Annotated in this window: 51 protein-coding genes and 2 pseudogenes (1 of these 53 running past the window's edge); 38 read left to right on the forward strand and 15 right to left on the reverse strand. The window is 73.4% G+C overall.

Features of this window, described 5'->3' with window-relative positions; translation table 11 throughout:
- Positions 1-245 precede the first annotated feature (245 nt).
- Positions 246-1,433 (reverse strand): toll/interleukin-1 receptor domain-containing protein, encoded by a 1,188-nt coding sequence (locus UO65_RS38680; RefSeq protein WP_035285071.1) that lies wholly within the window; start codon positions 1,431-1,433, stop codon positions 246-248.
- A 17-nt stretch (positions 1,434-1,450) separates the two neighbouring features.
- A complete protein-coding gene (locus UO65_RS20375; protein ID WP_035285072.1) occupies positions 1,451-2,707 on the reverse strand; it encodes an Rv0361 family membrane protein in 1,257 nt (418 codons plus the stop codon).
- A gap of 139 nt (positions 2,708-2,846) precedes the next feature.
- Between UO65_RS20375 and UO65_RS20380 the strand changes: the two genes are divergently transcribed.
- From UO65_RS20380 to UO65_RS20390, 3 genes are read left to right on the forward strand one after another with little or no spacing between them, the layout of a single operon-like run.
- Complete coding sequence (locus UO65_RS20380; RefSeq protein ID WP_035285156.1) at positions 2,847-3,272, forward strand: VOC family protein; 426 nt, start codon at positions 2,847-2,849, stop codon at positions 3,270-3,272.
- 47 nt (positions 3,273-3,319) lie between these two features.
- A complete protein-coding gene (locus tag UO65_RS20385; RefSeq protein ID WP_152552183.1) occupies positions 3,320-3,535 on the forward strand; it encodes a hypothetical protein in 216 nt (71 codons plus the stop codon).
- Positions 3,532-4,320 carry a hypothetical protein gene (locus UO65_RS20390; protein WP_052021414.1) on the forward strand — a complete coding sequence of 263 codons (789 nt, stop codon included), beginning with the start codon at positions 3,532-3,534 and terminating at the stop codon, positions 4,318-4,320. The genes UO65_RS20385 and UO65_RS20390 overlap by 4 nt, the downstream gene beginning before the upstream one ends.
- Before the next feature lie 43 nt (positions 4,321-4,363).
- Here the strand turns inward: UO65_RS20390 and UO65_RS20395 are convergent, their stop codons facing one another.
- The 3 genes from UO65_RS20395 to UO65_RS20405 all read right to left on the reverse strand — a co-directional run bounded on the left by UO65_RS20395 (position 4,364) and on the right by UO65_RS20405 (position 9,465).
- Positions 4,364-5,467 (reverse strand): J domain-containing protein, encoded by a 1,104-nt coding sequence (locus UO65_RS20395; protein ID WP_035285073.1) that lies wholly within the window; start codon positions 5,465-5,467, stop codon positions 4,364-4,366.
- A 102-nt stretch (positions 5,468-5,569) separates the two neighbouring features.
- Positions 5,570-6,571, reverse strand: coding sequence for an ABC transporter permease (locus tag UO65_RS20400; protein WP_084175960.1), 1,002 nt, complete (start codon positions 6,569-6,571; stop codon positions 5,570-5,572).
- On the reverse strand, positions 6,568-9,465 hold the full coding sequence (locus UO65_RS20405; protein ID WP_035285075.1) for an alpha/beta fold hydrolase: 2,898 nt from the start codon (positions 9,463-9,465) through the stop codon (positions 6,568-6,570). Before UO65_RS20405 ends, UO65_RS20400 begins: the two co-directional genes overlap by 4 nt.
- A gap of 346 nt (positions 9,466-9,811) precedes the next feature.
- On the opposite strand from UO65_RS20405, the gene UO65_RS20410 reads away from it, so the two are divergent.
- Positions 9,812-10,861, forward strand: a complete 1,050-nt coding sequence (locus UO65_RS20410) for a TerC family protein (protein ID WP_035285076.1) — start codon at positions 9,812-9,814, stop codon at positions 10,859-10,861.
- Between the two features lie 75 nt (positions 10,862-10,936).
- Positions 10,937-12,865: a S9 family peptidase gene (locus UO65_RS20415; protein ID WP_035285077.1), complete on the forward strand. Its 1,929-nt coding sequence runs from the start codon at positions 10,937-10,939 to the stop codon at positions 12,863-12,865.
- Positions 12,866-13,088: 223 nt separating this feature from the next.
- Here UO65_RS20415 and UO65_RS20420 read toward each other — a convergent pair whose 3' ends face one another.
- On the reverse strand, positions 13,089-13,523 hold the full coding sequence (locus tag UO65_RS20420; protein ID WP_052021415.1) for an SSI family serine proteinase inhibitor: 435 nt from the start codon (positions 13,521-13,523) through the stop codon (positions 13,089-13,091).
- Between the two features lie 253 nt (positions 13,524-13,776).
- Here UO65_RS20420 and UO65_RS33485 point away from each other — a divergent pair, with 253 nt between their 5' ends.
- The 6 genes from UO65_RS33485 (at position 13,777) to UO65_RS20450 (ending at position 20,459) form a co-directional block, all read left to right on the forward strand.
- A complete protein-coding gene (locus UO65_RS33485; RefSeq protein ID WP_084175963.1) occupies positions 13,777-14,886 on the forward strand; it encodes a transposase domain-containing protein in 1,110 nt (369 codons plus the stop codon).
- 46 nt (positions 14,887-14,932) lie between these two features.
- Entirely contained in the window at positions 14,933-15,985 is a 1,053-nt protein-coding gene (locus UO65_RS20430) for a Gfo/Idh/MocA family oxidoreductase (RefSeq protein WP_035285080.1), read from the forward strand.
- 70 nt (positions 15,986-16,055) lie between these two features.
- A complete protein-coding gene (locus tag UO65_RS20435) occupies positions 16,056-17,474 on the forward strand; it encodes an MFS transporter (protein WP_035285169.1) in 1,419 nt (472 codons plus the stop codon).
- Positions 17,475-17,702: 228 nt separating this feature from the next.
- A complete protein-coding gene (locus UO65_RS20440; protein WP_035285083.1) occupies positions 17,703-18,239 on the forward strand; it encodes a hypothetical protein in 537 nt (178 codons plus the stop codon).
- Between the two features lie 112 nt (positions 18,240-18,351).
- On the forward strand, positions 18,352-19,647 hold the full coding sequence (locus UO65_RS20445) for a diaminobutyrate--2-oxoglutarate transaminase (protein ID WP_052021417.1): 1,296 nt from the start codon (positions 18,352-18,354) through the stop codon (positions 19,645-19,647).
- 113 nt (positions 19,648-19,760) lie between these two features.
- A complete protein-coding gene (locus tag UO65_RS20450) occupies positions 19,761-20,459 on the forward strand; it encodes an alpha/beta fold hydrolase (protein WP_035285086.1) in 699 nt (232 codons plus the stop codon).
- Between the two features lie 21 nt (positions 20,460-20,480).
- Here UO65_RS20450 and UO65_RS20455 read toward each other — a convergent pair whose 3' ends face one another.
- Positions 20,481-20,855, reverse strand: a complete 375-nt coding sequence (locus UO65_RS20455) for an FKBP-type peptidyl-prolyl cis-trans isomerase (RefSeq protein ID WP_035285089.1) — start codon at positions 20,853-20,855, stop codon at positions 20,481-20,483.
- Between the two features lie 466 nt (positions 20,856-21,321).
- Here UO65_RS20455 and UO65_RS39015 point away from each other — a divergent pair.
- Positions 21,322-21,663, forward strand: a pseudogene (locus UO65_RS39015) (DUF6359 domain-containing protein); the annotation flags it as partial.
- Complete coding sequence (locus UO65_RS20460; protein ID WP_411431365.1) at positions 21,652-22,443, forward strand: endonuclease I family protein; 792 nt, start codon at positions 21,652-21,654, stop codon at positions 22,441-22,443. The pseudogene UO65_RS39015 and the gene UO65_RS20460, both read left to right, overlap by 12 nt.
- Before the next feature lie 25 nt (positions 22,444-22,468).
- On the opposite strand, the gene UO65_RS20465 is transcribed toward UO65_RS20460, so the two are convergent.
- On the reverse strand, positions 22,469-22,819 hold the full coding sequence (locus UO65_RS20465) for a DUF1801 domain-containing protein (RefSeq protein WP_035285093.1): 351 nt from the start codon (positions 22,817-22,819) through the stop codon (positions 22,469-22,471).
- 255 nt (positions 22,820-23,074) lie between these two features.
- Entirely contained in the window at positions 23,075-24,982 is a 1,908-nt protein-coding gene (locus UO65_RS20470) for a UvrD-helicase domain-containing protein (RefSeq protein WP_035285095.1), read from the reverse strand.
- A gap of 179 nt (positions 24,983-25,161) precedes the next feature.
- Between UO65_RS20470 and UO65_RS34760 the strand changes: the two genes are divergently transcribed.
- Positions 25,162-25,392 (forward strand): PhdYeFM domain-containing protein, encoded by a 231-nt coding sequence (locus UO65_RS34760; RefSeq protein ID WP_233427770.1) that lies wholly within the window; start codon positions 25,162-25,164, stop codon positions 25,390-25,392.
- 65 nt (positions 25,393-25,457) lie between these two features.
- Here UO65_RS34760 and UO65_RS20475 read toward each other — a convergent pair whose 3' ends face one another.
- Positions 25,458-26,135, reverse strand: a complete 678-nt coding sequence (locus tag UO65_RS20475) for an MBL fold metallo-hydrolase (protein ID WP_035285097.1) — start codon at positions 26,133-26,135, stop codon at positions 25,458-25,460.
- A gap of 126 nt (positions 26,136-26,261) precedes the next feature.
- Between UO65_RS20475 and UO65_RS20480 the strand changes: the two genes are divergently transcribed.
- Positions 26,262-27,530 (forward strand): acyltransferase family protein, encoded by a 1,269-nt coding sequence (locus UO65_RS20480; protein ID WP_035285098.1) that lies wholly within the window; start codon positions 26,262-26,264, stop codon positions 27,528-27,530.
- Here UO65_RS20480 and UO65_RS34765 read toward each other — a convergent pair.
- Positions 27,503-28,186 (reverse strand): annotated as a pseudogene (locus UO65_RS34765) (maleylpyruvate isomerase N-terminal domain-containing protein); the annotation flags it as partial. The gene UO65_RS20480 and the pseudogene UO65_RS34765 overlap by 28 nt on opposite strands.
- 254 nt (positions 28,187-28,440) lie before the next feature.
- Between UO65_RS34765 and uvrA the strand changes: the two are divergent.
- The 3 genes from uvrA (at position 28,441) to UO65_RS38685 (ending at position 33,501) form a co-directional block, all read left to right on the forward strand.
- Positions 28,441-31,290 carry an excinuclease ABC subunit UvrA gene (gene uvrA / locus UO65_RS20490; RefSeq protein WP_035285106.1) on the forward strand — a complete coding sequence of 950 codons (2,850 nt, stop codon included), beginning with the start codon at positions 28,441-28,443 and terminating at the stop codon, positions 31,288-31,290.
- 185 nt (positions 31,291-31,475) lie between these two features.
- Entirely contained in the window at positions 31,476-31,679 is a 204-nt protein-coding gene (locus tag UO65_RS36885) for a hypothetical protein (RefSeq protein WP_035285107.1), read from the forward strand.
- Positions 31,669-33,501, forward strand: a complete 1,833-nt coding sequence (locus tag UO65_RS38685; protein WP_035285109.1) for a YcaO-like family protein — start codon at positions 31,669-31,671, stop codon at positions 33,499-33,501. Before UO65_RS36885 ends, UO65_RS38685 begins: the two co-directional genes overlap by 11 nt.
- A 46-nt stretch (positions 33,502-33,547) precedes the next feature.
- On the opposite strand, the gene UO65_RS20505 is transcribed toward UO65_RS38685, so the two are convergent.
- Positions 33,548-35,335, reverse strand: a complete 1,788-nt coding sequence (locus tag UO65_RS20505; RefSeq protein ID WP_035285111.1) for a fatty acyl-AMP ligase — start codon at positions 35,333-35,335, stop codon at positions 33,548-33,550.
- Positions 35,332-36,057 (reverse strand): hypothetical protein, encoded by a 726-nt coding sequence (locus UO65_RS36005; protein WP_152552184.1) that lies wholly within the window; start codon positions 36,055-36,057, stop codon positions 35,332-35,334. The genes UO65_RS20505 and UO65_RS36005 overlap by 4 nt, the downstream gene beginning before the upstream one ends.
- A 63-nt stretch (positions 36,058-36,120) precedes the next feature.
- Here UO65_RS36005 and UO65_RS20515 point away from each other — a divergent pair, with 63 nt between their 5' ends.
- Positions 36,121-36,741 (forward strand): L-threonylcarbamoyladenylate synthase, encoded by a 621-nt coding sequence (locus tag UO65_RS20515; protein ID WP_035285113.1) that lies wholly within the window; start codon positions 36,121-36,123, stop codon positions 36,739-36,741.
- Between the two features lie 93 nt (positions 36,742-36,834).
- On the opposite strand, the gene UO65_RS20520 is transcribed toward UO65_RS20515, so the two are convergent.
- A complete protein-coding gene (locus UO65_RS20520) occupies positions 36,835-38,211 on the reverse strand; it encodes a cation:dicarboxylate symporter family transporter (RefSeq protein ID WP_035285114.1) in 1,377 nt (458 codons plus the stop codon).
- 154 nt (positions 38,212-38,365) lie between these two features.
- Between UO65_RS20520 and UO65_RS20525 the strand changes: the two genes are divergently transcribed.
- Positions 38,366-40,030, forward strand: coding sequence for an ATP-binding protein (locus UO65_RS20525; protein WP_152552185.1), 1,665 nt, complete (start codon positions 38,366-38,368; stop codon positions 40,028-40,030).
- Positions 40,027-40,701, forward strand: coding sequence for a response regulator (locus UO65_RS20530; protein WP_035285117.1), 675 nt, complete (start codon positions 40,027-40,029; stop codon positions 40,699-40,701). The genes UO65_RS20525 and UO65_RS20530 overlap by 4 nt, the downstream gene beginning before the upstream one ends.
- Here the strand turns inward: UO65_RS20530 and UO65_RS20535 are convergent.
- The gene (locus UO65_RS20535; RefSeq protein WP_035285118.1) at positions 40,682-41,041 is read right to left on the reverse strand and encodes a DUF1844 domain-containing protein; all 360 of its coding nucleotides are present in this window, start codon (positions 41,039-41,041) and stop codon (positions 40,682-40,684) included. The genes UO65_RS20530 and UO65_RS20535 overlap by 20 nt on opposite strands.
- 294 nt (positions 41,042-41,335) lie before the next feature.
- Between UO65_RS20535 and infC the strand changes: the two genes are divergently transcribed.
- From infC to pheT, 17 genes are all read left to right on the forward strand, one after another.
- Positions 41,336-41,941, forward strand: coding sequence for a translation initiation factor IF-3 (gene infC / locus UO65_RS20540; RefSeq protein WP_052021418.1), 606 nt, complete (start codon positions 41,336-41,338; stop codon positions 41,939-41,941).
- Positions 41,942-42,037: 96 nt separating this feature from the next.
- Complete coding sequence (rpmI, locus tag UO65_RS20545) at positions 42,038-42,232, forward strand: 50S ribosomal protein L35 (RefSeq protein ID WP_035285120.1); 195 nt, start codon at positions 42,038-42,040, stop codon at positions 42,230-42,232.
- A 62-nt stretch (positions 42,233-42,294) separates the two neighbouring features.
- Positions 42,295-42,672, forward strand: a complete 378-nt coding sequence (rplT, locus tag UO65_RS20550; RefSeq protein WP_035285123.1) for a 50S ribosomal protein L20 — start codon at positions 42,295-42,297, stop codon at positions 42,670-42,672.
- Positions 42,669-43,496, forward strand: coding sequence for a TrmH family RNA methyltransferase (locus tag UO65_RS20555; protein WP_084175987.1), 828 nt, complete (start codon positions 42,669-42,671; stop codon positions 43,494-43,496). The genes rplT and UO65_RS20555 overlap by 4 nt, the downstream gene beginning before the upstream one ends.
- Before the next feature lie 246 nt (positions 43,497-43,742).
- Entirely contained in the window at positions 43,743-44,975 is a 1,233-nt protein-coding gene (locus UO65_RS20560) for an ATP-grasp domain-containing protein (RefSeq protein ID WP_035285127.1), read from the forward strand.
- A complete protein-coding gene (locus tag UO65_RS20565) occupies positions 44,972-45,769 on the forward strand; it encodes a hypothetical protein (protein ID WP_035285129.1) in 798 nt (265 codons plus the stop codon). Before UO65_RS20560 ends, UO65_RS20565 begins: the two co-directional genes overlap by 4 nt.
- Positions 45,766-46,824 carry a PLP-dependent cysteine synthase family protein gene (locus UO65_RS20570; RefSeq protein WP_035285130.1) on the forward strand — a complete coding sequence of 353 codons (1,059 nt, stop codon included), beginning with the start codon at positions 45,766-45,768 and terminating at the stop codon, positions 46,822-46,824. The genes UO65_RS20565 and UO65_RS20570 overlap by 4 nt, the downstream gene beginning before the upstream one ends.
- Complete coding sequence (locus UO65_RS20575) at positions 46,821-47,828, forward strand: dipeptide epimerase (protein WP_035285132.1); 1,008 nt, start codon at positions 46,821-46,823, stop codon at positions 47,826-47,828. The genes UO65_RS20570 and UO65_RS20575 overlap by 4 nt, the downstream gene beginning before the upstream one ends.
- On the forward strand, positions 47,825-49,033 hold the full coding sequence (locus UO65_RS20580) for an MFS transporter (RefSeq protein WP_035285134.1): 1,209 nt from the start codon (positions 47,825-47,827) through the stop codon (positions 49,031-49,033). Before UO65_RS20575 ends, UO65_RS20580 begins: the two co-directional genes overlap by 4 nt.
- Positions 49,030-49,830: a class I SAM-dependent DNA methyltransferase gene (locus tag UO65_RS20585; protein WP_035285137.1), complete on the forward strand. Its 801-nt coding sequence runs from the start codon at positions 49,030-49,032 to the stop codon at positions 49,828-49,830. Before UO65_RS20580 ends, UO65_RS20585 begins: the two co-directional genes overlap by 4 nt.
- A 10-nt stretch (positions 49,831-49,840) precedes the next feature.
- Complete coding sequence (locus UO65_RS20590; protein WP_035285138.1) at positions 49,841-51,373, forward strand: ABC transporter substrate-binding protein; 1,533 nt, start codon at positions 49,841-49,843, stop codon at positions 51,371-51,373.
- On the forward strand, positions 51,370-52,308 hold the full coding sequence (locus UO65_RS20595; protein WP_233427772.1) for an ABC transporter permease: 939 nt from the start codon (positions 51,370-51,372) through the stop codon (positions 52,306-52,308). Before UO65_RS20590 ends, UO65_RS20595 begins: the two co-directional genes overlap by 4 nt.
- A gap of 180 nt (positions 52,309-52,488) precedes the next feature.
- A complete protein-coding gene (locus UO65_RS38690; protein ID WP_152552186.1) occupies positions 52,489-52,803 on the forward strand; it encodes a hypothetical protein in 315 nt (104 codons plus the stop codon).
- Positions 52,804-52,847: 44 nt separating this feature from the next.
- Positions 52,848-55,058, forward strand: a complete 2,211-nt coding sequence (locus UO65_RS34035; protein WP_052021419.1) for an ABC transporter ATP-binding protein/permease — start codon at positions 52,848-52,850, stop codon at positions 55,056-55,058.
- Between the two features lie 12 nt (positions 55,059-55,070).
- A complete protein-coding gene (locus UO65_RS20610; protein ID WP_035285144.1) occupies positions 55,071-55,610 on the forward strand; it encodes a GNAT family N-acetyltransferase in 540 nt (179 codons plus the stop codon).
- A 133-nt stretch (positions 55,611-55,743) separates the two neighbouring features.
- A complete protein-coding gene (pheS, locus tag UO65_RS20615) occupies positions 55,744-56,814 on the forward strand; it encodes a phenylalanine--tRNA ligase subunit alpha (RefSeq protein WP_035285145.1) in 1,071 nt (356 codons plus the stop codon).
- Positions 56,811-57,671, forward strand: partial view of a phenylalanine--tRNA ligase subunit beta gene (pheT, locus tag UO65_RS20620; protein WP_035285146.1) — the start only. It continues 1,650 nt past the right edge of the window; the window shows 861 of its 2,511 coding nt (coding positions 1-861); the start codon lies at positions 56,811-56,813; its stop codon lies beyond the right edge, outside the window. Before pheS ends, pheT begins: the two co-directional genes overlap by 4 nt.

A 57,671-nucleotide genomic window follows, 5' to 3' on the forward strand; every position in this document is an offset into this window, starting at 1 on the left:
CATGATCGCCACCCCCGGCCAAACACATCCACCCACCCGGGCAGTCGCGCAGCCGGGGCGGCGGTTCTCGGGGCGGTCGGCCTGCGTTCAGGACCTCTACCCACCCGGGCGGTTGGCTTGCCGGGCCGGCGGTTTTCGGGGTGGTCGGCCGCTGCGCAAGCAGGGCTTGAGGTGGCCGGGCCAGCGGGGGTTTTGGGTGGCCGGTGGGGGTTGGGGTCGGGGTGGCTGGTGGGGGTGGCTCTGCCTCACACGCAGACGCGCCACTCGCCTGCTTCGCGGACGAGGGGGAAGGTGCGGCGGTCGGAGACGTCCGTGCTCGCGTCCGTGGCCAGCACGGTGAAGGTCGGTGGTTCGGCGCCGGGGTCCACGCTCTCCAGGGTGAGGTGGAAGCCGCCGCCGAGGAAGGTGGTTCGGACCGTGGGGCGGACCTTCTCGCAGGCCACCTGCACCAGGCCGTCGGTGTCGCCGATGTTGACCGAGTCGACGAACTGGCGGGCGACCGCGCGGGGGTCGGTGGTGGAGTCGCCGAACCACAGGAAGCCCGCGACCACGACCGCGGCCACCAGCAGGGCCGTGCCGCCCACCCAGACCCAGCGCCTGCGGCCGAGGGGGCGGTGGCCCGCCGGTCCGCGGCCGGGTGGGCGGGGTGGGGTGCTCGGGCGGGGGCGGGCCGGGGCGTCACCCGACCAGGTGGCCTCCGGGGGTGGGACGCGGCGCTCGTTGAACTCGCGGCCCTCGTGCCGGACCAGCGTCGTCCACGCCTGCCCGTCCCAGTAGCGGCGGTCGACGCGGTGCTCCGGGTCGGGTTGCCAGCCGGGGGCCAGGACCTCCTCCAGCTCGGCGGCCTGCGCCGCGGGCACGTCCGGGCGGGCGCGCAGCAGCACCAGCAGCGCCCACACCCCGGCCCGGTCCTGCTCGTCGCGCAGTCGGGAGCGCAGCTCGCGGAAGATCGACCGCAGTTCCGCCTCGCCGAGCCGCGGGTCGGCGAGGCGGTCGCGGAACGGTTCCAGGTAGGGGACCGGCGGCTCCGGGGGCGGCGGGTCCGGCAGCGGGGGAGTGGTGGGCAGCGACAGCAGCGCCACCCGCAGCTTCGCCACCCGCTCCGCGCCGAGCCCGGCCGGGTCGAACACCGGGGCGTCGGTGACCTCCGGGGGCGGGGTGGCCGGGCGGGCGGGCACCAGCAGGACCGGCCGGTGCAGGGCCAGCGCGTACCGTATCTGCGCCAGGCACCCGGGGTTGCGCACCGAGTCCGGCGACAGCACCAGCACGAACACCTCGCTCTGGCGCAGCCGGTGCAGCACTCCCTCCCACCAGCGCACCCCCACCGGCTCGCCGCGGTCGAGCGCCACCTGCCTGCCCAGTTGGGCCAGGTCGGCGCGCAGCCGGGCGGCGGCGTCGCGGTCCGCGGACGCGTGGCTGACGAACACCTGCATGTTTCAACTCCGCGCGGTCAGCGGCCCGACAACGCCTTACCGATGTCGCATACCCGCCATTCGCCATTCTCCACCTCAAGCGGGATGCTCAAGCGCACCGACGCCGTTCCCGCCGTGCGTGCCGCCAGAATGGTGAACCTCGGGTCGGACCCGGCCGCGTCGACGCTCTCCAGCGTGACGTCGGCGGTGTCGAAGAACGCGCCGTAGAGGTGGGCGTTGGCGGTGCGGTCCCGGCTGCACACGTACTGGGTGACCGTCCCCCGGTCGTGGGTGTTGACCGCGTCGACGAAGTTGCGGGCGGTGCGGTTGGCCATGCTCTCGTCCGGCCCGAAACCCCGGTTGAGCAGCACGCCCCCGGTCACCCCGGCCGCCAGCACCAGCACCCCGGCGAGCACGAGCGCCGACACCCGCCTGCCGCGCCGGGGTGCCTCCGGCTCGGCCGGGGCGGGCGCGCGGCGGGGGCGCAGCACGGCGGGCACCACCGGGGTCGGGGTCGGCGGCTCCGGGCGCCGGGGCGGGTCGGGCACCTCCGGCGGCCTGGCCCGGTCGGTGAACTCGCGCCCGCCCTGCCACACCAGCGTGGTCCAGGACTGCCCGTCCCAGTAGCGGGCCTCGTGGTGCTCGCGCGGGTCGGGCTGCCAGCCGGGGGCCAGCACCTGCTCCACGCCCTCGGCCACCCCGGGCTCCAGTTCGGTGTGGCGCAGCCGCACCAGCAGCCGCCACGCGTCGGACCGCTCGCCGGAGTCGGCCAGCCGCGCCCGCAGCACCGCCAGCACCTCGGCCTGCGCGCGCCGGTCCAGCGCCCCGCGGTCGAGCAGCGCCTCGCAGTCGGTGATCGTCGCGGCGGGGAGCGCGGGCTCCTCGGGCAGGCGGCCGGCCGGCCGGTGCGCCGAGGGCAGCGCGTCGACGGCCGCGCGCAACGCCGCCGCGGTCCGCGGCGACGGCCGGGAGCAGTCGACGGTGACGGCACCGGCCAGCTCGTCCGGCACCTCGCCCGCGGGCACCGGGTGGACCACCACCGCCAGCACGGGCCGCCGCAACGCCAGCGCGTAGCGCAGTCCGGCCAGGCACGCGGGGGAGCGCACCGACTCCGGGGACACGGCGAAGACGAACGCCGCGCAGTCGCGCACGTGCCGCAGCACCTCGTCCCAGCCGCGCCGCGACCCCAGGACGTCACCGTCGGACCACACCCGGTGACCGGTGCTCTCCAGGTCCGCGCGCAGCCGGGTGATCGCCGGGAGATCACGCCGGGCGTGGGTGACGAATACGTGCATCCCTGGATCTCACGTCCACTCGCGTACCGGGTCTCGCAGGGTATGCCCGGCTCAGAAGAGCCGACAGGGACCTACGACCCTGGTTCGCCCGCCCGCTGTCGGTCCCTGCCCGTAGGATCGCGGGCCGGAGGTGGTGCTCGTGGCACTCGGTTTCCAGGTGACGTTCGACGCGCTCGACCCGGGGCGGCAGGCGGGGTTCTGGGCGCTCGCGCTCGGCTACGAGTTGGAGCCCCCGCCCCCGGGCTTCACCACCTGGGAGGAGTTCGGCGAGCGGATCGGGATGCCGCCGGAGCGCTGGGGCGACCTGGCCGCCGTGGTCGCCCCCGACCGCGACCGGCCCCGCCTCCTGTTCCAGCGGGTCCCCGAGGACAAGGCGGCCAAGAACCGCGTGCACCTCGACGTGCACGTGGACGGCCCGCGCGACGAGGGGCGGTGGGAGCGCGTCACCGCGCACGTGCGGCTGCTGGTCGAGGCGGGTGCCACCCTGGTCGCCGAGCGCCACGAGAACATCGGCGACTGGGTCGTGCTGCTCGACCCGGAGGGCAACGAGTTCTGCGTGCAGTGACCCCGGCGGGTGCGGGGCGGGTCGGTCCGGGGACGCGGGAGGTCGGTGTGGACGAGTCGGTGGCGCTGCTGCGAGCGCGGTTCGGGGGGCGCCTGCCGGAGTCGGTGGAGGCCCTCGACGAGGCCGCGGTCCGCGACCTGGCCGACGCGCTGCACTCGGCCCGCCGCAGGCAGCGCGTTGAGCTGGAGGAGTCCACCGAGGCCTCGCTGGCGCAGTTGCCCGGGGTGCTGCGCGCGCTCATCCGCCGGGTGCTGGGCCTGTGACCGCCCGCATCGAGATCGCCAAGCTGGCCCGCCTGCTGGGGGAGGACCCGGCTCGCTTCGGCTACCTGGCGCGGGTGCCGCCCGCCGATGTCCGGGCCGTGCGCGAGCGCGCCACCGAGGTGCTCTTCGACGCCAACCGGGCCGCCTACGAGCGGATCGCGGCGGCCAGCAGGCTGGTCCCCAACGCGATCACCGCGAGCGTGGCGCAGCGGGCGTTCGGCCCGGTGATGTGCGCCAGGGTGGCCTCGGTGCTGGAACCGGAGCGGGCCCTGGACCTGGCGGGCAGGCTCGGCACCACCTTCCTGGCCGACGTGGCCACCCACCTGGACCCGCGCCGGGCGGGCCCGATCGTGGGCACCCTGCCTCCGGCCCGGGTGGTCGAGGTGGCCCACGAGCTGGTCCGCCGCCGCGACTTCCTCACCATGGGCCGCTTCGTCGGCGACGTCCCCGAGCACACCCTGCGCGCGGTGGTCACGGCCCTGGACGAGGACTCCCTGGTCCGCGTCGCCCTGCACAGCGACAGCCACGACCACTTCCCCGCGCTGTTCGCCATGATCACCACCGTGCGCCTGCCCGCCTTCCTGCACCCGATCGCCGCCGACGACGACCTGGCCACCGACGTCCTGCCCCTGCTCGCCACCCTGGACGAGGCGGGCCTGCGCAGGTTGGCGGCCACCGCGGAAGAACTGTCCACCGTGGATCGCAAGAAGCTCCGCGCCGCCGCGGAGCGCACCGCGACCACCACCGGCCTGGGACCCCTGGCCGCCGCCCTGGGAATCCACTGAGGACCGATCGTCGCACCCGGGTCGCGCACGCCGATCCGGCGGATCACACCGCGGCGGCCTCGGCGGGAACCCGGTCGCGCAGCACCCGCAGCACGTGGTGGTCCACAGTGGCGCAGTCCCCGGCCAGCCAGCCCCCGACCACGCGCACGAAGTCGTCCGGCACCGACAGCGACACCCCGGCCACCGCCGTGCCGTCCACGCTCACCGCGCCCTGCCTGCTCGGGTACAGCAGCAGCGCCCCGCGCACCTCCACCCCCGGCAGCAGCTCGGCGAACGCCGCCACGGTCTCGGCGAGCGTGCTGTGCCCACCTCGGAACGGGTGGTCGTTGCGCCACACCGACCCGTCGGCGTCGAGCTCGTAGTGCCCGGGCAGCCACAGCTTCGACTCCACCAGCACCAGCCGGTGTCCACACAGGACCCCGTGCTCGACGTCGGCGAACACCGAGCCGGGGCGGGACAGGCCGTGGAACAGCCGGGCGCCGGGCAGCCTGCCCGGGTAGCGGGCCAGCAGCTCGGCGGTCAGCCGCTCGGCCACCGGCTCGCGGTCGGGCACACCGAACTCGGTGCGGTCGCCGAACTCGGCCGCCGCGGCCTCCCGCACCCGCTCCACCCGCGCGTACGCCCGCCCCAGCCGCACCGCGGCGACCACCGCCGCCACCAGCACGCCCAGCCAGCACACCAGCACCACCGCCGACATCGACCCGACCGCCAGCAGCGGGCTCGCCAGCAGCAGCACCCCGGCGACCGCCGCCACCGCGGGCGCGTGGCCCGGCCCGGCGGAGATCCTGGGCTGGTGGCGGGTCAGGTGCCACCACGGCAGCGCCGTCGGCGGCACCGAGCAGCCGTCGGGCACGAACGCGGGGTCGTCGCGGAACCGGGGTGGGGCGGTGCGGGAGCGGCGCCGGGCCGCGGGCCGGGGCGCGGGCACCTCCGGGGCCGGACCCCGGTCGTACTCGCGGCGCCGGGCCGGGTCCGACAGCGTCTCGTAGGCCGACTTCAGCAGCCGGAACGTGCCCGCCGTGCCGCCCGCGTCCGGGTGCATCACCTTGGCCAGGGCCCGGAACGCCGACTTGACCTCCGCCGCCGACGCGTCCCTGCGCACCCCGAGCAGCTCGTAGTAGTCGACGTCGTCCACGGCGGTGATCATCCCAGACCACTCGCGGGTGCCCCGAATCGGGAATGCGTTCCACGCCCCGTGATCCGGTGGTCGGCGGCCCGACCGGCGCACCAGCCGGTCGGGCCGCCCCGGTCAGCTCGTGACGTCCTTGATCCGGAACCGGCGCGCGGCCAGCAGCCCGAAGACCGCCGCGTACACCACGGCGGAGAACGCGCCGTCGGCCATGTTCGTCCAGTCGATGTCGGTGGAGATCAGGTCCGACCAGGCGAAGGAGAAGTGCGTCGGCAGGTAGTCGCGCAGCCCGCCCAGGGCGGTGATCTGGTCGAGGATCTGCGACAGGATCGACACCAGCACCGCCCCGCCGACCGCGCCCAGCGGCGCGTCGGTGGCCACCGACAGGAACAGCGCCAGCGCCGCCACCCACAGCAGGTTGATCGCGATGTAGCCGACCGACCCGCCCAGGGCGAGCATCGAGTCCCCGAACGAGATGGCGTCCCCGGTGGGGCTCACCGCCTGACCCGTCCCGTAGAACACGACCCCGACCAGCAGCGCCACCGCGGGCAGCAGCACCAGCGACAGCAGCGACAGCAGCGCCGAGGCGGTCGCCTTCTGCCGCAGCAGCCGGTGCCGGGGGACCGGCATCGCCAGCAGGTACTTCAGGCTCGACCAGGACGCCTCCGAGGCGATCGTGTCGCCGAAGAACAGCGCCACGATCATCGGCAGCAGGAAGCTGCCCGCCGCGAACAGCACGAAGATCACGAAGTTCGGCGCGCTCGCGGTGGCCAGGTCCACGAACCCGCCGGAGCGCCGGTTGCCGGAGTCCTGGCCGAACTCGAACGCCGCCCACAGGATGAACGGCAGCAGGACCAGGAACCCGAGCAGCAACTGGGTGCGCCGCCGCTTGAGCTGGCGCAGCAGCTCCACCCGCAGCGGCAGCGTCCGCGTCGAGGAGAAGCCCTCGACCGAGCCGTTCGGGTCGAACCCGGTCGACTCGCCCTCGGCCGCCCTGGCCAGGCCGTCGATGGCGTCCGGGTCGGTGTAGACGGTGGTGACCGACTCACCCGGCCTGCTCCCGGGCACCTTCCAGCCGCCGGGCGCCCCCGGCCGGTGGCCGTTCGCGCTCTCGCCGCTCATCCGCTCGACTCCTCTCCGACCAACTGCAGGAACGCGTCTTCCAGGCGGCGCCTCGGCCCGGCCTGCTCGACCGCGACCCCGGCGCGCACCAGCGCCCCGAGCGCGGTGGAGCGGGGCACCCCGTCGGCGAGGTCGGCGTGCACCAGGTGCTCGCCCTCGACGGTCACCGCGTTGACCCCGGTGACCCCGCGCAGCGCCTCGGCGGCGGTGGCGGTGTCGTCGACCCGGAACGTGGCCTCGCCGCCGCCCGCCACGATGTCCTCGACCTTCCCGGAGGCCACCAACCGGCCCCGGTGCATGACCACCACGTGGTCGCAGGTCTGCTCCACCTCGGCGAGCAGGTGCGAGGACACCACGACCGTGCGGCCGGTGGCCGCGTAGCGCCGCAGCACCTCGCGCATCTGGTGGATCTGCGGCGGGTCGAGCCCGTTGGTCGGCTCGTCGAGCACCATCAGGTCCGGGAAGCCGAGCATCGCCTGCGCGATCGCCAGCCGCTGCCGCATCCCCTGGCTGTAGGTCTTCACCTTGCGCTCGACCGCGGCGCCGAGCCCGGCCACGTCCAGCGCCTCGTCGAAGTGCGCCTTCTGCACCGGGCGACCGGTCGCCGCCCAGTACAGCTCCAGGTTGGCCCGGCCGGACAGGTGCGGCAGGAAGCCCGCGCCCTCGACGAACGAGCCGATCCGCGACAGCACCGGGGCCCCGGAGCGGATCTTGTGCCCGAACACCCGGATCTCCCCGGCGGTGGGCTGGATCAGCCCCATCAGCATCCGCAGCGTGGTCGTCTTGCCCGCGCCGTTGGGCCCCAGCAGACCCAGCACCTGCCCGCGCTGGACGGTGAACGACAGGTCGTCGACCGCCTTGAGCCCGCCCGGGTAGGACTTCGACAGGTTCTCGATCACCAGCGGCACCCCGGCCAGCTCCGGGTCGAGCTGGTCGGCCCGCTTGCGCCGCACCGCGCCCGCGACCACGGCCGCCGCGCAGACCAACAGCACCACCCCGATGCCCACGAGCGGGAACACCGGCACGGTGGTCGAGGAGCGGGTGCCCGCCACGACCGGCACGGCCAGCGCCGCGTCCCCGGCCAGCGAGACGCGGTAGCTCGCGGGCGCGGCCGGGGTGGCGTACGCCTGGTCGGTGGTGGTCACGGCCAGCTCCACCCGGTGGTCGGCCTCGACCGGCCGCACGATGCCCGGCAGCGACACGGTCACCTCCGCGGGCGACCCGTCGGCGGGCAGCGACGGCACCCGGAACGCCGAGACCGCCGAGCCGGGCAGCGTGCGGGTGCCGTCCGGGGCGACGTCGTAGAGCTTGGCGAACAGCACCGCCCCCTCCGGGGACGGCGGGGCGCCCGCGGGCGCGGCGACGCGCAGCCGCACCGTGCTCGCGCCCGAGATGAGCAACTGCTGGGTCTGCGGTTCGCTGGTGAACCGGGCCACCTGCCCGGGCAGGTCAACCGCGAGCCTGCCCGCCAGCCGGGAGGAACCGGAGATGAGCGAGCCGAACCCGGGCAGGCTGCTGATCGACGCCGGGTTGCCGCCCGGCGGGTTGACCACCACCTGCTCCGGGCCCGAGATCGGCAGCCGGGTGCGCGTGGTCGGCTGCCCACCGGTCAGACCGGGGTAGGCGTCGGTGGACACGGTGCGCACCGACGGGCTGCCCTGGGCGCGCAGCGCGCCCTCGACCGCGTACTCGAAACCCGTGCCGGGGTCGGTGCCCCGCCCGCGCAGGTGGAAGTCGAACCAGTCGGCGATCTGCCCGCGCAACTGCGCGCCCGGCCTGCCGCCGTCGTGCCCGCCGGTATACCAGACGACCTTGACCGGGGCGCCGTTCGCGCTGATCTGCCGGGCGTTCGCGTCGGCCTGGTCGAGGCCGAAGAGGGTGTCCTGCTCGCCCTGCACCAGCATCGTCGGCTGGGTGATGTCGCCGGTCACCGCCGCCGGGGACACCGAGCGCAGCAGCTCGACCGTCCGCTGGTCGGCCCGGCCGGTGGTGGCGACCTGGGCGTAGGCGGCGCACACCGCGGCGGTGAACCGCCCGCACGCGTCGCCGTCCGAGGCCGCACCGGAGCCGCCCCGCGCGGCGCCGGGGTCGGGCTGCGCCGCCCCCGCCGCGGCGGCCGGGTCGGCGGTGCCCACCGCGCCGCCGGAGGAGCCGTCGTCCTCGGAACCGGGTTCGGTGGCCTCGGCACCGGGACTGCCCAGCCCGCCGCCGCCGAGCCCGGCGGAGAAGAAGATGCCCGCCCAGGAGCGCTTGAACACGCCGTCTGCCTGGTACGGGTTGGCCGCCGGGGACTGCGCCGCGGTCCCGGTCGTCGCCGAGTTGGGCAGCAGCGCCTGGCCGAGGTCGTTGTAGGTGATCACCGGTGCCAGCGAGTCGACCCGCTTGTCGGTGCCCGCGAGCAGCAGCGACAGCGCCCCGCCGTAGGAACCGCCGGTCACCCCGACCACCGGGTCGTCCGCACTGGTCTTGCTCACCTCCGGTTGCCCGGCCAGCCAACTGACCAGCCCGCTCGCGTCGGCGACCTCGAAGTCGCGCGCGTTGAGGCCGATCTCGCCCTCGCTGCGGCCGAAGCCGCGGGCGGACCAGGCGAGCGCGACGAAGCCGCGGCGGGCGAACTCGCGGGCGTCGGCGTCGACGCTGTCCTTGCTCCCGCCGAAGCCGTGGGCCACCATCACCACCGGGGCGGGCGTGGTCTCCGGCAGGTAGAGGGTGGTGTCGATCTTCACCGGCTGATCCCGGTCCGGACCGCTGAGCAGCTCGACGAACGCGTCCCGGGTGGACACCGGTGCCTCGGAGTCGCCGCGGTTGAGCCAGACGATGCCGGCTGCGGCGAGAACGAGGACGACGGCGGCGACGACCACCTGACGCGTGCGGAGGCGGGGAATCCTGAGCACGTCACGGACGGTATCCGCCGGTTCCTGAGAGACCTCCCAGCGGGTGTGCGCCCGCCACGGATGGCCGCCGCCGCGGTGTCGGAGCGCACCGCCCACCCGGGGTGGTTGCTCCATTCCCCGGGATGTGACGAACGGCGCCCCGCCCCGAGTGGTGCTCATCGGTGCCTGCGTGGAGAATCGCCCAGGCAAGATGTGTCGGAGGGGAGTATTCCTTCGCACCGGCTCCGTCAGCACGGCCTCCCGCGGGGGGCCCGGGGTCGGTGGTCGACGTGTCCCCCGCGTGGTGGCGCATCGACGGAAGAGACCTCCGGTGTCGGCGTGTGCCCGAAACCGGAGGAATTGACCCATGTTCGTACCCCTGTGGGTATGGCTCGCCACCATCGGCGGCCTGCTCGTCCTGCTCGCGATCGACCTCGTGATCGTCGACCGCAAGCCCCACGAGGTCACCGTGGGTGAGGCGGGCCGGTGGGTGGCGTTCTACGTCGCCTGCGCGGTGGCCTTCGGCGCGGGCGTGTGGATCTTCTCGGGCGGCACCTACGCCGGTGAGTTCTTCAGCGGCTACATCACCGAGTACTCGCTCTCGGTGGACAACCTGTTCATCTTCCTGATCATCATGTCCGCCTTCGCCGTCCCGAAGATCCACCAGCACAAGGTGCTGCTGGTCGGGATCGTGCTGGCGCTGGTGATGCGCGGCGTGTTCATCGCCGTCGGCGCCGTGGCCATCGCCCGGTTCAGCTGGGTGTTCTACATCTTCGGCATCTTCCTCATCTACACCGCCGTCAAGCTCTCCCGCGAGGGCCTCGGCGAGGACGAGGAGTACGAGGAGAACGCGATGACCCGCTTCGCGCGCCGCATCCTGCCGGTCACCGACAAGTACCACGGCGGCGCGACCACGGTGAAGCTCGACGGCAAGCGGTTCTTCACCCCGATGTTCATCGTCATGGTCGCCATCGGCACCGCCGACCTGCTCTTCGCCGTCGACTCCATCCCGGCGATCTTCGGCCTGACCCAGGAGCCGTTCCTGGTCTTCGCCGCCAACGCCTTCGCCCTGATGGGCCTGCGGCAGCTCTACTTCCTGCTCGGCGGGCTGCTGCGCAAGCTGGTCTACCTGCCCATCGGCCTCGCGGTGATCCTGGCGTTCATCGGCGTGAAGCTGGTGCTGGAGGCGCTGCACACCAACTCGCTGTCGTTCCTCAACGGCGGCGAGCCGGTGCCGGTGCCGGTGATCGGCACCGTGTTCTCACTGGTCGTCATTGTCGGCGTGCTGACCGTCACCACCGTCGCCAGCATCATCAAGAGCAGGCGCGACGAGGCCAGGGGCGTCGAACCCTCGCCGCTGCCCGCCGGGGACAGCACCGGGGACGAGGTCGAGGAGAGCGCCCGGCACCAGGGCTGACCGGCGCACTTCTGTGGACGACTGGGAATAACCGACGGTCCTGGTCCACGACAGGTGTCGGGTAACGTCGTCGCGGTGCGTGCTGAGGACATCGAACTGCTGGCCACGCCCGGTACACCCGCGCTGAGCGGGGACTTCCTGCTCGTCTCGGTGACCGCGCCGGACCTGGCGGACAACACCTACCGCGGCGGTCTGCACCGGGTCGCGCTCGACGGCGGCCCGGTGCGCCCGTTCACCAGGGGCTTCCGCGACACCGCCCCGGTGGTGTCGCCGGACGGCGCGGCGGTGGCGTTCCTGCGCGCGGAGTCGGCGGACGCGCCTGCCCAACTGCACGTCATCGCGGTCGACGGCGGTGAGGCGCGCAGGCTGACCGGGCTGCCGATGGGCGCGGGCGCCCCGGTGTGGTCGCCGGACTCGCGGCGGATCGCGTTCACCGCCAGGGTTCCCGAGGCGGGCCGCTACGGCACCGCCACCCCGGACGGCGCCGAGCACCCCGCCCCCGCCGACGAGGCGCCGCGGCGGATCACCCGCCTGGACTACCGGCTCGACGACGTGGGCTTCCTGCTGGACCGGGCGCCGCAGTTGTTCGTCGTCGACGTCGACGGCGGCGAGCCGGTCCGGCTGACCGAGGGCCTGGCCGACCCGTCCGGGCCCGCCTGGGCGCCCTCGGGCGAGCACCTGGTGGTGTCGGCCAAGCGGGACTGGGGCGCGGCCGACACGCTGCGCCGCGACATCTACGCCGTCCCGGTGGAGGGTGGGGCGCCGGTGCTGGTGGCCAGGGCGGCGGGCACGGTGGAGTACCCGCTGGCCGTGGCCGAGGACATGGTGGTCTACCTCGGCGACGACTTCCCCGGAACCGAGGCGGTGGCCCGCAACACCGGGGTGTGGGCGGTGCCGCTGCGGCTGGACGGCGTCCCCGGCGAGCCGCGCAGGCTGACCGACCCGGAGACCGTGGACTGCGAGGGGCCCGCCCCGCTGGTCACCGGGGACGGCGTGCTGGTGTGCGTGCGCAACCGGGGCGCGGTCGAGCTGCGCCGGGTCCCGGTGGCCGCCGACGGCGCGACGCTGTCGGAGCTGGCGCTGCTGGCGGGTGAGCAGGCGGTGGTGCGGGGCTTCGCCGCCGACGGCGACCGGGTCGTCTGCACGGTGTCCACCTGGGACACCGCGGGCGAACTGGTGCTGGTGACCGGCGACGAGACCTGCACGCTGACCGACTTCGGCGCCCCGCTGCGAGCGACGGGGCTGCGGCCGGTGGTGGAGATCAAGGCCTCGGCGCCCGACGGCTACGCCACCCACGGCTGGCTGGTGCTGCCAGAGGGGGAGGGCCCGCACCCGGTGCTGCTGGCCGTGCACGGCGGCCCGTTCATGTACTACGGCTGGGGCCTCTACGACGAGGCGCAGGTCTACGCCGACGCGGGCTACGCGGTCGTGCTGCCGAACCCGCGCGGGTCGGCGGGCTACGGCGAGCGGCACGGCCGGGCCATCGTCGGCGCCATGGGCACGGTCGACGCGGTGGACGTGCTGGCCGTGCTGGACGCCGTCCTGGACCGCCCGGACCTCGACGCCGACCGGGTCGGGGTGATGGGCGGGTCCTACGGCGGGTGGATGACCGGCTGGCTGGCCGCCCACCACGGCGAGCGGTTCACCGCGGCGTGGAGCGAGCGGGCGGTCAACTCCTGGGAGTCGTTCGTCGGCTCGTCCGACATCGGCTGGTGGTTCGCCGAGGCCTACTGCGGGCAGGGGGCGGCGGCGCTGGCGGCGCAGAGCCCGCTGACCCACGCCGACGCCATCACCATCCCGTTCGCCGTCGTCCACTCCGAACAGGACTGGCGCTGCCCGGTGGAGCAGGCCCAGCGGATGTTCGTCGCGCTGCGCCGCAACGGCGTGGACGCCGAGTTGATCCTCTTCCCCGGTGAGGGCCACGAGCTGACCCGCTCGGGTTCGCCCCGCCACCGCGCCCAGCGCTTCGCCACCGTCCTGGACTGGTGGGCGCGGCACCTGTGAGCCCGGTCGCCCGGCCCCGGGAAAGCACCGGGGCCGGGCGGCGGCAAAGGCAATGGGTTCCGGATGTGCGGATGATCGACGAAGAGACCACGATCGGGTTTCCGGAAGTGGGAACGGGCCGCACAGTGGCGATGATCACTGCCGGAAATGTCGCACCGCTGTAACCTCGATTTCGCACAGTCCCCCGGTCGGGGTCACTCGATAAGGTGAATACGGGTGAGCGTTAAATCGCCGTGAAAGCACCGTCCACTTCGGATTGGGGTACCATCGGGTCCGGCGTCAGCGCGAACACCGGGCCGGTGCTGCCGACGAGCGCGCAGGCGTTGGGGAATGCGCGGTCGAAGGTGATCGGCCGCCCCCGCCAGTGACCGGCGGCCGAAGCCTGGACCGGGGCGTACTCCAGCGTGCACGCCTGCGCGGTGTTCACCTGCAGGGCTGAGAGGTCTCCTTCCACCTGGGTCAAGGCCGCGCAGGCCGCGTTCGCCGCGGGGTGGTTGCCCCCGGTCGGACCGCAGCGCAGCTCGGCGGTGGTGGTGCGCCCCCCGGCGTCGGTGACGGAGAGCGCGATCCGCGTCTGCGGCGCCTCGGGGGCCGGTCCTGGGGTCGGGGCCGCGGCCGCGAGGGCCGCGACGAGGGCGGTCAGCGTGATTGAGAACATGTCGACACTCCTGCTCGAAGATCGGTTTCCGGGCCGAATGGGGTAACCGGGGAAACCGCGCCCGGTCGCGCAGGTGGCGCCGGGGTGAAACGAGCGTAGGACGCGGCGAATCTTTTTGCGTCCCGGGGGCTCTGGCGCTGGGGCCGTGCCCGATGCTATTCATGTCGCCGCACTGGTCGACAAGATCGACAGGTTCATTACTTCCTTAGTGCGCTGGTGCAACATCGGGTTGAGAGGTCCATTGGTGGGCGGAATGACACGTGCGGCCAAAGCCGCGCGCGACCGGTTGTCCGACCGGGTGGCGATCGGGATGCTGATCGAGGCGTTCCCGCCCGCCGAGGTCGACGCCGCGATCGACGCGGCCGGGGTCCGCGAACAACGGTCCCGGTCGCTGCCCGCCCGCACGATGGTCTACTTCACCCTGGCGCTGTGGCTCTTCGGCGGCGCGGGCTACGACGCGGTGCTGGCCCGGCTCACCGCCGGGATGCGCTGGGCGGGGGTGCCGCTGGGCAAGCGCTCGGCGCCGAGCACCGGTTCGATCACCAAGGCGCGCAAGCGGCTCGGCCCCGAGGTGATGCGCAGGCTGCTGCAGGGCCGCGCGCTCGCCGACCGCGCGGCCGACGAGCGCTCCGGCCGGGCCGCCGACGAGCGCTGGCGCGGGCTGCGGGTGTGCACCCTCGACGGCGGCGCCGTCTCCGTCGCCGACACCCCGGCCAACCTCGCCGCCTTCGGCGGGCCGGACGTGTGGCTGTCGGTGCTCGCCTCACCCGGGCGGGGGGTGCTGGTCGACGTGGGCGTCGGCACCGCCCCCGACGACCCCGGCCGGTCCGTGCTCGACGCGCTCACCCCCGGCACCCTGGTCGTCTCGCACCGACCCGGGCGCGCCCAGGACCTCTGGCACACCGCCGCGGAGGTCGGCGCCGACCTGCTCTGGTGCCCGCGCCCGTCCGTCGCGCTGCCCCGGCTGCAACCCCTCCCGGACGGGACGTTCCTGTCCCGGCTGGTCCCCGACCACGACCCGCTGGCCTCGTCGGTGGCGGTGCGGGTGCTGGAGGTGCCGGACGCGGTGCTGGTGACCACGCTGCTCGACCCGGAGCAGGCCCCGGTGGCGGAGCTGGCCGCGCTGCACCGCGGCCGGTGGCGGTTCGAGGCGCTGTTCGACACCCTGGAGACCGGTCCGGTGACCCTGCGGTCGCAGGACCCCGACGGGGTGACCCAGGAGCTGTGGGCGATGCTCTGCGTGTACCAGGCGGCCCGCCCCTGGCGTAAGGAAGCGGCAAGCCAGGTTTCCGCGTCGGAGGACTCGCCCAGTACCGCGCAGAATCCCACGCCCCGCCGGAGCACCATGGTGGACTTGGCTTAGCGGCGCGGCGGGCGGCGCGGTGCCGGTGCGGCGGGAGGATGGACCCATGGCGGACGAGACCAGGGTGGCGGTCATCGGTTACGGCTTGGCGGGCAGCGCCTTCCACGCCCCCTTCGTCGACGCGGTCGACGGCCTGCGGGTCACCGCTGTCGTCACCGGCGACCCGGAACGCGCCGCGACCGCCCGCGACCGCCACCCGGACGTCGTGGTGCACCCGTCGGTCGACGAGCTGTGGCGGCACGCGGACGACGTCGACCTGGTCGTCGTCGCCTCGCCCAACCGGTTCCACGTCGAGCAGGCCACCGCCGCGCTGGAGGTGGGCCTGCACGTCGTGGTGGACAAGCCGGTGGCCGCGACCGCCCGCGGGGTGCGCGCGCTGGGGGAGCTGGCGAAGCAGACCGGGAAGGTGCTGACGGCCTTCCAGAACCGCCGCTGGGACGGCGACTTCCTGACCGTGCGCAAGCTCGTCGAGGACGGCACCCTCGGCCAGGTGGGCCGGTTCGAGTCCCGCTTCGAGCGCGGCGCCAAGGCGGTCCGCTCCGCCTGGCGCGCCAGCCCGGACCCCGCCGACATGGCCAACATCCTCTACGACCTGGGCACCCACCTGGCCGACCAGGCGATCGTGCTGTTCGGCCGCCCGGTGACGGTGTACGCCGAGACCCGGGCGCCGCGGCCGGAGGTGCGGGTCGCCGAGGACGCCACCATCCTGCTCACCCACGAGGGCGGTGTCCGGTCGTACCTGCGGGCCAGCAACGTGACCATGCCGGTGACCCCGCGCTTCGCCGTGGCCGGTGGGACCGCGGGGTACCGGTGCTGGGGCTTGGACCCGCAGGAAGCCGCCTCCCGCGCGGGAACCCCGCCGACGGCCGAGGGCTTCGGCGTCTACGGCGAGGACCGCTGGGGCACTTTGACGACTCCCGACGGCGAGACTGTCGTCCCCACTGTGGATGGTGACTACCTCGCGTTCTACCGCGGGGTTCGCGACTGCGTGCGCGGCGACGGGCCGCCGCCGGTCGCGGTGGCCGAGTCGATCGCGCTGACCGAGACCATCGAGGCGGCGATCCGCTCGGCGGCGAGCGGGAAGCCGGTCGCCCTGTAGCGGCCCCGCTTCCGGGTGGCCCGGCTCTCCCCGGGGTGTGGGCTTCCGGGGGAGTGGGTAGGTGGGGTGGGTGGATGACGACCAGGCGCCCGACCCCCGGCGGTGGCGCGCGCTCGCGGTGACGCAGGCGGCGGGGTTCATGAGCCTGCTGGACGTGAGCATCGTGAACGTGGCGCTGCCGTCCATCCAGGCCGACCTGGGGGCCTCGCCCTCCGCCGTGCAGTGGGTCGTCTCCGGGTACGCGCTGACCTTCGGGCTGTCGCTCGTCGCGGGTGGGCGGCTCGGGGACGCGCTGGGGCGCAGGCGGATGTTCCTCATCGCCCTCACCGGGTTCGTGCTCACCAGCGCGTTGGCCGGGGCGGCGCCGAGCCTGGGGTGGTTGGTCGCGGCCCGGTTGCTCCAGGGGTTCACCGGTGGGCTGCTGACCCCGCAGAACTCCGGGTTGATCCAGGACCTGTTCCACGGTGCCGAGCGCGGTCGGGCGTTCGGGATCTTCGGTGCCACGGTGGGGATCTCGACGGCCGTGGGGCCGATCGCGGGTGGGGTGATCCTCGCCTTGTTCGGTGACCCCGGTGGCTGGCGGTGGGTGTTCTACGTGAACCTGCCGATCGGGGTGGTGGCGCTGGTGCTCGCGGCGCGGTTGCTGCCGAAGGTGCGCGGGCGGCACCGGCCCGACATCGACGTGGTCGGCGCCGGGCTGCTCGGGTTGGCCGTGCTCGCGCTGCTGTTCCCGTTGGTGGAGGCGGACGAGTTCGCCTCGCTGTGGTGGTTGTTCCCCGTGGCCTTCGTGGTGGGGTACGGGTTCGTGCGGTGGGAGCACCGGGTGGTGCGGCGGGACCGGGCGCCGCTGATGGACACCCGGCTGTTCACCGAGACCCCCGGCTACGTCTCGGGGTTGGGGCTGGGGTTGGCGTACTTCTGCGGGTTCACCGGCATCTGGCTGGTGTTCGCGCTCTACTTCCAGACCGGGCTCGGCTTCACGCCGTTGCAGTCCGGTCTCGCCGTGACGCCGTTCGCGCTCGGGTCGGCGGTGTCCTCAGCCGTGGCCGGGCGGTTGGTGGAGAGGTTCGGGCGACTGCTGAGCGTCGTCGGGTTGTGCCTGGTGGCGGCGGGGTTGGGGGCGGTCGCGCTGATCACGTTGGTGGTGGGCGGGTCTGCCGTGGTGTGGTGGATGATCGTGCCGATGCTCGTCGCCGGGGTCGGGGGTGGGGCGGTGATCTCGCCGAACACCACGCTCACCCTGGCCGAGGTGCCCAACCGGATGGCGGGGGTGGCGGGCGGGCTGTTGCAGACCGGCCAGCGGATCGGCACCGCCGTCGGAACTGCTGTGCTCAGCACCGTCTTCCACGTCGTGCTCGGCGCCACCGGCAGCTTCGCGCACGCCGCCGCCACCGCGCTGGGCTGCGCGGTGGCCTTCATCGCCCTCGCGCTCGTCGTCGCCGTGCTCGACCGGCGGCGGGCGGACCGGCGGACGGCGGTTGGGGTTTAGCTTCCGGAACATAGGGGTGCCCGGTTGGAAAATAGCCGGCCGAACCCCTGGGCGGGTCCGCGGGAGCGCATTACGCTCCCGTCCTGGGAGCGACGCACCGGCTGACCCGGACCCCGCGTGAACCACCGGGCCGTCGGCGGCCCGCTCTCCTGTCCTCGTCGCAGGCCCCCACCCCCAGCCCGGCGCCCCCGGGCCGGTGGCGGCTGCCACCGGAAGGAACCCGTCCCCATGCGCACTGCCCTGCTCCGCCTCGCCACGGTCGCCGCCTCCGCGGTCGCCGCGCTCGCCCTCGGCACCGGCTTCGCCTCGGCCACCGGCGGCGAGCACGACCCGGTGTCCACCCCGGCCGACGCCCCGATCTCCATCCAGGTCACCAAGCTCAGCCAGAGCGACGCCGCCGCGCGGTTCCGCTCCTCGGGCATCACCTGGTCCTCCAGCGGCGGTTGCACCAACCGGCAGAACTCCACCTGCACGTCGTTCGAGCAGATCAACCTCACCACTGTGCAGGGCGGCCAGACGTTCAAGAGCGCCAGCGGCTGCGCGGTCAACATCACCGGCGGCACCGAGGTCGGCCACGCCAGCGGCACCTACAGCCACTACAACGGCTACAAGATCGACATCAGCCTCAGCTCCTGCGTCACCGGCTACATCCAGCGCAACTTCACCGCCATCGGCGGCAACCAGTGGCGCTCCGGCAGCGGCAACATCTACTACCTGGAGAGCAACCACTGGGACATCACCTACTACAACTGCGGCGGTTGCTGACCCGCCCGACCGCCCGCCACCGGCCGTGCACCCCGTCCCGGGTGTGCGGCCGGTCGCATCTCTGGGTAGCCGATCGTCGCTGTCCGTGGCGGCAGGAGTACGTTCCCCGGGCATGACCGTTGCGGCAGTGCAGTCCGGGCAGGCGGGGTCGGCGGGTTCGTCGGTCTTCGACGAGGTGGAGTCGCGGGTCCGGCTGTACTGCCGCAAGTTCCCCGCCGTGTTCACCTCGGCGCGCGGCAGCACCCTCGTCGCCGAGGACGGCCGCGAGTTCCTGGACTTCTTCTGCGGCGCCGGTGCGCTCAACTACGGCCACAACGACCCGAGGATGGTCGCCCGGCTCGTCGAATACCTGCACTCCGGTGGCCCGCTGCACGGCCTCGACCTGCACACCACCGCCAAGCGGCACTTCCTGCGGCGGCTGCGCGACGTGGTGCTGGCCCCGCGCGGCCTCGACCACCGGGTCCAGTTCTGCGGCCCCACCGGCACCGACGCCGTCGAGGCCGCGCTCAAGGTCACCCGCAAGGCCACCGGCCGCCGCCAGGTCGTGGCCTTCACCGGCGCCTTCCACGGCATGTCGCACGGCTCGCTGTCGGTCACCGGCTCCCGCGCCGCCCGCGGCGGGCACCACCTCGGCGGCGACGTGCTGTTCCTGCCCTACGAGGACGGCCCCACCGGCCGCTTCGACTCCCTGGCCGTGCTCGCGCACCTGATCGACGACCCCAGCGGCGGCGCGGGCCCGCCCGCCGCGGTGCTGGTCGAGTCGCTGCAGATGGACGGCGGGGTCTACCCGGCGTCGGCGGGCTGGCTGCGCGCGCTGCGGGAGCTGACCGCGGCCAGGGGCGTGCCGCTGGTGTGCGACGAGATCCAGGCGGGCTGCGGGCGCACCGGCCGGTTCTTCGGCTTCGAGCACGCCGGGATCGTGCCGGACGCGATCACCCTGTCGAAGTCGCTGGGCGGCGCGGGCCTGCCCATCTCGGTGCTGCTGCTGCGCCCGGAGTTGGACGTATGGGAGCCCGGCGAGCACACCGGCACCTTCCGCGGCAACCAGTTGGCCTTCGTGGCCGGGGCCGCCGCGCTCGACCTGTGGGAGGACCCGGCCTTCCTGGCCCGCCTGGCCCTGCACGGCGACCGGATGGCCCGCTTCGCCGCCGACGTGCGGGCCCTCGGCCTGCCCACCCGCGCCCGCGGCATGGTCGTCGGCGTCGACACCCCGACCCTCGAGGCCGCCGAGCGCGTCCAGCGCGACTGCTACGACCGCGGCCTGATCCTGGAGACCTGCGGCCGCCGCGACAGCGTGCTCAAGGTGACCCCGCCGCTCACCATCACCCGCGCCGACCTCGACCGCGGCCTGGGCGTCCTGCACGCGGCGATCCACCGCGAGATCACCCCGGGCCGGGAGCAGGGCTGACCGCTGCCCGTCCACCGCCGCAGAACAGGTGCCCGCAACGGGATCGCGGTCGACGGTGGCGCTGCTGGACTTCTGGCTGGAGCACGTCGCCTCCGGCTGAGTAGCATGGCGCGATGGGCCACCCCACGCTGCTGCTGTTGCACGGTCTCGGCGCCACCGCGGCCGTGTGGGACGGGGTCGTCGAGCGCTGGCCCGGGGAGGCGGTCGCGGTCGACCTGCCCGGGCACGGCGGCGCGGAACCCCTGCGCCGCTACACCTTCGGCGCCCTCGCCGCCGGGGTCGAGGTGGACCCCACCCGCCGCTACGTCGCCGTCGGGCACTCGCTCGGCGGGGTGCTGGCGCTGACCCTGGCCAGCGGCTGGTTCGGGCTCGACGTCGAAGGCGTCGTGGGCGTCGGCATCAAGATCGAGTGGACCGACGACGACCTGGCCAAGGCCGCCGCGCTCGCCGCCCGCCCGCCCCGCGCGTTCGAGACCCGCGAGGAGGCGGAGTCCTGGGCGGTGAAGCTGGCCGGGCTGCCCGGCCCGGACGCGAACCCGCGATCGGTGGTCCAGGAGGGTGGCCGGTGGCGGGCGGCGTTCGACCCGCGGGCGTTCGCGGTCGGCGCCCCGGACGTGGTGGGGCTGCTGCGCGCGGCGCGCTGCCCGGTGGTGCTGGCGGCGGGGGAGCGCGACCCGATGTCCCCGGTGGACCACCTCGCCGCGCTCGTGGACGACCCGGTCACCCTGCCCGGCCTGGGCCACAACGCGCACGTCGAGGACCCGGACGCGGTGCTGGCGCTGGTGGACCGCCTCGACCTGGTCCGGTCGTGAGCCGGTCCACCAGCGCGCGGCTCAGCGGACGCCGAGCAGGTCCACCACGAAGATCAGCGTCTCGCCCGGCTTGATGACCCCGCCCGCGCCCCGGTCGCCGTAGCCCAGGTGCGGCGGGATGGTCAGCTTGCGGCGGCCGCCGACCTTCATGCCCTGCACGCCCCTGTCCCAGCCCGCGATGACGCGACCGGCGCCGAGCGGGAACCCGAAGGGCTCGCCGCGGTTCCAGGAGGCGTCGAACTCCTCGCCGGAGGCGAACGTGACCCCGGCGTAGTGCACGCTGACGACCTGGCCCGCCTTCGCCTCGTCGCCGTCGCCGACCGTGATGTCCTCGATCACCAGGTCCGCGGGCGGCGGGCCGTCGGGGCGGTCGATCTCGGGCTTCTGCAGCGCCATGCTCTGCTCCAATACCTCGTTGTGCTTGCCGCTGCATCCTCCCGCGCGCGCCACCGCGACGCGCGATGACCCCCGCCCGGGCCGGTGTGCCGACAGGACTCGTCGAACGGGAACGCCGCGGGCGGTAACACCGCCCCGCACCCGAGCGACGTAGGGGGTGCGGCCTTGCCACCCCCCGACGGCAGGGCCGCGCTTTCGTGTCCGCCCTCCTGCCGAACCCTGTTCGGCCGAGTGGCCCGGTCCGGGTGGACCTTTCCGACGCAGTTCGCTGATCGACACCGGAACGCCGCACCGAATTCACGCCACAGTGCGTTGTCGCGTGGCAGCCTTCACTCGATCGCGAACACTTAGTCACTTTGCGTCGACCCCGCTGGGTCGGCCGTCGGGGAAGGGACTCAAGCCCGTGCGCCAACGCCGCTGGACCCTCTTATCCACGTTCTCGGCCCTCGTGGCCGTCCTCACCACAATGGTCGCGCTGCAGGCCCCTGCCGCAGGCGCCGCCACCCCGCTCACCGTCACCCAAGCCATCGCGCAGCAGGGCGGCGGCACCGCCACCGTCCGCGGCTACGTGGTCGGGCAGCCGACGGCCACCAACACCGTGGTCCGGTCGAACTACCCCTCGGACTACGCGCTGGCCATCGCCGACACCGCGGCCGAGACCGGCACCACCCGGATGATCTACGTGCAGATCCCCACCGCCCACCGCTCCGGCTACGGGCTCAAGTCCAACCCCTCCCTGCTGGGCAAGCAGCTCGACGTCACCGGCACGCTGGGTGCCTACTTCTCGCACCCGGGCCTGACCTCGACCACCGCCTTCGCCACGGTCGGCGGCAGCACCCCGCCGTCGAGCACCACCACCCCACCGACCAGCGCGCCCGGCGGCGGCAGCGGTGACTACGACAGCACCTACTACGCGAGCGCCCTGGGCAAGACCGGCCCCGCCCTGGAATCGGCGCTGCACAACATCATCAGCACCGGCGTCACCAAGCTCAGCTACGACGCGGTGTGGGCGGCGCTGAAGAACACCGACCAGGACCCGAACAACAGCGGCAACGTCATCCTGGTCTACTCCGGGCGCTCCCAGTCGAAGTCCACCAACGGCGGCGGCGTCAACGACTGGAACCGCGAGCACGTCTGGGCCAAGTCCCACGGCGACTTCGGCACCGCCACCGGCCCCGGCACCGACATCCACCACCTGCGCCCCGAGGACGTCTCGGTCAACTCCACCCGGGGCAACAAGGACTTCGACAACGGCGGTTCCCCCGTCGCCGAGGCCCCCGGCAGCTACACCGACGCCGACTCCTTCGAGCCCCGCAACGCGGTCAAGGGCGACGTCGCCCGGATGATCCTCTACATGTCCGTCCGCTACGAGGGCGGCGACGGCTGGGCCGACCTGGAGGTCAACGAAAGCACCTCCAACAGCAGCAACCCGAACATCGGCAAGCTGTCGGTGCTCAAGCAGTGGAACGCCCAAGACCCGCCGGACGCCTTCGAGAAGCGGCGCAACCAGGTCATCTACGACACCTACCAGCACAACCGCAACCCGTTCATCGACCACCCCGAGTGGGTCACGTCGATCTGGGGCTGATCCCCACCCCGGTCGCGGCGGGCGCTCAGCCCTCCAGCGCGAGCGCCTGCCGCAGCCACCCCGCGAACACCGCGGGATCGATGTCCGATGCGGACCGCAGTCGCACCTGCGCCATCCGGTTCGACATCGCCTCCAACCGCCCCGAAGCGTCCTCGACGTCTTGCCCCCGCCACAGGGCGAACGCCACGTGCGAGCCGTGGGCCTTCACGAAGCACACGCGCGCCTTGCCCACGCTCCAGGTCGGCGCACCGTGGAACAGCCCCTCGGTGGCCTCCGGCAGCGCACCGGACAACACCGGCCGCATCCCCTCCACGATCTCCCGCAGCGGCTCGGCGAGCGCGGCGGTGTACTCGTCCACAGTGGCGAACTTCGGCATGGCGGGCTCCTCTTCTCGGACTCTCACCCCTGCGTCGAACGGCCCGCCCCGAAATCGACACACCCTGAGAACTTTCTCCGGCAAGGTCGAACCACCCAGTTCGGCCACGACCTCCGCCACCGGGCCTGCGGTTTTCGGGTGGTCGGCGGCTGGGCCGGAGGGGTTCGGGGTGGCAGACAGCCAGGGCGCGGTTGGTCAGGGCGGGGTTGGTCAGGCCCTGGGCTGGATGTGTTGGGGTTGCTCGTATCGCTGAGATCAGGTGTTCGGGGTGACCGTGGCCCACCACAGGTGGTCGCGGGCCCTGGTGGCGGCGACCAGCTTCCGCCGCTCGCCCAGGCGACCCCCCTCGTCGTCGCGGTCCGGGGGTTCGCCGGTGTTGACCACCAGGACCGCCTGGAAGTCCAGGCCCTTGGCCCGCAGCACGGTCCCCACCTTCACCGTGCCGTCCGGTTCGCCGGTGTAGCGCTCCAGCGGGGTGACCGCGACGCCCGCCTTCTCCAGGACCGCGCGGCACCGGGCCACCGCCCCCCGGCCGAAAGCGATCACGGCGATGCGGTCCGGGTCCACCCGCAGCGCCCGCACCGCGCCCACGAGCGCCGCGGGCAGTTCCGCGTCCGTGCCGCGCCAGGTGGTGACCGTCCCACCCGGGGAGTGGGCGGCCTCGGCGTCGCGGAGGGCCACGCCCGCGCCGCCGTCGAGGTCGTCGATGGTGTCGGTCGCCTCGATGCGGCGGGCGAAGTCGAGGATCTCCGTGCGGTTGCGGTAGTTCACGCGCAGCACCTCACCGCGACCGAGGATGGGGATGCCCGCCTCCGACAACCGCCAGCCACCGGGGTAGACCTGCTGCTGGCCGTCGCCGACCAGCAGGAGGCGATCGGGGCCGTCGCCCGCCAGGCGGTGCAGCAGGCGGAGACCGACCAGGGGGAGGTCCTGCACCTCGTCGACCACCACGGCGGCGTAGGGGCGCTCCGGTGGGCTGCGCCGGACCTCGCGGTCCGCCAGGGTGATCACGTCGGTGAAGTCGCAGGCACCCCGGCGGGCCAGTTCGTCGCGGTAGCGGTCGTGCAGGCGCCAGACCGCCTCGCGCTGCGACTCGGTCAGGCGGAGGCGGCGCCCGCGCCTGGGCACCGCCAGGTACTCCTCGAAGGTGCCCACCCCGCGCCCGCCGATCACCTGCGTCAGCTCGTCGCGCCAGTAGCCGGAGGTGGGCTCGACCGGTTCGAGGTGCACCCGCTCCCGCAGCCAAGCCTGGCCGAACGCCGCGTCGACCACCTTGCTCTGCAGCAGCACGGCGGTGCCCCTGGCGCGCAGGAACTCCACCGCCCAGGCATGCAGGTTGGTGAACTCAACTCGGCCGTCGAGTTCCGGTGCCAGGGTGCGGAAGGCGCGCGCGTGCACCTCCGGCAGGGTGCGCACGAACGTGGTGAACAGCAACGGCCCGCTGTGCCTGCGGGCGAGGTGGCGCAACCGGTGCAGCGCCACCACGGTCTTCCCCGTCCCGGCGGGCCCACTGATCCGCGCCGGACCGCTGTAGCGGCGGGTCACCAACCTGCGCTGCGACGGGTGCAGGAACGTCAACCAACTCTCGAACGGCCGGTCCCGCGCGGCATCCACCACGTCCGACACGACCGCGCCGCCGTCGATCAACTCCCCCTGCTCCGGTGCGGGCGGGACAGGCCCGACGGACAACCGCCGGTAGGCCCGCAACCGCTTGGCCAACTCACCCGCCACCCGGTTCGCCGCAGCCGCACTGAGGTGCCTGGTCTCCCGGGTGGTGAGCGCGGCCAACCCGGTCTCGTTCACCGCCTGGTAGAGCCGGTCGTCCCGACTCCAGGTGGGCTCGGCCCCGGGCCGCACCCACACCACCCCGACCGCCGTCGACGGGAACTCCCGCCCACCCGGCCCGCGCAGCCCGGCACAGTGCTCCTCGGCGTGGCGCACCAACGCCCGCCCGGTCCCGGCGTCCGGCGCCAGGTCGTCGACTACCACGGCGCGCACCCCACCCCGGCTGACCTGGAACGCGTCCGGCTCACCCGCCGCCCGCCCCACCCGGACGAACAACCCACCCCCGGTCGCGGTGTGCTCCAGCAGCGCCGCCAACACCCGCCGCTGCCCGGCATCCAACCCGGGCACCCCGGCGACCAGCTCCACCGCACCCGGCACGCCGCACCCCCCGTCTGTGACCCTGGGTAACCAATCTAGCGCGTAATGGTCATCCGCAGCCCGCCCAATCCACATCAATGGGTGCAAAGCAGTTGGCGTGGCGTCTGGAAATGCGTGGTTACGCTCTCGACATGCGTAGAATCAGTCGGAAGGAGTTCTGTGCCAACTCCACTGCCGCTATGGATGCCGTCCAGGAAGGCGAGACGTACCGCATCACCTGCAACGGTGTTGAGGTCGCTGAATTGGGCCCGCTTCCGCGCAGACGGCGGATGACGGCCGAAGAGTTGGTGCGGCGCCACCGGCGGCTGCCCAGCATTGGAAGCGCATCACTGCGGCAGGAAGCTGATGAGTTCTTCGGTTCCGAGGAACGCGTCAGCGACAGCGATCCGTGGAAGCGTCCACGTGGCTGAGCGCATCGGCAGGTGCTCCGGCGAGGAGATATACCGGCCCGCTCGCCGGAGCGCCCGACATTCACCTACCAACCGCGCTCGCGCCACATGTGGAGCTTCGGGCGCTCGTTGCCCAGGGTGCCGTCGTCGCCGTGGCCGGGGTAGAACCAGGTGTCGTCCGGGAGGGTGTCGAAGAGGCGGTGCTCCACGTCGTTGATCAGGGACTCGAAGTCTTCCGGGAGGGTGGTCTTGCCGACGCCGCCCGGGAACAGGGAGTCGCCCGTCCACAGGTGAGGGGTGCCCTCCGGGTCGCGGTACAGCAGGGCGATGGAGCCGGGGGTGTGGCCGCGCAGGTGGATGACCTCCAGCTCGACCTCGCCCACCGCGATCTTGTCGCCGTTGATGACCAGGCGGTCCGGGGGGATGGGGAGGGGGCCCGCGTCGTCGTTGTGGGCGATGGTCTCGGCGCCGAACTTGCCCGCGATGGCGCCGAGGGCCTGCCAGTGGTCGCCGTGCTGGTGGGTGGTGACGATGGTGCGCAGGGTGGGGCGGTCGGGGCCGGAGCCGATCAGGTCCGACAGCCGGTCCGGGTCGTTGGCGGCGTCCACCAGCAGCGCCTCGCGGGTGGCGGGGCAAGTCAGCAGGTAGGCGTTGTTGTCCATCGGCCCCACCGAGACCTTCGTCACCTCCAGGGTGCCGAGGGTGCGCCGGGCGGCCGGTCCACCGGGTTCGACGTGGCCGGTGTAGTCGTCGAGGAAGTCCACGCCGACCGACGCTAGCGCACGGCCGGGCCGGGTACCCGTTTCAGATGCTCGTACCCGGGGAACGTACCCTGTTACCAACGCGTGATCCGCTAACACGAGCCCCCGTCGCCGAACACCTGTGAGCACGTGGACACCACTGAGACAGCGAACCAGAAGCGGTCCCCGCGCAAGATCAGCTGGGACGTGATTCGGGTGCTGGCCGTCTACTCGGTCGTCATCCAGCACATCACGCACCAGTCGCCGATCAACCACCCCGAACTGGGTCCCTACCCGTTCGTGCTCCCGTTGCAGTTCGGCGCGAGCACCCTGCTGGTGATCTCCGCGTACTTCGTCTGCGTGACCGTGCGGCGCGGGAACACCGGCACCTGGCTGTGGAACCGGCTGGCCCGGCTGCTGCCCGCCTACCTGGTGGCGGTCGTGCTGACCTACGCCGTGTCCCGGGCGGTGGCGCCGCTGTTCGGCTGGTACCTGCCCACCCCGACCGACCTGCTGGCGAACCTGTTCCTGGTGCAGGCGTGGTCCCCGCAGTTCCACTGGGTCGACGCCTCCTACTGGACGCTGCCGGTGCAGGTCATGGCCTTCTTCGTGGCGGCGCTGCTGTGGCCGCGCGGCTGGGGGCGCGGCGCGAAGCTGCCGGTGCTGCTGTGGACCCTGATCCTGGCACCCCTGGTGATCCGGTTCCTGTGGCGCGGCGACGGCGCCCAGCAGTGGGTCATCTCCCTGTTCGACGGCCTCGCGCTGCACCGGGTGGCGCTCTTCGGCGTCGGCGCGGCGATCTGGCTGTGGACCAAGGGCCGGTTCTCCGGCAGGCACCTGGCCTTCTACCTGCTCGCCGCGCTGGTCGCCCAGGACGCGCACGCTTACTTCGCCGACACCCCGTCGACGATCGCCTTCGGCGTCATCCTGCTCGGCATCGTGGCCGCCGCGGGCGGGCCGGACTGGGACCTGCCGGTGCTGCGCTCGCTCGCCGGGCCGATCCGCTGGCTCGGCGGCATCTCCTTCGGCGTCTACCTGGTGCACCAGGAGCTGGGCTTCGTGCTCGCCCGGTTCCTGCTCGACGCCGGGGTGGGCGCCTGGGGCAGGCTGGTCCTCTGCACGGCCATGGCCGTGCTGGCCGGGTGGGCGATGACCCGGCTGGTCGAGGCGCCCGCGCACCGCTGGCTGACGACGGTCTGGCCGCGGCGCTGGGCCGCCGCCAGGAACACCGTGCTGGCGGCGGCCGAGGCGCTGCGCGAGCTGCCCCAGGTGCCTCAGCCCCAGGCCGCGAGCTCCGGCGGCTCGCCGCTGATGCCGGACGCGTCGCCCCTGGTCAGCCACGCCAGCACCGCGGTGCCCGAACCGCGCAACTCCTCGGCCCCCGGGGCCGCGGCGATGGCCAGTTCCCAGCGGCGCTGAGCCCCACCGGCCAGGTCGGCCACCAGCACCACCGGCTCGCCGTCCACCCGCGCCAGGTGCGGGCGGGCGGCGTGGTCGAGCAGCCGCTCCAGCGCCGCGTCCGGCACGTCGGCGTACCCCACGCCCACGTCCAGGTCGACCAGGTGGTTCCACGCCTCGAACAGGGCCATCTCCACGACCTGCTCCGCCGGGAACGCGCGGCCGGTGTAGTGGGCGACCGTGGCCGACCACTGGTCGTCGGCCAGGCCCTCGACCGCGACGTGGAAGCGGTCGCACGCGGCGCCCAGGTCCTCGCGGATGACCTGGGCCAGCCGGTCGGCGCCCGCCTCGATGTCGGCGTCGCGGTCGGCGCGGCTGGGGTAGGCGGGGTGCTCGATGCCGGTCCTGGCCCAGGTGAGCAGGTTCACCAGGGCGTCGGCGCTGCGCGCGAGGTGGCTCACCAGGTGCGCCCTGCTCCACCCCGGCAGCAGGCTCGGCGCCCGGAACGCGTCCTCGTCGAGCCCGGCGACCCGCTCGCGCAGCACCGACCAGGCCTGCCGGAGCAACCCGTGGGCCGACGCGGCGCGGTCGGCCGCGGTCGAACGGTCGGGCGTACGCTGGTCCGGCGGACCGCCCCGGTCCACCGCTGAACCGGCCGACGTGCTCGCTGCACTCATCCAGACCCCCGGCTGCCTCGTGCGGGCGCGGCGCACCCGTCACCACCCAGGGTAGGCGTCCGCGCGTCACCGGCGGGTAGACCCGGGGTGGGGTGCGGGCCGGGAAGCGGTCGGCGAGAATTGTCGGTGCCCCGTCCTAGCATGACCGCCTGCCGCCGAAGTGGGTGCCACCCGCACTCCCGCGCGCCTCCGACCAGGGGCCGCACGCCCGCCGCCGGCAGCCCGACCAGCAGTTTTCTACCGAAGGGACCTCAGTGGCCGACCGCCTCGTCGTTCGCGGCGCCCGGGAGCACAACCTGCGCGGCGTGGACATCGACCTGCCCCGCGACAGCCTCATCGTCTTCACCGGGCTGTCCGGCTCCGGCAAGTCGAGCCTGGCCTTCGACACCATCTTCGCCGAGGGGCAGCGGCGCTACGTCGAATCGCTGTCGGCCTACGCCAGGCAGTTCCTCGGCCAGATGGACAAGCCGGACGTCGACTTCATCGAGGGCCTCTCGCCCGCGGTGTCGATCGACCAGAAGTCGACCAGCCGCAACCCGCGGTCCACGGTCGGCACCATCACCGAGGTCTACGACTACCTGCGGCTGCTCTACGCGCGCGCGGGCAAGCCGCACTGCCCCACCTGCGGTGAGGCGATCAGCAAGCAGACCCCGCAGCAGATCGTCGACCAGGTGCTGGCGATGGAGGGCGGGCTGCGCTTCCAGGTGCTCGCGCCGGTCATCCGCAGCCGCAAGGGCGAGTACGTCGACCTGTTCTCCTCGTTGCAGGCCCAGGGCTACTCCCGCGCCCTGGTCGACGGCACCGCGCACTCGCTGGCCGACCCGCCGAAGCTCAAGAAGCAGGAGAAGCACGACATCGCCGTCATCGTCGACCGGCTGGCGGTCAAGTCGAGCTCCAAGCAGCGCCTCACCGACTCGGTGGAGACCGCGCTGCGCCTGGCCGACGGCCTGGTGGAGCTGGACTTCGTCGACCTCGACGAGAAGGACCCCGGCCGCCGCCGCGGCTTCTCCGAGAACCTGGCCTGCCCGAACGGGCACCCGCTGGGCCTGGAAGACCTCGAACCGCGTTCGTTCTCCTTCAACTCCCCGTATGGCGCCTGCACCGTGTGCACCGGCCTGGGCATCCGCAAGGAGGTCGACCCGGAGCTGGTCGTCCCCGACGACGAGCTGTCGCTGCTCGACGGCGCGATCGCCCCGTGGGCGGGCGGGCAGACCGCCGAGTACTTCACCCGGCTGCTCACCTCGCTGTCGGAAGCCCTCGGGTTCCGGATGGACACCCCGTGGCGGCGGCTGCCCGCGAAGGTGCAGAAGGCGGTGCTGCACGGCGTCGACGAGCAGGTCCACATCCGCTACAAGAACCGCTACGGCCGCCAGCGCTCGTACTACGCCGCGTTCGAGGGCGTGATCCCGTTCCTGGAGCGCCGCCAGGAGCAGACCGACTCCGAGTCGCAGCGGGAGAAGTACGAGGGCTACATGCGGGAGGTGCCCTGCCCGGCCTGCCAGGGCACCCGGCTCAAGCCGGAGATCCTGGCGGTCACCCTCCAGCACGCCCGGGGCGACCGGTCCATCGCCGAGGTGTCGGCCATGTCGATCGGGGAGTGCTCGGCGTTCCTCGACGCGCTGACCCTGGGCAAGCGCGAATCGATGATCGCGGGCGCGGTGCTCAAGGAGATCCAGGCCCGGCTGCGGTTCCTGCTCGACGTCGGCCTGGACTACCTGTCCCTCGACCGAGCCTCCGGCACCCTGTCCGGCGGCGAGGCGCAGCGCATCCGGCTGGCCACCCAGATCGGCTCCGGCCTGGTCGGCGTGCTCTACGTCCTCGACGAGCCGTCGATCGGCCTGCACCAGCGCGACAACCACCGGCTGATCGAGACCCTGACCCGGCTGCGCGACCTGGGCAACACGCTGATCGTCGTCGAGCACGACGAGGACACCATCCGCACCTCGGACTGGATCGTCGACATCGGACCCGGCGCGGGCGAGCACGGCGGCAAGGTCGTGCACAGCGGCACCTTCAAGAACCTGCTGCGCAACAAGGAGTCGCTGACCGGCGCGTACCTGGCCGGTCGCAGCAAGATCGACGTGCCGGAGATCCGCAGGCCGATCGACAAGAAGCGGCAGTTGACCGTCGTCGGCGCCCGTGAGCACAACCTGCGCGGCATCGACGTGGCGTTCCCGCTGGGCTGCCTGGTGTCGGTCACCGGCGTCTCCGGCTCGGGCAAGTCGACCCTGGTCAACGACATCCTGGCCACCGTCCTGGCGAACAAGCTCAACGGCGCCCGCCAGGTGCCCGGGCGGCACACCCGGATCAACGGCCTGCAACACCTGGACAAGCTGGTGCAGGTCGACCAGTCCCCGATCGGGCGCACCCCGCGGTCCAACGCCGCCACCTACACCGGCGTGTTCGACCACATGCGCAAGCTGTTCGCCTCCACCACCGAGGCGAAGGTGCGCGGCTACCAGCCGGGCCGCTTCTCCTTCAACGTCAAGGGCGGGCGCTGCGAGGCGTGCGCGGGCGACGGCACGATCAAGATCGAGATGAACTTCCTCCCCGACGTCTACGTGCCCTGCGAGGTCTGCAAGGGCGCCCGCTACAACCGCGAGACGCTGGAGGTGCACTACAAGGGCAAGACCATCGCCGAGGTGCTGGACATGCCCATCGAGGAGGCGGCGGAGTTCTTCGAGCCGATCAAGTCGATCCACCGCCACCTGCAAACCCTGGTCGACGTCGGCCTGGGCTACGTCCGCCTCGGCCAACCCGCCCCGACGCTGTCCGGCGGCGAGGCGCAGCGGGTGAAGCTGGCCAGCGAGCTGCAGAAGCGCTCCACCGGCCGCACGGTCTACATCCTCGACGAGCCCACCACGGGCCTGCACTTCGAGGACATCCGCAAGCTGCTGGGCGTGATCAACGGCCTGGTCGACAAGGGCAACTCGGTGATCGTCATCGAGCACAACCTCGACGTCATCAAGACCTCCGACTGGATCGTCGACATGGGACCCGAGGGCGGTTCCGGCGGCGGGACGGTCGTCGCCGAGGGCACGCCGGAGGACGTGGTGCAGGTCGCGGAGAGCTACACCGGGCAGTTCCTGGGCAAGGTCCTCTGATCGACCGGGCCGCGCACCGTGCCCGTTCCCGCCCGAACGGGCACGGTGCGCGCCCGTACGCCGTCCCCGGCTCACAGCCGGTGACGGTTGCCCGCGGGATCTGGACACGTGTATCCCGGTGTCCGATGCTTGCTCCTACCTCGTAGACGCGGTCACCCGACCCCGTCGCCCGCGAGGAGGTCACCATGCCCGACATCCGGGAACTCGAAGCGCGGGTCCTCCCGCACGCGCGGCTCACCGCCGCCAGGCTGGCGCTGCTCGGCGACGACGACGAGCGGCTGTCCACCTGCGAGGTCCTGCGGGGGATCACCGGCTCCGCCGACTTCCGGTTGGTGCCCGACCGGACCCGGGGCCGGGCCGGGAGCAGGGGGACGGTGCGTGCGCGCTGAGGGAGTCCTGGACCAGGACGCCGCCGTGGACGAGACCGCCCCCGGCACCCGCGCGCTGCTGCTGCGCAGGCTGCGCGCCGAGTTCGGCGACCGGGTCGCGCTGGACCGGGCGGCCCCGGTCCCGCCCTCGGCCCGGCTGGCGGTGGCCGTCGGCGGCGGCGTCCGGGTCGACGTGGAGTTCCCGCGGTGGGCACGGGCCAACCGGCTGCGCGCGCTGACCGTGGAACTCGACGGCGGCACCGCGCTGGTGGGTCCGCTGGCCGTCCCCGGCCGCCCCGGTGGCCCCTGCTGCGCCCGGGCCCGCAGGCTCGCCGCCGCCGCGGCCACCCGGGACCGCTCGGGCTCCGCGCCCCCGGCGCCGCTGGGCTCGGTGCCCGACCGGGTCGTGCGCCTGGTCGCCGCCCTGCTCGACGGCGCCACCGACCTCGTCGACCACCTGGCCGAACTGGTCGACGGCGCCGACCCGCTGTGGCACCGGGTGATCCCCCTCCCGGCCTGCGGCGTCTGCGGCGGCGCCGACGGCATCGGCACCGTCGGCCTGCCCCCGGGCGACGACCCGGCGGAACTGCTGGAGGCGCTGGCGGGCTGGGTCGACCCGCTGACCGGCGTCATCCCGTGGCTGTCCCTGCGCCGCCCCCTCGGCCCCGGCCCGGGCCTGCCGTTCGTGGCGACAGCCGCCCCACCGCACCTGCTCGACGCCGACGGCACCCCCCGGGCCACGCCCGCGGGCTGGGGCAACGGCACCACCCGCCGCGCCGCCCTGGTCGCGGCCGTCGGCGAGGCCGTCGAGCGCTACTCGGCCTCCCTGCCCGACCCGGACCGCCTGGTGTGGGCCCGCCCGGCCGACCTGGACGGGGAGGTGCTGGACCCGCGCGAGTTCCCGCTGTACGAACCGGAGCAGTACGCGACCCCCGGCTTCGGCCACGTCCCGTTCGACCGCCGCGTCGACCACCCGTGGGTCCGCGGCACCTGGCTCACCACCGGCACCCCGGTGTGGGTGCCCGCCGTCTTCGCCTACCTGGCGCTGACCGTCCTCCCGGAACACCTCATCTGCCAGGGCACCTCCAACGGCCTGGCCGCGGGCACCGACGCCGACTCCGCCGCCACCCGGGCCACCCTGGAACTGGTCGAGCGCGACGCGATGATGGCCGCCTGGCTCACCGGCGCCCGGGGCCGCTTCGTCGACCTGGACGACACCCTCGACCCGGACCTGCGCGCCACCCTCGACGCGCTGCAGGGCATGGGCCCCTCGGTCGAGGTCCACCTGCTGCCCACCTCCACCTACGGCACCACGGCGGTCGCCCTCGCCATCGGCGACGGCCGCCGCTGGCCCGGCGTCAGCCTCGGCCTGGGCACCGACCGCAGCCCCCGCACCGCCATCCGCCGCGCCGTCCTCGAACTCGCCCAGACCGCCCCCCACCTCGCCCGCGTCCTTCGCGAGGGCCACCACCCCGTCCCCGGCCGCCCCAGGGGTGTCCGCGAGGTGCTCGACCACGCCGCCTACTACTTCCCGGTCGAGCGCATCGCCGCCTTCGACCGCCTCCGCTGCGGCGGCACCACAACCCTGGGAGCCCTCCCCGAACCCACGTTCCCCACCACCCGCGACGACCTCGCCACGACGCTGGCGAACAAGGACATCCGGGTCGCCGTGGTCGACGTCACCAGCGCCGACGTGGCCACCGGCCCGTTCCGGGTGGTCCGCGCGGTGAGCCCCGACCTGCAACCCACCAGCCACGGCCACGGCAACGACCGCTCGCTGGTGGCCAGGCTCAGGCACGCCCGCGTCCCACCGCCCCGCAGGCTCATCCACCCGGTCTGGTGAGGACCGGCAGCGGCGGGTTCGAGGCGCACCGCTGCCGGTCGTCGCCTCAGCTCCCCGCGCGCAGCGTCCCCTCGGCGTAGCGGGCCCGGCAGGCGGAGCGCTGGATCTTGCCGCTGGACGTGCGCGGCACCTCACCGGGCCCCAGGATCACCACGTCGTGGATCGCCAGGGCGTGCGCCCCGGAAACCGCGGATTTGACCGCGGCGGCGACTTCGGCGTGGTCGAGGTCGTCTGCGGTGAACTGCTTGGCCCGCTCGGCCACCACGACGGCCAGTTCACCGGTCTCACCGGGGACGGAGAACGCGCCCACGGTGTGGCGGCGGATGGCCGGGTGCGCCTGCTCGGCGGTGTACTCGATGTCCTGCGGGTAGTGGTTGGTGCCGTCGACGATGATCAGGTCCTTGATGCGGCCCGCGATGAACAGGTCACCGTCGAGCAGGACCCCGAGGTCGCCGGTGCGCAACCAGCCCGCGCGGCCCCAACCGGGGTCGACCACGGTGCCGTCGGCGTCGGTCAGGGTGGCCTCGAAGACCTCGTGCGAGTCGTCCTTGCCCCAGTAGCCCTGCCCGACGTTGGGCCCGCTGGACCAGATCTCCCCGACGTGCCCCTCGGGCAGCGCGACCCCGGTGGCCGGGTCGGCGATGCGGACGAACTGCCCACCCGCGCCCTGCCCGGCGGAGACCAGGGTGGTGCCCTGCTCGGCGTGGACCGCCCGCCCCGCGGCGAGGCTGACCCGGTCGAGGGTGACCTCGCGCGGCGCGCGCCCCGCAGGGGACACCGAGACCATCACGACCGCTTCGGCGAGGCCGTAGGTGTGCCGGTGCACGCGGCGGTCCAGGCCGTTGTCGGCGAAGGTGGCGTAGAAGGTGTCCAGCGTCTTCGACATCACCGGCTCAGACCCGTCCCCGAGCGAGACGACGTGGTCGAGGCGCAGCCCGGCGCGCTCCTCGGCGGTCATGCGGGAGGCGACGTAGCCGTAGGCGAAGTTCGGGGCCGCCGAAACCACCGGCCCCTCCACCCCGGCGATCTCCTCCAACCAGCGCTGCGGGCGGAGCACGAAGGCGATCGGGTCCATCAGCAGCGCGGTGAACCCACCGAGCACCGGGGTGGCGAGCCCGACGACCAGGCCCATGTCGTGGAACAGCGGCAGCCAGCACACCGAGGTCGTCTCGCCCTGCTCGCACTCGTAGGCCTCGTAGCCCTGCGCGGCGTTGGCCACCACGTTGCCGTGGGTGATCACGACACCGGCCGGGGTCCGGGTCGACCCGGAGGTGTACTGCAGGTACGCCACGTCCTCGGCCCGCAGGTCAACCGGCTCGGCACCGGCCCCGGTCCCGCTCGTCGCCACCACGTCCACCGACCCCAGCTCCGGCCCCGCCAGCTCCCGCTCGCGCAGGAACGACTCGACGGCGTCGGCGTGCGCACTGGTGGTCAGCACCAGCTCCGGGGCGCAGTCGGCCAGCACCGCCGCGAGCCGGTCGGTGTGACCGGGCAGCGGATTCGGCTCGAACAGCGGCACCGCCACCAGCCCCGCCCGCAACACACCCAGGAAGGCCACCACGTAGTCGGTGCCCTGCTCCACCAGCACGGCCGCCCGCGCACCCCGGGCAGCCCGCTTCTGGCACCACGCCGCCACCGCGTCCACCCGGGCATCGAGTTCACCCCAGGTCAGCTCGGTGACCTCCCCCTCGGGGTCGACCCGGTGGTCGACGAACGCCACCGCCCGCTTGTCACCCTGCGTACGAGCCCACCTGGCCACAGCGGCGGGCAGCGACACGTCCCCGCCGTCGACCGAGTCCGGTGTCCGCCGCAGCCGCCCGTGGGTCGAAGTCATCGTGGTGCCTCCATCGTCCGGTTCGCGTCGGACATCCGTGCCGCCCGCCGGAACCCGCGCAGCTCCTGGTGCTGGTGGGTCCGGAAGGGCGTGTCGGGTGAGCAGAAGTCGATCGTGCTCAGGATGTCCGCGCAGTCGACCCTAACCGCGCAGGACGCGGAGTCGCCATAGGACACCGCCTCGGTCACACCGGGCCACAGCGCGGTCGCCCTCCGGTTGGACTGTCCACCCCGGTGCGGGCGGTGGTTGGCGGAGTAGGACCGGCGCGCTGCGGCGGGCAACCACGTCGGGCTCGGCGGTGTCGACGCCTGCGGTCCGCTGTGCTCACCCCTGGTGATCCTGGCATTGCAGGCATTCCGAGGGGACGCTGACGAACTATTGCGCAGCGCGGCCGATCCAGCGTCCGCGTTGTCCGGGGAAGCAGCCGGAACATCGCCGATTACGACGACACCGGGTGCCTCGGCGTGGCGCACGGCTGCGTCGCTGCGCTCGGGGCAGATCGCCGGACAGGGGAGGAAAGCCGCCGAGGGTGTGAAGATCGCGGATGTGGTGGCGGGAACCGGGCAGGCGATCGTCTTCGACCTGATCGCGACGTTCATCAGCGACGTGATCACCCGGGCACTGCTCGCCTTGGCTTCGTCGTGGTTCACCTTCGGTGCGTCCGTGGGCGTTTTCGTTGCCAGTACCGAAACGCTCTCGCAAACGCTGAAGGTGGCGTCCAAGGCCGGTGCTCCGGGCCCCACCCCGAACGAGCGCGCCAGGTCGGGGAGCGGCAGACTCCACCCATGGCGAAGTACTTCGACATCCACCCCGACAACCCGCAGCGCCGAGCGATCGGCCAGGTCGTGGACCTGCTCAACCAGGGTGGACTCATCGCCTACCCCACCGACTCCTGCTACGCCCTCGGCTGCGCGCTGGGCAACCGGGACGCCATCGAGCGGATTCGGCAGATCCGCAAGTTGGACGAGAACCACCACTTCACGCTGATGTGCCGGGACTTCGCCCAGCTCGGGCAGTTCGTGCACGTCGGCAACGCCGTCTTCCGCGCCGTGAAGGCCGCCACGCCGGGGAGTTACACCTTCATCCTGCCCGCGACCAAGGAGGTGCCGCGGCGGTTGATGCACCCGAAGAAGAAGACCGTGGGGGCGCGGATTCCCGACCACGTGGTGACGCAGGCGATCCTGGCCGAGTTGGGGGAGCCGTTGCTGTCGACCACGCTGCTCATCCCGGGTGAGGCGGAGCCGATGGTGCAGGGGTGGGAGATCAAGGAGGAACTGGACCACGTCGTCGACGCGGTGATCGACTCGGGGGAGTGCGGGACGGTGCCGACGACTGTGATCGACTTCTCCGACGACGTGGCCGAGGTCGTCCGGGTGGGGGCTGGGGACGTGAGCCGGTTCGAGTAGGCCGCGGGTGCGGTCGGAGGGCCGGACGACCGAACCGCCCGGGTCCGGGGGCATCGGGCTCGGGCGGTTCGTTCGGTCCAACGACCGTGGCGGTTACTTCGATGCGGTGACCTTCTCGGGGGTCGGGTCCCGGTGGTCGGGGGCGTCGGTGGCGGGGCCGTGGCCGTCGTCGGTCATGGTGGTCTCGTCGAAGGGGGACTGGCCGGTCAGGACGCGGTTGGCCTGCTCGTGGTCGAACTCCTTGGTCCAGGTGCCCAGCAGGACCGTGGCGACGGCGTTGCCCGCGAAGTTGGTCAGCGCCCGCGCCTCAGACATGAAGCGGTCGATGCCGACGATCAGGCCCACGCCGTCGACCAGGTCGGGGCGGTGGGACTGCAGGCCGCCCGCGAGGGTGGCCAGGCCCGCGCCGGTGACGCCCGCGGCGCCCTTGGAGGCGATGATCATGAAGACCATCAGCGAGATCTGCTCGCCGACCGACAGCGGGGCGCCGGTCGCGTTGGCCACGAACAGGGTGGCCATCGTCAGGTAGATGGCGGTGCCGTCGAGGTTGAACGAGTAGCCCGTGGGCACGGTGATGCCCACGACCGGCTTGCTGACGCCCAGGTGCTCCATCTTGGCGATCAGCCGCGGCAGGGCCACCTCCGACGACGACGTGGACAGGATCAGCAGGAACTCGCGGCCCAGGTAGGCCAGCAGCTTGAACAGGTTGATCCGGGTCACCAGCCACAGCAGGCCACCGAGGACGACCGTCACGAACAGCAGGCAGGTCAGGTAGAAGCCGAGCATGATGACCGCGAGGCTCTTGAGCGCCGTCAACCCGGTCTCGCCGACCACCGCCGCCATCGCGCCGAACGCGCCGACCGGGGCCACCCACATGATCATCGACAGGATCTTGAAGACCAGCTTCTGGATGTGCCCGATGCCGCGCAGCACCGGCTCCCCGGTGCGGCCCATGACCTGCAGCGCGAAGCCCACCAGCAGCGCCACCAGCAGGGTTTGCAGCACCTCGCCCTCGGTGAACGCCGAGACCAGCGTGGTCGGGATGATGCCCAGCAGGAACTGGGTGGTGCTCGCCGCCTCGCCGACCTGGGCCTCGCCCTTGGCCGCGACCGCCTCGGTGAGCTGCAGGCCGTCACCCGGGTGCAGGAGGTTGCCGACGACCAGGCCGATGGCCAGCGCCACCGTCGACATCGCCAGGAAGTAGACCAGCGCCAGCCCGCCCACCTTGCCGACGGCCTTGGCCTTGGCCACCGAGCCGACGCCGAGCACGATCGTGCAGAAGATGATCGGGCTGATCATCATCTTGATCAGGTTGACGAACCCGGTGCCCACCGGCTTGAGCGCCTTGCCCAGGTCCGGGAAGATCAGGCCGACGGCGACGCCGAGCACGACGGCGACGATCACGGCGATGTACAGGTAGTGCGTCTTGTCCCGGCGCTGCGGCGGTGACGCGCTGGTGGTGGTCGACACGGGTGCCTCCTGGGGAGTCGGGCCGCGGCGGGGCGGCCCGGGGGATCGGGCTGAGAGTCCCCTGCTTTGTGTTCCAGGTCACCATTGTGTTCATTGCGTTCACGGGTCGCCGACGTTTCGCCCCGCCCGGGGGCGGTGGTGGATGCTGTCGGGCATGAGCGGGCGCAAGCAGTGGAGCCTGGCCCGGCAACTGCTGGTGCTCCAGGTGGTGATCGTCGGGGTGCTGGTGGCCGGGGGCGCGGCGCTGGCCTGGGCGGACGTGGCCGACCGGGCCCGCGAGTCCAGCGCGGCCACGGTGGTTGCCCTGGCCAGGGCGGTCGCCGACGCGCCGTCGGTGGCGCAGGCCGTGCGCTCACCCGACCCGGCCGCGGTGTTGCAGCCCTACGCGCAGGCGGTGCTGGCCGACACCGACGTGGACTTCGTGACGATCATGGGCACCGACGGCGTCCGCTTCACCCACCCCAATCCCGCCGAGATCGGCAAGCGGTTCCTCGGCAACACCGGCGAGGCGCTGGCGGGCCGTGCCTTCACCGAGACCTACACCGGCACCCTCGGCCCGTCGGTCCGCGCGGTGGTGCCGGTGTTCGACGCCGACCGCCGGGTGATCGCCCTGGTCAGCGCCGGGATCACGCTGGAGGCGATCAGCGCCCAGGTGGCGGGGCGGGTGCTGCCACTGCTCGGCGTCGCCGCGGTCGGGTTGCTCGCGGGCGCCGTCGGCACCTACCTGGTGAGCAGGCGGCTGCGCAGGCAGACCGGGGGACTGGCCCCCGCCCGGCTCGGCCAGGTGATCGAGTACCACGAGGCGATCCTGCACTCGGTCCGCGAGGGCCTGGTCCTCGTCGGCCCGGACCACCGGGTGACCCTGTGCAACGACGGCGTGCGCGCCCTGCTCGACCTGCCCGCCGACGCCGAGGGCAGGCGGGTCGACGAGCTTGGCCTGCCGGACGCGCTGACCGCCCGGCTGCTCGCGGCCACCGAGATGCGCGACGAGCTGCACCTCACCGACACCCGGGTCCTGGTGGTCAACTCCTCCGCCGTGCGCTTCTCCGGCCGCGACCTGGGCAGCGTGGTGACCATCCGCGACCGCACCGACCTCCAGGCCCTGACCGGGGAGCTGGACTCCGTGCGCGGCTTCGCCGAGTCGCTGCGCTCGCAGGCGCACGAGGCGGCGAACCGGCTGCACACGGTGGTGTCGCTGGTCGAACTCGGCCGCGGCGCCGAGGCCGTCGAGTTCGCCACCGGCGAGCTGGCCATCGCCCAGCGGCTGACCGACCGGGTGGTGGCCGCGGTCGCCGAGCCGGTGCTGGCCGCGCTGCTGCTGGGCAAGGCCGCCGAGGCCAGCGAGCGCGGCGTCGAGCTGGTCGTCTCCCCGGACACCGAGATCGCCGACAGCGCCCTCGGCGCCGGGACCGACGAGCCGCCCACCCCCCGCGACCTGGTGACCATCCTGGGCAACCTGATCGACAACGCCGTCGACGCCGCCGTGGAGGGCGCCGCCGCGGCCAGGCCCACCGTGCACGTCTCCGCCCGCACCACCCCGGACGAGCTGGTGCTCCGCGTCGCCGACTCCGGGCCGGGCCTGCCGGACGTGCCCAGCGCGTTCCGCCGCGGCTTCTCCACCAAGGCGGGCGCGGACGGCCGCGGCCTCGGCTTGGCGCTGGTCGGGCAGGCGGTCCGGCGGGCGGGCGGGACGATCGAGGTGGGCCGGGCGGGTGGGTCGGGTGATGTGGACGAGTCGAGTGGAATCGATGAGATGGGTGAGGCGGATCGCGGCGGAGCGGTGTTCACCGTGCGGCTGCCGCTGCGGGGGCGCTCGTGATCGACGTGCTGGTGGTGGAGGACAACCCGGTCGCGGCCGACGCGCACCGCCTCTACGTCGACCGGGTGCCCGGCTTCCGCGTGGTCGGGGTGACCCACTCCGGCCGGGACGCGCTGCGCGCGCTGGAGTCCACCGCGGTCGACCTGGTGCTGCTGGACCTGTACCTGCCCGACGCGCACGGCCTCGACGTGGTGCGGGCCATGCGCGGCGTGGGGCACCCGGCGGACGTGATCACCGTGACCTCCGCCCGCGACCTGACCGTGGTGCGGACCGCGGTGTCGCTGGGCGTGGTGCAGTACCTGCTCAAGCCGTTCACCTTCGCCACCCTGCGCGACAAGCTGACCGCCTACGCCCGCTTCCGGGCCCAGGACGGCGAGGCCGCGGGCCAGGCCGAGGTGGACGGGGTGTTCGGGTCGCTGCGCGGCTCGGAGAACCTGACCCTGCCCAAGGGGATGAGCGGCGAGACGCTGGACGCGGTCCTCGCCGCCCTGCGCGCCGCCCCCGACGGCCTCTCCGCCGCGGCGGCGGGGGAGAGGGTCGGGGCGTCGCGGGTGACCGCCCGCCGCTACCTGGAGTACCTGGCGGACAACGCGCTGGCGGTGCGCAAGCCGCAGTACGGGGCGGTCGGGCGGCCGGAGGTCTGGTACCGGCTCAGTACACCGGCCCGGTGAACTTCTCGCCCGGCCCCTGACCGGGGGCGTCGGGGAACGCCGAGCCCTCGCGGAAGGCCTTCTGGAGCCCCTGCAGGCCGTCGCGGATCGGGGCGGCGTGCGGGCCGAGGTACTCGGCGGAGGCGGTGACCAGCCCGGCCAGGGCGGTGATCAGCCGCCGGGCCTCGTCGAGGTCGCGGTGCGGGCTGGTGTCCGGGTCGGCGTCGGCCAGCCCGAGCCGCTCCGCGGCGGCCGACATCAGCATCAGCGCCGATCGGCTGATGACCTCGACGCTGGGAATGTCGGCCAGCTCGCGGGTGTTGGACTGGGTGTCACCGGGGGTGGCAGATGCTTCGCTCACGGTCTGCTACCCTTGCACGTGCGACCAGCCCCCGTTTGCGCGGGGGCGGCAAAGTGGAGCCCCCGCTCCCACCCGAGTCACCGAACCAGGAGGCCGGGTCCGGTTGCCACGATCCTTCGCGGGGTCATGGTGTACCCGACTGCTCTTGACGTCGGGGATCGGTAGGAAGCGGGCCCCACGCCGGACACGGCGGCGGGGCCCATCGCTGTTGTAGGGGACCTCACGCGCCGCGCACGGGCCGACCCACCAGGGTCGGCACGCAGTACGACCAGGCATTTTGACCGAGGAGGCCCCATCAGCACGGAGACACGCATCAACGACCGCATCCGGGTGCCGGAGGTCCGACTCGTCGGGCCGAACGGCGAGCAGGTCGGCATCGTCCGCATCGAGGACGCGCTGCGCCTGGCCCTGGAAGCGGATCTTGATCTCGTCGAGGTCGCACCCCAGGCCCGCCCGCCCGTCTGCAAGCTCATGGACTTCGGGAAGTTCAAGTACGAGAGCGCGCAGAAGGCCCGCGAGTCCCGGCGCAACCAGGTGCTCACCGTCATCAAGGAGCAGAAGCTCCGGCCGAAGATCGACTCCCACGACTACGAGACCAAGAAGCGCAACGTCGTGCGCTTCCTCGAGCACGGGAACAAGGTCAAGGTCACCATCATGTTCCGCGGTCGCGAGCAGTCCCGCCCCGAGCTGGGGTTCCGGCTGCTGCAGCGCCTCGCCGAGGACGTGGAGGAGCTGGGCTTCGTGGAGTCGTCCGCCAAGCAGGACGGCCGCAACATGATCATGGTGTTGGCACCGCACAAGAACCTGAAGCCCAAGCCGAAGGTGACCTCGGACTCCGATGAGCCCAGCGGGGACTCCCCGGATTCCCCGGACACCCCGGAGAACACCACCGCGGAGTGACCGGGCCGGGGTTCCCCCGGTCGAACCACACCACGCCTGCCGCCCCGGCGAAGCACCACCCGTCCGGGGCGGCTCGATGACGAGGATCTGAACACCATGCCGAAGATGAAGACCCACTCCGGGACCTCCAAGCGCATCCGGGTCACCGGGAAGGGCAAGCTTCGCCGCCAGCAGGCGGGCCTCCGCCACAAGCTGGAGAAGAAGCCGACGACGCTGACCCGCAGGCTCTCCGGCACCGCCGAGGTCGCCAAGCCGGACGTCGCCCGCCTGAAGCGCCTGCTCGGCCGCTGAGGCACCCTCCCCCCTGACCACCAGGGCCGCACCACGGCCCACTAGATCGACAGGACGGACCCGTGGCACGCGTCAAGCGGGCAGTGAACGCCCAAAAGAAGCGCCGCACGACCCTCGAGCTCGCCAGCGGCTACCGCGGCCAGCGCTCGCGGCTCTACCGCAAGGCCAAGGAGCAGGTGCTCCACTCGCTCAACTACGCCTACCGGGACCGCCGCGCCCGCAAGGGTGACTTCCGCAAGCTGTGGATTCAGCGGATCAACGCCGCTGCCCGCCAGAACGGCATGAGCTACAACCGCTTCATCGAGGGCCTGCGGGTCGGCGGTGTCGAGGTCGACCGCAAGATCCTCGCCGAGCTCGCGGTGAGCGACCCGACCGCGTTCACCGCGCTGGTCGAACTGGCCCGCGCCAACGCGGGCACCCAGGGCAAGGCCGCTTCCTGAGCACGCGCTTCCCGCGACCCGGGGCTGATCCGTTCACCGAGCGGACGCCCCGGGTCGCTGCCGCTCGCGCCCTGACCAAGCGGGCGGGCCGGGAGAAGGCGGGCCGCTTCCTGGCCGAGGGCGCCCAGGCCGTGCGCGAGGCGCTGGCCTACGGGACGGTCCACGAGGTCTTCGCCACCGAGGCCGGGGCCGCCCGCAACACCGAGATCCTGCAGCGCGCCGACGAACTGCGCCTGCCGATCTCCCTGGTGACCGACAAGGCCGCGTCCGGCCTGTCGGAGACGATCACCCCGCAGGGCATCCTCGCCGTCTGCGACCTGCTCGACACCCCCGTGGCCGACGCCCTCTCCGGTGACCCCGCGCTGGTCGCCGTGCTGGTGGGCGTCGCCGACCCGGGCAACGCCGGGACGGTGACCAGGGTGGCCGACGCCGCCGGGGCCAACGCCGTGCTGTTCGCCGGGGACACCGTCGACCCGCACAACGGCAAGTGCGTCCGGGCGTCCACCGGCAGCGTGTTCCACCTCCCGCTGGCGCGCTCGCGCGACACCGCCGACGTGTTCGCCCGGTGCCGGGCCGCGGGCCTGCGCCTGGTCGCCGCCGACGGCCACGCCGAGGTGGACCTCGACGACTCGATCGACACCGGCGCCCTGCGCGCCCCCACGGCGTGGGTGTTCGGCAGCGAGGCCCACGGCCTGCCGGAGGAGATTCTGTCCGCTGTGGACGACGTGGTGAAGGTGCCGCTGTACGGCGCGGCGGAGAGCCTCAACCTCGGCACCGCCGCCGCGGTGTGCCTCTACGCCTCCGCCCGCGCCCAGCGCCACTGACCTCCCGGCGCCGTCGGACCCCTGGCGCCGCTGAACCCGCAGACCGCCGCCGCGGCCGTGTCTGCGGGTGATCACCCCGTCGCCTCCGGTCGACCCGTGACTGTTTCCGGCACCCGGGTCCGGGCCCGAGGCGTTCGCCTGGACGGCCCAATCTGGATCACTCATTCGAGTGGACGCACTTGTGCCCTTTGATCGACAATGATTATCATTCCGCCCCGATCGGACATCGCCGAGCAAGGGAGCGACGTGGGGCACCTGTTGATGGTCGAGAGCTGGGTGGGGGCGATGAGCTCCCTGCTCCCGCGGGCGATCCGGGAGGCCGGGGGGCGGTTCACGTTCCTCACCCGGGACCTGCACCACTACCTGCGCTCCGCCCCCGCCACCCCCCACCCGCTGCTCGCCGCCGACAACGTCCTGACCGCGGACACCAACGACCTCGGCACCCTCCTGCCCTACCTCGAACGGGTCCACGACGTCCTGGCCTTCGACGGGGTCATCACCTCCTGCGACTACTACCTGGAGACCGCCGCCCGCATCGCGCACCACCTGCGCCTGCCCGGTCCGGACCCCGACGCCGTCGACCGCGCCTACCGCAAGGACCTGACCCGGCAGGCGCTGCCCGACCTCGGGCCCGCGTTCGCGCTGACCGAGACCGTCGAGGCCGCCCACGCCGAGGCCGAGCGGATCGGGTACCCGGTGGTGGTCAAGCCGGTCGACCTGTGCGCGGGCATGTTCGTGCGGGTGGCCGCCAACCCGGCTGAGCTGGCGGAGGCCGTCGAGGCGATCGAGGGCTTCCCGGTCAACGCGCGCGGGCAGCGGCGCAACCCGTTGGTGCTGCTGGAGGAATTCCTTGACGGACCCGAGTTCAGCGTGGAGACGGTGACCTCCGGCGGGAACACCCACGTGGTCGGGGTGACCGACAAGTCCGTCACCGGCTCCCCCTGGTTCGTCGAGAGTGGACACATGTTCCCGGCCGACCTGCCGGAGGAGACCACCGCGCTGATCGCGGCGACCGCGGTGGAAGCGGTGCGGCGGCTGGGGTTGGACCGGACCGTCGCGCACACCGAGATCAAGCTGACCGCCGCGGGTCCCCGGCTGGTCGAGGTGAACCCGCGCCCGGCGGGCAACCAGATCACCGAACTGGTGCGCCGCACCACCGGGATCGACCTGCCCATGGTCTACGCGCGCCTGGCGATGGGGGAGGACCCGGACCTGCGCCACGTCGACACCGGGGCGCGCAGCGCGGCGATCGGCTTCCTGCTGCCCGAGCGGCCCGGGACGGTCGCGGCGATCGACGGGGTGGACGCGCTGGGGCACGGCGACGTCGTCGACTGGGCCGTCAAGCCGGTGGGGCACGAGGCCGGGCCCGCCACCAGCAACAACCACTACCTGGGCCACGTCATGGTCGTCGACCGCGGGGCGGGCGCCCGGCGGCGGGCCGAGGAACTGGTCGGCGCCCTGTCGGTGACCTACTCGTGAACCTCGACTCGCTGCTGCGGCGGGCGCTCGCCGGGGAGCTGGGCCCGGACCCGGCCGATCAGCGGGTGAGCGTCGGTTTCACCACCCGGCAGGGGGTCCGACACCCCGGCCGCGACGGGGGGTACCGCAACGAGGTGGTCAGCCTGCGGGTCGGCGCGGCCGTGGGGTCGTGCGCGGTGGAACCGGGGCGCGTCACCGACGACGCGGTGTTCGAGTGCGTGGGCCGGTCCGTCGCGGAGCTGCTGGGGCACGCGGACCGCGCGGTGCGGGTGGCGGCGCTGGACGCGTACCTGATGGGCGTGCGCCCGCACGCGGAGGTGGCCGAGACCACCACGATCCCGGCGGGCGATTCGCTGGCGAAGTCGTTGCACCGGGCGGGAACGGTGGTGGACCTGCTCGCTCCGGCAGCGGGGCAGCGGGTCCTGGTCGTCGGTGTCGTCAACTCGCTGCTGCACCACCTGCGGCTGCGGCGGGTCGACTACACCCCCTGCGACCGCAAGGGCGGCACCACCGAGTGGGGCGAGCCGATCCTCACCGACGCGGCCAAGGGCCTCACCGACTGCGACGCGATCCTGGCCTCCGGCATGACCCTCGGCGACGACGGCGTGGACCTCCTGCTCGACCACGCCCGCACCACCGGAATCCCGCTGGTGTTCTTCGCCCAGACCGGCAGCGCCGTGCTGCCCTGGTTCATCGGCGACGGCGCCACGGCCGTGTCCGCCGAGCCGTACCCGTTCTTCTGGCTCGACGGCGGCCCCACCCCGATCCACCGGTACCGGGCGGTGCCCGCGTGAACGCGAACCCGGCACTGCTCGACCTGGTCGGCCGCACCCCGCTGGCCCGGATCACCACCCCGCTGCCGCACGAGCACCCCGGCTTCTGGGCGAAGCTGGAGTGCCTTGGCGCGGGCGGGATGAAGGCGCGCGCCGCCGTGTCCATGCTGCGCGCCGCCCGGACCAGGGGCGCGCTGCGCCCCGGCGCCACCGTCGTGGAGTCGACCAGCGGAACCCTCGGGCTCGGGCTGGCTTTTGCCGGTCAGGCGCTGGGGCACCCGGTGGTGCTGGTCGTCGACGACGAACTCGAACCCGCCATGCGGGCGATGCTGCGCGCGCACGGGGCGAAGCTGGAGGTCGTGCGCCGACCGCACCCCGAGGGCGGCTGGCAGCAGGCCCGGCTGGAGCGGGTGCACGCGGTGCTGGCCGAGCTGCCCGGGGCGTTCTGGCCCGACCAGTACAACAACCCGGACAACCCGGCCGGGTACGCCTCCCTGGCCACCGAACTGCTCGACCGCCTCGACCGCATCGACGTCCTGGTGTGCAGCGTCGGCACCGGCGGGCACAGCGCGGGCGTGGTGGCCGAGCTGCGCAGGCGGCGGCCGGGGGTGCGGCTGATCGGCGTCGACACCGTCGGCTCGACCATCTTCGGGCAGCCCGCGCTGCCCAGGGTCATGCGCGGGCTGGGCAGCAGCATCCACCCGCGCAACGTGGACTACCCGCAGTTCGACGAGGTGCACTGGCTGGGCCCGGTGGAGGTCGTCGACTCCTGCCGCAGGCTGGCCAGGGGCTCCTTCGTCACCGGCGGGTGGAGCACCGGGGCGGTGGCGCTGGTCGCGGCGTGGGCGGCGCGGGTGGAACCGTGGGCCGAGGTCGTCACGATCTTCCCCGACGGCGCGCACCGCTACCTGGACACGATCTTCGACGACGGGTTCTGCCGCGCCCGCGGGCTGTTCGGCAACCCCAGCGCGCACCCGGTGGAGGTGGCCGACCCGGCCGCGGTGACGGTGTCGGAGTGGGCCCGGTGCCGCGCGGTGGCCGACCCGCTCGCCGTGCGCGAGGCGGTGCCCGCGTGAAGCTGGTCTGGAGCACCCGGGAGCTGGTGCTGCGCGAGCCGTTCCGCATCTCCCGCTCGGTCATGGCCGGGCGGCAGGCGGTGGAGCTGACCCTGGAGCACGAGGGGCGGCTGGGCCACGGCGAGGTGGTGACCAGCGAGTACTTCCGCCTGGACGTCAACGGCATCGCCGCGGCGCTCACCGGCTGGCAGGGCGCCGTGGAGGCCGCGGCGACACCGGAGCAACTGCTCGACGCGCTGCCGCACGGGCCGCCCGGGGTGCGCGCCGCCGCCGACGCCGCGGTGCACGACCTGCTGGGCAAGCGGGCGGGGCTGCCCACGCACGCGCTGTTGGGCAGTCCGGAGTGGACGGCGGTGCCCACGGCCTACACGATCGGTTTGTCGTCGCCGCAGGACGCGGCGACCAAGGCGGAGGCCCTGGTGGCCAAGGGGTTCTCCGTCCTCAAGATCAAAGCGGGCGACGAGCACGACCTCGCCCGGCTGACCGCCGTCCGGGCCGCCGCCCCGGAGGCCCGGCTGCTGCTCGACCCCAACGGCGCCTGGACCCCCGAGCACACCGTGCGCTTCCTGGAGCGCACCGCCGACCTGCTGCTCGACGCCGTGGAGCAGCCGATCGCCCCGGGCACCCCGGACCGCCTCGCCTGGGTCGGCGCCCGCTCCCCGGTGCCGCTGATCGCCGACGAGGACGCCAGCACCCTCGACGACGTGCGCGGGCTGGTCGGCGCCGTCGACGGCATCAACGTCAAGCTGGCCAAGTGCGGCGGCCTGCGGGCAGCCCGGGAGATCGTGACCGTCGCCCGCGGCGCCGGGATGGACGTCATGCTCGGCTGCCTGGTCGCCAGCTCGCTGGGCATCGCCCCGGCCGTGCAGCTCACCCCGCACGCCCGCTGGGTCGACCTCGACGGGCACCTGCTGCTGGCCCGCGACCCGTGGACCGGGCTCGGCGGCGAGGACGGCACGCTGCGGCTCAGCGGCCGGGCCGGCCTGGGGGTCGTCCGCCGATGAGGCGCTTCCCCCCGGCCGTGCGGTTGCTGCTGGTCAACCAGTTCGGCGTCAACGCGGGCTTCTACCTGCTGATCCCGTACCTGGCCACCTACCTCACCGAGGACATCGGGCTGACCATCGCCACCGTCGGCCTGGTGCTCGGGGCGCGCAACCTCAGCCAGCAGGGCCTGTTCCTGCTCGGCGGCACCGCCTCCGACCGGCTCGGCGCCCGCGGGGTGATCATCGCGGGCTGCGGCCTGCGGGCGGTGGGGTTCGGGCTGTTCGCCGTGGGGGAGTCGCTGCCGGTGCTGCTGGCCGCCGCCGTGCTCAGCGGGCTGGCCGGGGCGCTGTTCAACCCGGCGGTGCGCGCCTACATCTCCCTGGAGGTCGGGGAGGGGCAGCGGGCGGACGCGTTCGCGCTGTTCAACGTGTTCGCCCAGACCGGGGCCCTGGTCGGCCCGGTGCTCGGCGCGGCGCTGCTGCTCGTCGACTTCCGGGTCTCGGCCGTCGTGGCGGCCGGGATCTTCGCGGCGCTGACCGTCGCGCAGGCGCTGGTCCTGCCCGCCAGGGCCGTGCCGCCCGCGCAGGGGACGGTGTGGTCGGACGTGCGCGAGTGCCTGGGCAACAAGCGGTTCGTGGCGTTCACGCTGGCGCTGAGCGGGATGTTCGCGTTGCAGAACCAGCTCTACCTCGTCCTGCCGGTCGAGGCGCGCAGGCTGACCGGGACGCCCGCCTCGGTCGCGGCGCTGTTCATCGCCTCGACCGTGGTGACGCTGCTCGCGCAGGTGCGGATCACCCGGGCGCTGGCCGACCGGCCGCGCGGGTGGTCGATCGCGCTCGGGCTGGTGCTGATGGGACTGGCGTTCGCCGCCCCGGCGCTGGCGTACCTGTGGCCGTCGCCGGGGGCGCTGTGGCCGGGGCTGGCGCCGGTGCTCGTCGCGGCGGTGCTGCTGGCGGTGGGGCTGGCGGTGGCCCAGCCGTTCGTCTACGAGCTGATCCCCGCCTTCGGCGCCGAGCGGGTCACCGGGACCTACTTCGGCGTGTTCTACCTCGGGTCCGGGGCGGTCGCGGCGGTCAGCACCGTGGTCGTCGGCTGGGCGGGGGAGGGCCGCCACGGCTGGGCGGCGTCGGTGCTGTGCCTGCTGCTCGGGATCGGCGGCGCGGTCGGCGTGCTGCTGCTGGACCGCCGAGGCGCGCTGGCGCCGCAACCGGAGAGGGTGGCATGAGCAACTTCCTGACCGACAACCCGGCCATCTACGAGCGGCAGTTCCCCGACCCCGAGCACCGCGCCGCCCGCTTCGCCCACGACGTGCTCGCCCGCTTCGGCGGCGCGCGGCCCCTGCGCATCCTGGACCTGGGCTGCGGCACCGGCCGCGACGCCGGGCACCTGGCCGCCCTCGGCCACGAGGTCGTCGGCCTGGACTCCTCGCGGGCCATGCTGGACCACGCCACCGAGCACCAGCCCGCCGCGACCTTCGTCGAGGGCGACCTGCGCGAGTTCGACCTCGGCCGCGAGTTCGACGCCATCACCTGCCTCGACAGCGCCCTGCTCTACTGCCACACCAACGACGACCTCAACGCCTGCCTCGACCGCTGCCACCGGCACCTGGCGCCCGGCGGGCTGCTCGTCGCCGAGATGCGCAACGGGGCGTTCTTCCTGGCCGGGACCCCCGGCAACACCGACCTCCTCGACGGCACCCGCACCCGGACCGTGACCGTCGACGGCGTGCCGCACACCTCGCACACGAGGCTGTACCTCGACCACGCCGAGCAACTGCTGCGCAGGCACCGGGTCTGGGAGTGGCCAGGGCAGACCGAGCCGCTGGCCCAGGACTCCGCCTGGCGGCTGCTGTTCCCGCAGGAGCTGCGCGCCTTCTGCGACCGCGCGGGCTTCGACGTGCCCGCCCTGTTCGACAGCCCCGGACCCCGCACCGACGAGCCCTGGCGCGCCGACGCGCCGCTCTCCTCCGGCCTGACCGGCGACCGCCTGCACCTGGTCGCCCGCAGGCGTCCCCACCGGTAAGGAAACCCCCATGATCGACCGTCGTCTCTTCCTCGGCCTCACCGCCGGGGCGTCCCTGGCCGCCCTCACCGGGTGCGGCTCCTCCGACGCGGGCCCCGGGGGAGCCGCGGGTGAACCGCGCCGGGGCGGCAGGCTGCGCGCCGCCTTCGCGGGCGGCGGCGCCAAGGAGGTGCTGGACCCGCACCTGGCCAACCTGTTCGTCGAGGCGGCCCGGTCCAAGGCCCTCTACGACAAGCTCGCCGACCTCGGCGACGACGCCGCGCCGGTGCCCAGGCTGGCGGAGCGGTGGGAGCCCAGCGCGGACCTGACCCGCTGGCGGATCACCCTGCGCAAGGCGGTGTTCCACGACGGCAAGCCGGTGCGCCCGCAGGACGTGCTCGCCAGCTACGCCCGGATCATGGACCCCAAGCGCGCCTTCCGGGCCAAGGCGAGCCTGTCGCTGATCGACCTGGCCAACAGCCGCGCCGTCGACGACCGGACCGTGGAGTTCGCGCTGACCAGGCCGTTCGCCGAGTTCCCCAACGCACTGGCGTCGTTCTCCGCGTACATCATCCCGGAATCCACTGAGGACTTCACCAAGCCGGTCGGGTCCGGCCCCTTCCGCTTCGGCACGTTCACCCCGGGCCGTTCCACGCTGCTGACCCGCAACGCCGAGTATTGGGAGAACCCGCCGCACCTCGACGAACTGGAGTTCGTGCTCGCCAACGAGGAGTCGGCCCGGATCAACGCGCTGCTGGGCGGGCAGGTCGAGTACGCCCATGACCTGTCCCCGGTCACCGCCCGCAGCCACGAGGGCCGCGGCCTGTCGATCGTGCGCGCCCCCAACTCCGGCATGCAGGCGTTCGCCATGAAGGTCGACCGACCGCCGTTCGACAACCGCGACCTGCGCGAGGCGATGTTCCTGCTGACCGACCGCCAGCAGCTCGTCGACAGCACCCTGTCCGGCGCGGGCCAGGTCGGCAACGACCTGTTCGGCAAGGGCTTCAAGCACTACGCCGAGGACATCCCGCAGCGCACCCGCGACCTCGACCGGGCCAAGTGGCTGGTCGACCGCGCGGGCGCGCGGGGCCTGGCGGTGCGGCTGGACACCAGCACGGCCGCCACCGGCTTCGTCGAGGCCGCGACGGTGTTCGCCGAGCAGGCCCGCGCCGCGGGCCTGGACGTGCAGGTCGCGGTGGGCGACAAGGACACCTACTGGGCGAACTCGCTCAAGAACGGCTCGCTGACCAGCTTCCGCTCCGGCGCCATGCCGATCGAGACGCACATCTCCGGCCGCCTGCTGTCCTCGTCGACCACCAACACCACCAAGTGGACCCGCCCGGAGTTCGACGCCCTCTACGACAAGGCCGTGTCCACAACGGACGAATCCGCCCGCGCCGCGGCCTACGGCGAGATGCAGCGCGTCCTGCACGCCGAGGGCGGCTACCTCATCTGGGGCCAGGCCGACTGGATCGTCGGCACCTCGGCGAAGGTCGGCGGGGTCCGCACGGCACCGGCCAACACCCTGGACTGGGCCCGCTTCGACACGGTGTGGCTGGGGTGAGGAACTACCTGGGCCGCCGCGCCCTCCTCGGCCTGGCACAGGTCCTCACCCTCGCCGTGGCGGTCTTCCTCCTGGTCGAAGCCCTCCCCGGGGACGCCGCCGTCGCCCTCGCGGGCGACGACCCGGACCCGGGCCGGATCGAGCGCATCCGCGCGTCCCTCGGCCTCGACCGCCCGATCCTCGAGCGCCTCCTGGACTGGCTCACCGCCCTGGCCCACGGCGACCTGGGCACCTCGGTCGTGTCGGGCCGGGCGGTGACCGACATCATCGGCGCGGGCCTCGGCGTCACCGCCACCCTCGCCGGGGCGACGCTGGTCCTGCTGGTGCCGCTGGCGGTCGGCCTGGGCGTGCTCGCCGCCCGCCGCCCCGGCAGCAGGCTCGACCGCGGGCTGACGGCGGTGTTCATCGGCCTGCACGCCGTACCGGAGTTCGCCCTGGCGATCCTGCTGGTGGCGGTGTTCGGCATCGGCCTCGGGTGGCTGCCGCCCACCGCCGTGGGCGTGGACCCGCTGCTGGACCCGGTGGTGCTCCTGCTGCCGCTGGTCGTGCTCCTGGCCCGCCCGGTGTGCTCCATCAGCCGCCTGGTCCGCGCCTCGATGATCACGGCCAACGGCGCCGAGTACGTGCGCCACGCCCACCGCCTCGGCCTGTCCGGGCGGCGGGTCCGGCTCGCGCACGCCCTCCCCAACGCCCTGGCCCCCGCCGCGACCCAACTGGCCCGCACCACCGACTGGCTGCTGGGCGGGGTGGTCGTGGTGGAAGCGGTGTTCGTCCTGCCCGGCGTCGGCACGGTCCTGGTGGACGCGGTGGCGGCGCGGGACCTCCCGGTGGTGCAGGGATTGGCGCTGCTGTTCGCCACCACGACGGTGACGGTGAACCTGATGGCTGACGCGCTGTCGTTTCGACTGGCGCCACGGGCGGGGGTGGGGGTGTGATGTCCGGAGTGGAGGGTGCCGGTCCCGGTGGTCGGGACCGGTCGGGTGCTCGTCCGGCGGATGGTGAGGGGAGCGTGGTCGACGTGGCTGCCGGGCCTGCCGTCGAGGTGCGCGCGGCGGGCACCGGTGTCGCCGGTGCGGGCGGGGAGGGTGCGGCCGGCGGACTCCCTGTTGCCGCCGATGCCGTTGGAGTTGAGGCGGGATCTGGTGGCGCGGGTGATGTCGGCGGCGCTGGCGGGGGTGTTGTCGGCGGCGCAGGTGCGGCTGATGGGCTTGCTGCTGCCGCGCGGTCGGTGGGTGTCGGTGGTGCGGGCGTGGTTGGCGCCGGGTCTGCCGTTCCGGGTGCTGTCGGCGCGGGTGGTGCATGCGCTGCCGGTGGGAGTGCTGTTGGTCGCACCGGTGGGGGTGAGGGTGCGGCTGGTGGGACTGTGGGTGGCGTGGGCTCCGGCGATGCCACCGGCACAGGTGCGGGCTTTGTGGGCGCCGCTGGGGTGAGTGCTGTCGGTTCTGGTGGTGCCCGGGCGGGTGGGGGCGGTCGGGTGAAGCGCGTTGTCCCCCTGGTGCTGGTGGGGGTGCCGTTGCTGGTGGCCGTGTTCGGGCCGCTGTTCGTCGGGGAGGCTTCGCGGTCGGTGGCGTTTTCCACCGGGGGGCTGCTGGGGACCGACTTCGTCGGGCGGGACGTGCTCCAGCAGGTGTTGCTGGGCGGGCGGACCGTGGTGCTGGTGGCGCTGGTGGCCACCGGGCTGGCCTACGCGCTGGGGATTCCGTTGGCGCTGGTGGCCGCGACCTCGCGCAGGCGGTGGGTGGACGAGGTGCTCATGCGCCCGCTGGACCTGGTGCTGGCCGTGCCCTCCCTGCTCGTCCTGGTGCTGGTGGCCGGGCTCAGCTCGCCGGGCTCCGTGACGCTGGTGGGGGTCGTGGTGGTGGTGCTGGTGCCGGAGGTGGCCAGGGTGGTGCGGGCGGCCGCGCTGCCCGCCGCGTCCGGGCCGGTGGTGGAGGCCATGCGGATGCAGGGGGAGGGGTGGTGGCGGACCTCCGGCGGGTACGTGGGGCGGTCCGTGCTGCCCACCGTGGTCGCCGACCTCGGCGTGCGGTTCACCTCCTCGGTGTACCTGGTGGCCTCGGCCGCGTTCCTGGGCGTCGGCGTGGCCCCGGACGCCTCGGACTGGGCGGTGATGGTGGACCGCAACCAGGGTGGGAGCTACCTGGTGCCCTGGGCGGTCGTCGTCCCCGCCCTGCTGATCGTGTCCCTGTCCGTCGGCGTCAACCTCCTCTTCGACGCCCACTCCACCGCCGTCCCGCGCACCCTGCCCGACGACCCCGCCGTCACCCCGCCCGCGGGCACGCCGATCCCCGCCACCCCGCCTGTGGACAACCCGGCGTCGAGCGGCGGATCGCGTCAGACCCCCGCGGTTGGATCGATTCGGGGGCCCCAGCGCACGGATGATCTTGCGGGCAGCGGGCTCGCGGCCCGGGTGCGCGACCTCCGCGTGGTCGTCGACGGCCGCCCGGTCGTGGACGGGGTGAGCTTCGAGCTGCCCGCCGGGAAAGTCCTCGCCCTGGTCGGGGAGTCCGGCAGCGGCAAGACCACCACCGCGCTCGCCCTCCTCGGCGAGGCGCCCGGTGACGTCCACGGCGAGGTCGCCACCGCCGGGTTCGTGGGGTTCGTGCCGCAGCACCCCTCGACGGTGCTCAACCCCGTGCGCCGGATCGGCGGTGTGCTGCGGGAGGTCGTCCGCGCCCGCAAGCCGGGGACCGACCCCGGTCCCGTGGTCCGCGACGTCCTCACCCGGGTCGGTCTGGACCCCACGTGGGGGTTCCGCCGCAGGCTGCCGCACCAGCTCTCCGGTGGGCAGCAGCAGCGGCTGGTGCTGGCCCAGACCCTCATCGGCGACCCGGCCGTGGTGATCGCCGACGAGCCGACCACCGGGCAGGACGCGCTGAGCCGGGGCGAGGTGGCCGCGCAGCTCAAGGGGCTCGCCGACCGCGGTGTCGGCGTCCTGCTCCTGTCGCACGATCTCGACCTGGTCGACGAACTCGCCGACGACGTCCTCACCCTGCACGCGGGCGTCCCCACCGAGGCCCGCCCGCCCGAGCCCGCCCCGACCCCCGCCCCCAAGCCGCCGCTCACCGGGCCGACCGTGCTCACCGTCGACGGCCTCAGCGTCGGCTACCGGGGCAACCGCGTGCTCGACGGTGTCAGCCTCCGGTTGGCCGGGGACGAGTGCGTGGCCATCACCGGGCGCTCCGGGCAGGGCAAGACCACCCTCGCCCGCGCCATCGCCGGGTTGCACCGCCCCAGCGCGGGCACCATCACCGTCGACGGCGGCGTGCAGTACGTCTTCCAGGACGCCCGCCTGTCCTTCGACGACCGCAGGCCCGTGCTCGACCAGGTCGCCCGCACCGCCGTGCGCCTGCGCGGGCTGTCCACACCGGACGCGCGGGACGAGGCCGCCGCCCTGCTGCGCACCCTCGGCCTCGACCCGGCCACCGCGGCCCGGCGGCCCGGCGCGCTCTCCGGGGGCGAGCTGCGGCGGGCCGCGCTGGCCAGGGCGCTGCTGGCGCGACCGCGCGTCCTGGTGTGCGACGAGATCACCGCGGGCCTCGACGCCCGCACCCGGCGGGTGGTGCTCGACCACCTCGCCGACCTGGACCTGGCCCTGGTCGTGGTGACCCACGACGAGGCCGCGGTCGCCCGACTGGCCGACCGCACCCTGGCCGTCCAGGAGGGCGGCCTGCACAACCGGTAGAAGGATCAACCCATGCGCTACGACCTGCGCCAAGCCCGCCCGGACGACCTCGACGGCGCCCGCTCGGTCATCCTCGACACGCTCTACCGCGACCTGGGCTACGGGTACACCCCCGCCTGGCACGGCGACGTCATCGACCTCGAGGGCGCCTACCTGCGCACCCCCCGGCACGCGCTGTTCGTCGCCGCGCTGACCCACGACGACGGCCGCGAGGAGGTGGTGGCGACCACCGCCGTCCGGGCGGTCGCCCCGACCAGCCCGCCGCACCCGGCCTGGCTGGCCGAGCGCTACCCGGCGGGGCGCACCGCGCAGCTCTTCCGCGTCTACGTGCGCCCCGAGCACCGCAGGCACGGGCTGGCCAGGGGCCTGGTCGACCTGGCCACCCGGTTCGTCGCCGAGACCCCCGGCTACGACGTGCTCTGCCTGCACACCGACACCCGGGTCGAGGGCGCCGAGGGGTTCTGGCGGTCGGTGGCCAAGGAGATCCACGACGCCCGCGACGGCGACCCCGCCCGGTTCCAGACCGTCCACTTCGAGATCCCCTTCGGCTGAGCCCGCCAGGGGAAACGCCGCAGGTGGAACTCGGTTCAGGTGTCCGCGGCCGATCACCTAGGATCGAGCTGTTCACCCGGCCGACGGGTGCGCGTCAGGCCGCATAGGACCCCCGGGGAGCTGTCCACCAACCATGTCCGGAGCCAACGACCCGTACGACCCGAAGGAGGTCGCGGCGCTCGCGCCGGAGACGCTCCAGGCCGCCGTCGGCACCGCCCGCGAGGCGTTCGCCGCCGCGACCGACCTGGACGCGCTCGCCGCGGCCAAGCCCGCCCACCTCGGCGACAAGTCGCCCCTGCTGCTGGCCCGCCGGGAGATCGGCGCGCTGCCGCCCAAGGCGCGCTCCGAGGCGGGCAAGCGGGTCAACGAGGCGCAGACCGAGATCAAGGCCGCGTTCGACGAGCGGCTGGCCCGGTTGCAGGCCGAGCGGGACGAGCGGGTCCTGCGGGAGGAGGGCGTCGACGTCACCCTCCCGTGGGACCGCGCCCCGCGCGGCGCCCGGCACCCGCTGACCACGCTGTCGGAGCGGATCGCCGACGTGTTCGTCGGCATGGGCTACGAGATCGCCGAGGGACCCGAGCTGGAGGCGGAGTGGTTCAACTTCGACGCCCTCAACTTCGGCAAGGACCACCCGGCGCGCACCATGCAGGACACCTTCTACGTGGCGCCGGAGGACTCCGGGCTGGTGCTGCGCACGCACACCTCCCCGGTGCAGGTCCGGGCGCTGCTGGAGCGCGACCTGCCGGTCTACGTCGTCTGCCCCGGTCGCACGTTCCGCACCGATGAGCTCGACGCCACCCACACCCCGGTGTTCCACCAGGTGGAGGGGCTGGCCATCGACAAGGGCCTGACCATGGCCCACCTCAAGGGCACCCTGGACGCGTTCGCCAAGGCCATGTTCGGCGACGAGGCGAAGGTCCGGCTGCGGCCGTCGTTCTTCCCGTTCACCGAGCCCTCCGCCGAACCCGACGTGTGGTTCGCCGAGAAGAAGGGCGGCGCGGGCTGGGTCGAGTGGGGCGGCTGCGGCATGGTCAACCCCAACGTGCTGCGCGCCTGCGGCGTCGACCCGGACGTCTACACCGGGTTCGCCTTCGGCATGGGCCTCGAGCGCACGCTCCAGTTCCGCAACGGCATCCCCGACATGCGCGACATGGTCGAGGGCGATGTCCGGTTCACCCTTCCCTTCGGCACGGAGGCCCAGTGAGGATTCCCGTAAGCTGGCTCATCCAGCAGCTCGAACTCTCCGGTGAGCACCGGGACCTCGACGCCGAGCAGATCGCCGCGGCGTTCACCCGGGTCGGCCTGGAGGTCGAGGAGGTCAGCCCGCTCGGCCCGGTCACCGGCCCGGTCGTGGTCGGCCGCGTGGTCTCCATCGAGGAGCTGACCGAGTTCAAGAAGCCCATCCGGTTCTGCGTGGTCGAGGTCGGCGAGACCGACGACGGCGCACCGGAGACCACCGAGGTCGTCTGCGGGGCGCGCAACTTCGTCGAGGGTGACCTGGTCGTGGTGGCGCTGCCCGGGGCGGTGCTGCCCGGCGACTTCGCCATCGCCTCCCGCAAGACCTACGGCCGGGTCAGCAACGGCATGATCTGCTCGGCCTCGGAGCTGGGCCTCGGCGACGACCACAGCGGCATCATGGTGCTGCCCAGCGGGGAGAACTCCGACGTCGAGCCGGGCGACGACGCGATCGAGCTGCTGGAGCTGACCGACACCGTCATCGAGCTGGCGCTGACCCCCGACCGCGGCTACTGCTTCTCGGTGCGCGGCCTGGCCAGGGAACTGGCCTGCGCGCTGGACCAGCGGCTGCTCGACCCGGCGGCGATCGACGTGCCCGCCGCCGAGGGCCCGTCCACGCCGGTCACCGTCACCGACGAGCAGGCGTGCCCGCGGTTCGTGCTGCGCCGGGTGACCGGGGTCGACCCGACCGCGCCGACGCCGTTCTGGGTGCGCAGGCGGCTGATGCTCGCGGGCATCCGCTCCATCTCCCTGGCCGTCGACGTCACCAACTACGTGATGCTCGAACTCGGCCAGCCGATGCACGCCTTCGACACCGCCAAGCTC

The sequence above is a fragment of the Actinokineospora spheciospongiae genome (genome assembly GCF_000564855.1).
Taxonomy (GTDB): domain Bacteria; phylum Actinomycetota; class Actinomycetes; order Mycobacteriales; family Pseudonocardiaceae; genus Actinokineospora; species Actinokineospora spheciospongiae.

Coding starts and splice junctions, on each gene's coding strand:
- UO65_RS20440 (WP_035285083.1), top strand. CDS start 17,703: ATGCGCACTGCCCTGCTCCGCCTCGCCACGGTCGCCGCCTCCGCGGTC.
- UO65_RS38680 (WP_035285071.1), bottom strand. CDS start 1,433: ATGCAGGTGTTCGTCAGCCACGCGTCCGCGGACCGCGACGCCGCCGCC.
- UO65_RS20525 (WP_152552185.1), top strand. CDS start 38,366: ATGAGCGGGCGCAAGCAGTGGAGCCTGGCCCGGCAACTGCTGGTGCTC.
- UO65_RS20450 (WP_035285086.1), top strand. CDS start 19,761: ATGGGCCACCCCACGCTGCTGCTGTTGCACGGTCTCGGCGCCACCGCG.
- UO65_RS33485 (WP_084175963.1), top strand. CDS start 13,777: ATGACACGTGCGGCCAAAGCCGCGCGCGACCGGTTGTCCGACCGGGTG.
- rpmI (WP_035285120.1), top strand. CDS start 42,038: ATGCCGAAGATGAAGACCCACTCCGGGACCTCCAAGCGCATCCGGGTC.
- UO65_RS20610 (WP_035285144.1), top strand. CDS start 55,071: ATGCGCTACGACCTGCGCCAAGCCCGCCCGGACGACCTCGACGGCGCC.
- UO65_RS34760 (WP_233427770.1), top strand. CDS start 25,162: ATGGATGCCGTCCAGGAAGGCGAGACGTACCGCATCACCTGCAACGGT.
- pheS (WP_035285145.1), top strand. CDS start 55,744: ATGTCCGGAGCCAACGACCCGTACGACCCGAAGGAGGTCGCGGCGCTC.
- UO65_RS20410 (WP_035285076.1), top strand. CDS start 9,812: ATGTTCGTACCCCTGTGGGTATGGCTCGCCACCATCGGCGGCCTGCTC.
- UO65_RS20395 (WP_035285073.1), bottom strand. CDS start 5,467: ATGATCACCGCCGTGGACGACGTCGACTACTACGAGCTGCTCGGGGTG.
- UO65_RS20585 (WP_035285137.1), top strand. CDS start 49,030: ATGAGCAACTTCCTGACCGACAACCCGGCCATCTACGAGCGGCAGTTC.
- UO65_RS20420 (WP_052021415.1), bottom strand. CDS start 13,523: ATGTTCTCAATCACGCTGACCGCCCTCGTCGCGGCCCTCGCGGCCGCG.
- UO65_RS20445 (WP_052021417.1), top strand. CDS start 18,352: ATGACCGTTGCGGCAGTGCAGTCCGGGCAGGCGGGGTCGGCGGGTTCG.
- UO65_RS20375 (WP_035285072.1), bottom strand. CDS start 2,707: ATGCACGTATTCGTCACCCACGCCCGGCGTGATCTCCCGGCGATCACC.
- UO65_RS20505 (WP_035285111.1), bottom strand. CDS start 35,335: ATGACTTCGACCCACGGGCGGCTGCGGCGGACACCGGACTCGGTCGAC.
- UO65_RS36885 (WP_035285107.1), top strand. CDS start 31,476: ATGCCCGACATCCGGGAACTCGAAGCGCGGGTCCTCCCGCACGCGCGG.
- UO65_RS20580 (WP_035285134.1), top strand. CDS start 47,825: ATGAGGCGCTTCCCCCCGGCCGTGCGGTTGCTGCTGGTCAACCAGTTC.
- UO65_RS20400 (WP_084175960.1), bottom strand. CDS start 6,571: ATGAGCGGCGAGAGCGCGAACGGCCACCGGCCGGGGGCGCCCGGCGGC.
- UO65_RS38690 (WP_152552186.1), top strand. CDS start 52,489: ATGCCGTTGGAGTTGAGGCGGGATCTGGTGGCGCGGGTGATGTCGGCG.
- UO65_RS20455 (WP_035285089.1), bottom strand. CDS start 20,855: ATGGCGCTGCAGAAGCCCGAGATCGACCGCCCCGACGGCCCGCCGCCC.
- UO65_RS20465 (WP_035285093.1), bottom strand. CDS start 22,819: ATGCCGAAGTTCGCCACTGTGGACGAGTACACCGCCGCGCTCGCCGAG.
- UO65_RS20515 (WP_035285113.1), top strand. CDS start 36,121: ATGGCGAAGTACTTCGACATCCACCCCGACAACCCGCAGCGCCGAGCG.
- UO65_RS20590 (WP_035285138.1), top strand. CDS start 49,841: ATGATCGACCGTCGTCTCTTCCTCGGCCTCACCGCCGGGGCGTCCCTG.
- UO65_RS20430 (WP_035285080.1), top strand. CDS start 14,933: ATGGCGGACGAGACCAGGGTGGCGGTCATCGGTTACGGCTTGGCGGGC.